40 protein-coding genes and 1 tRNA gene (1 of these 41 running past the window's edge) are annotated in these 47,518 nt (G+C 46.3%); 38 read left to right on the plus strand and 3 right to left on the minus strand.

Going from position 1 to position 47,518, the window contains the following annotated elements; genetic code table 11:
* The 3 genes in view from AC9UGD_RS02500 to AC9UGD_RS02510 are tightly spaced (at most 9 nt apart) and all read left to right on the plus strand, a layout consistent with a single transcriptional unit that may run on beyond the window.
* A protein-coding gene (locus AC9UGD_RS02500; protein ID WP_509569069.1) for a YggS family pyridoxal phosphate-dependent enzyme crosses the window boundary here: on the plus strand, nt 1-531 show its 3' portion. Its footprint begins 126 nt before the window's first position; 531 of the gene's 657 nt are visible here — the last part of the coding sequence; its start codon lies beyond the left edge, outside the window; it ends in the stop codon at nt 529-531.
* A gap of 9 nt (nt 532-540) precedes the next feature.
* Nucleotides 541-1,017 (plus strand): cell division protein SepF, encoded by a 477-nt coding sequence (locus tag AC9UGD_RS02505; protein WP_509569072.1) that lies wholly within the window; start codon nt 541-543, stop codon nt 1,015-1,017.
* A gap of 3 nt (nt 1,018-1,020) precedes the next feature.
* On the plus strand, nt 1,021-1,305 hold the full coding sequence (locus AC9UGD_RS02510) for a YggT family protein (RefSeq protein WP_509569075.1): 285 nt from the start codon (nt 1,021-1,023) through the stop codon (nt 1,303-1,305).
* Here AC9UGD_RS02510 and ileS read toward each other — a convergent pair.
* Nucleotides 1,302-4,412, minus strand: coding sequence for an isoleucine--tRNA ligase (ileS, locus tag AC9UGD_RS02515; RefSeq protein ID WP_509569079.1), 3,111 nt, complete (start codon nt 4,410-4,412; stop codon nt 1,302-1,304). The genes AC9UGD_RS02510 and ileS overlap by 4 nt on opposite strands.
* 270 nt (nt 4,413-4,682) lie before the next feature.
* Here ileS and AC9UGD_RS02520 point away from each other — a divergent pair, with 270 nt between their 5' ends.
* From AC9UGD_RS02520 to AC9UGD_RS02665, 30 genes are all read left to right on the plus strand, one after another.
* Complete coding sequence (locus AC9UGD_RS02520) at nt 4,683-5,498, plus strand: TraR/DksA family transcriptional regulator (protein ID WP_509569082.1); 816 nt, start codon at nt 4,683-4,685, stop codon at nt 5,496-5,498.
* Nucleotides 5,499-5,500: 2 nt separating this feature from the next.
* Nucleotides 5,501-5,980, plus strand: a complete 480-nt coding sequence (gene lspA, locus AC9UGD_RS02525; protein ID WP_509569085.1) for a signal peptidase II — start codon at nt 5,501-5,503, stop codon at nt 5,978-5,980.
* Between the two features lie 2 nt (nt 5,981-5,982).
* A complete protein-coding gene (locus tag AC9UGD_RS02530; protein WP_509569088.1) occupies nt 5,983-6,924 on the plus strand; it encodes an RluA family pseudouridine synthase in 942 nt (313 codons plus the stop codon).
* Nucleotides 6,925-6,942: 18 nt separating this feature from the next.
* The gene (dnaE, locus tag AC9UGD_RS02535) at nt 6,943-10,440 is read left to right on the plus strand and encodes a DNA polymerase III subunit alpha (RefSeq protein ID WP_509569091.1); all 3,498 of its coding nucleotides are present in this window, start codon (nt 6,943-6,945) and stop codon (nt 10,438-10,440) included.
* Nucleotides 10,441-10,482: 42 nt separating this feature from the next.
* Complete coding sequence (gene hisD, locus AC9UGD_RS02540) at nt 10,483-11,793, plus strand: histidinol dehydrogenase (RefSeq protein WP_509569093.1); 1,311 nt, start codon at nt 10,483-10,485, stop codon at nt 11,791-11,793.
* The gene (locus tag AC9UGD_RS02545) at nt 11,790-12,875 is read left to right on the plus strand and encodes a histidinol-phosphate transaminase (RefSeq protein WP_509569096.1); all 1,086 of its coding nucleotides are present in this window, start codon (nt 11,790-11,792) and stop codon (nt 12,873-12,875) included. The genes hisD and AC9UGD_RS02545 overlap by 4 nt, the downstream gene beginning before the upstream one ends.
* A gap of 13 nt (nt 12,876-12,888) precedes the next feature.
* Nucleotides 12,889-13,473, plus strand: coding sequence for an imidazoleglycerol-phosphate dehydratase HisB (hisB, locus tag AC9UGD_RS02550; RefSeq protein ID WP_509569099.1), 585 nt, complete (start codon nt 12,889-12,891; stop codon nt 13,471-13,473).
* Nucleotides 13,470-14,072: an imidazole glycerol phosphate synthase subunit HisH gene (hisH, locus tag AC9UGD_RS02555; RefSeq protein ID WP_509569102.1), complete on the plus strand. Its 603-nt coding sequence runs from the start codon at nt 13,470-13,472 to the stop codon at nt 14,070-14,072. The genes hisB and hisH overlap by 4 nt, the downstream gene beginning before the upstream one ends.
* Nucleotides 14,069-14,794 carry a bifunctional 1-(5-phosphoribosyl)-5-((5-phosphoribosylamino)methylideneamino)imidazole-4-carboxamide isomerase/phosphoribosylanthranilate isomerase PriA gene (gene priA / locus AC9UGD_RS02560; RefSeq protein ID WP_509569104.1) on the plus strand — a complete coding sequence of 242 codons (726 nt, stop codon included), beginning with the start codon at nt 14,069-14,071 and terminating at the stop codon, nt 14,792-14,794. The genes hisH and priA overlap by 4 nt, the downstream gene beginning before the upstream one ends.
* Nucleotides 14,791-15,564 carry an imidazole glycerol phosphate synthase subunit HisF gene (gene hisF / locus AC9UGD_RS02565; RefSeq protein WP_509569107.1) on the plus strand — a complete coding sequence of 258 codons (774 nt, stop codon included), beginning with the start codon at nt 14,791-14,793 and terminating at the stop codon, nt 15,562-15,564. The genes priA and hisF overlap by 4 nt, the downstream gene beginning before the upstream one ends.
* Nucleotides 15,565-15,578: 14 nt before the next feature.
* Complete coding sequence (hisI, locus tag AC9UGD_RS02570; protein ID WP_509569110.1) at nt 15,579-15,920, plus strand: phosphoribosyl-AMP cyclohydrolase; 342 nt, start codon at nt 15,579-15,581, stop codon at nt 15,918-15,920.
* A complete protein-coding gene (locus AC9UGD_RS02575) occupies nt 15,921-17,411 on the plus strand; it encodes an anthranilate synthase component I (protein ID WP_509569113.1) in 1,491 nt (496 codons plus the stop codon).
* Nucleotides 17,404-17,574 (plus strand): hypothetical protein, encoded by a 171-nt coding sequence (locus tag AC9UGD_RS02580; protein ID WP_509569116.1) that lies wholly within the window; start codon nt 17,404-17,406, stop codon nt 17,572-17,574. Before AC9UGD_RS02575 ends, AC9UGD_RS02580 begins: the two co-directional genes overlap by 8 nt.
* Nucleotides 17,571-18,350, plus strand: a complete 780-nt coding sequence (gene trpC, locus AC9UGD_RS02585) for an indole-3-glycerol phosphate synthase TrpC (protein ID WP_509569119.1) — start codon at nt 17,571-17,573, stop codon at nt 18,348-18,350. Before AC9UGD_RS02580 ends, trpC begins: the two co-directional genes overlap by 4 nt.
* The gene (gene trpB / locus AC9UGD_RS02590; protein ID WP_509569122.1) at nt 18,347-19,528 is read left to right on the plus strand and encodes a tryptophan synthase subunit beta; all 1,182 of its coding nucleotides are present in this window, start codon (nt 18,347-18,349) and stop codon (nt 19,526-19,528) included. Before trpC ends, trpB begins: the two co-directional genes overlap by 4 nt.
* Entirely contained in the window at nt 19,528-20,328 is an 801-nt protein-coding gene (gene trpA, locus AC9UGD_RS02595) for a tryptophan synthase subunit alpha (RefSeq protein ID WP_509569125.1), read from the plus strand. Before trpB ends, trpA begins: the two co-directional genes overlap by 1 nt.
* Nucleotides 20,325-20,819: a MauE/DoxX family redox-associated membrane protein gene (locus AC9UGD_RS02600; RefSeq protein ID WP_509569128.1), complete on the plus strand. Its 495-nt coding sequence runs from the start codon at nt 20,325-20,327 to the stop codon at nt 20,817-20,819. Before trpA ends, AC9UGD_RS02600 begins: the two co-directional genes overlap by 4 nt.
* Before the next feature lie 2 nt (nt 20,820-20,821).
* Nucleotides 20,822-21,529, plus strand: a complete 708-nt coding sequence (locus AC9UGD_RS02605; protein WP_509569130.1) for a DsbA family protein — start codon at nt 20,822-20,824, stop codon at nt 21,527-21,529.
* Between the two features lie 2 nt (nt 21,530-21,531).
* Entirely contained in the window at nt 21,532-22,341 is an 810-nt protein-coding gene (gene lgt / locus AC9UGD_RS02610) for a prolipoprotein diacylglyceryl transferase (RefSeq protein ID WP_509569132.1), read from the plus strand.
* Nucleotides 22,342-22,361: 20 nt separating this feature from the next.
* A complete protein-coding gene (locus tag AC9UGD_RS02615) occupies nt 22,362-23,069 on the plus strand; it encodes a VIT1/CCC1 transporter family protein (RefSeq protein ID WP_509569135.1) in 708 nt (235 codons plus the stop codon).
* A gap of 113 nt (nt 23,070-23,182) precedes the next feature.
* Nucleotides 23,183-27,700: a glutamate synthase large subunit gene (gltB, locus tag AC9UGD_RS02620; RefSeq protein WP_509569138.1), complete on the plus strand. Its 4,518-nt coding sequence runs from the start codon at nt 23,183-23,185 to the stop codon at nt 27,698-27,700.
* Nucleotides 27,693-29,147: a glutamate synthase subunit beta gene (locus tag AC9UGD_RS02625; RefSeq protein WP_509569141.1), complete on the plus strand. Its 1,455-nt coding sequence runs from the start codon at nt 27,693-27,695 to the stop codon at nt 29,145-29,147. Before gltB ends, AC9UGD_RS02625 begins: the two co-directional genes overlap by 8 nt.
* Nucleotides 29,148-29,156: 9 nt before the next feature.
* Nucleotides 29,157-30,596: a pyruvate kinase gene (pyk, locus tag AC9UGD_RS02630; protein ID WP_509569143.1), complete on the plus strand. Its 1,440-nt coding sequence runs from the start codon at nt 29,157-29,159 to the stop codon at nt 30,594-30,596.
* Nucleotides 30,597-30,612: 16 nt separating this feature from the next.
* Nucleotides 30,613-30,685: transfer RNA gene (locus AC9UGD_RS02635), tRNA-Leu, on the plus strand.
* 35 nt (nt 30,686-30,720) lie between these two features.
* A complete protein-coding gene (locus AC9UGD_RS02640) occupies nt 30,721-31,296 on the plus strand; it encodes an ANTAR domain-containing response regulator (protein ID WP_509569146.1) in 576 nt (191 codons plus the stop codon).
* A gap of 154 nt (nt 31,297-31,450) precedes the next feature.
* Nucleotides 31,451-32,584 (plus strand): branched-chain amino acid ABC transporter substrate-binding protein, encoded by a 1,134-nt coding sequence (locus AC9UGD_RS02645; protein WP_509569149.1) that lies wholly within the window; start codon nt 31,451-31,453, stop codon nt 32,582-32,584.
* 116 nt (nt 32,585-32,700) lie between these two features.
* Nucleotides 32,701-33,651: a branched-chain amino acid ABC transporter permease gene (locus tag AC9UGD_RS02650; protein ID WP_509569152.1), complete on the plus strand. Its 951-nt coding sequence runs from the start codon at nt 32,701-32,703 to the stop codon at nt 33,649-33,651.
* Between the two features lie 3 nt (nt 33,652-33,654).
* Nucleotides 33,655-34,707 carry a branched-chain amino acid ABC transporter permease gene (locus AC9UGD_RS02655; RefSeq protein ID WP_509569155.1) on the plus strand — a complete coding sequence of 351 codons (1,053 nt, stop codon included), beginning with the start codon at nt 33,655-33,657 and terminating at the stop codon, nt 34,705-34,707.
* A complete protein-coding gene (locus AC9UGD_RS02660) occupies nt 34,704-35,480 on the plus strand; it encodes an ABC transporter ATP-binding protein (protein WP_509569158.1) in 777 nt (258 codons plus the stop codon). Before AC9UGD_RS02655 ends, AC9UGD_RS02660 begins: the two co-directional genes overlap by 4 nt.
* Nucleotides 35,470-36,189: an ABC transporter ATP-binding protein gene (locus AC9UGD_RS02665; RefSeq protein WP_509569160.1), complete on the plus strand. Its 720-nt coding sequence runs from the start codon at nt 35,470-35,472 to the stop codon at nt 36,187-36,189. Before AC9UGD_RS02660 ends, AC9UGD_RS02665 begins: the two co-directional genes overlap by 11 nt.
* Here AC9UGD_RS02665 and AC9UGD_RS02670 read toward each other — a convergent pair.
* Nucleotides 36,186-36,599, minus strand: coding sequence for a PaaI family thioesterase (locus tag AC9UGD_RS02670; protein ID WP_509569163.1), 414 nt, complete (start codon nt 36,597-36,599; stop codon nt 36,186-36,188). The two genes, AC9UGD_RS02665 and AC9UGD_RS02670, sit on opposite strands and share 4 nt — an antisense overlap.
* A 34-nt stretch (nt 36,600-36,633) precedes the next feature.
* Here AC9UGD_RS02670 and polA point away from each other — a divergent pair, with 34 nt between their 5' ends.
* Complete coding sequence (polA, locus tag AC9UGD_RS02675; RefSeq protein WP_509569166.1) at nt 36,634-39,219, plus strand: DNA polymerase I; 2,586 nt, start codon at nt 36,634-36,636, stop codon at nt 39,217-39,219.
* Here the strand turns inward: polA and AC9UGD_RS02680 are convergent, their stop codons facing one another.
* Nucleotides 39,220-40,410 (minus strand): MFS transporter, encoded by a 1,191-nt coding sequence (locus AC9UGD_RS02680; RefSeq protein ID WP_509569169.1) that lies wholly within the window; start codon nt 40,408-40,410, stop codon nt 39,220-39,222. It abuts the gene before it with no gap.
* Between the two features lie 164 nt (nt 40,411-40,574).
* Here AC9UGD_RS02680 and rpsA point away from each other — a divergent pair, with 164 nt between their 5' ends.
* The 4 genes from rpsA to uvrA all read left to right on the plus strand — a co-directional run.
* On the plus strand, nt 40,575-41,936 hold the full coding sequence (rpsA, locus tag AC9UGD_RS02685; RefSeq protein WP_509569172.1) for a 30S ribosomal protein S1: 1,362 nt from the start codon (nt 40,575-40,577) through the stop codon (nt 41,934-41,936).
* A 109-nt stretch (nt 41,937-42,045) separates the two neighbouring features.
* The gene (coaE, locus tag AC9UGD_RS02690) at nt 42,046-42,630 is read left to right on the plus strand and encodes a dephospho-CoA kinase (RefSeq protein WP_509569175.1); all 585 of its coding nucleotides are present in this window, start codon (nt 42,046-42,048) and stop codon (nt 42,628-42,630) included.
* A 16-nt stretch (nt 42,631-42,646) separates the two neighbouring features.
* Nucleotides 42,647-44,728 carry an excinuclease ABC subunit UvrB gene (gene uvrB / locus AC9UGD_RS02695; protein WP_509569176.1) on the plus strand — a complete coding sequence of 694 codons (2,082 nt, stop codon included), beginning with the start codon at nt 42,647-42,649 and terminating at the stop codon, nt 44,726-44,728.
* Nucleotides 44,725-47,518, plus strand: a 2,794-nt coding sequence (uvrA, locus tag AC9UGD_RS02700) for an excinuclease ABC subunit UvrA (RefSeq protein WP_509569179.1), incomplete at its 3' end; no start/stop codon positions are given. The genes uvrB and uvrA, both read left to right, overlap by 4 nt.

A 47,518-nucleotide genomic window follows, 5' to 3' on the forward strand; every position in this document is an offset into this window, starting at 1 on the left:
TTGTATGAACTAGGTGTTCGAGATTTTGGAGAAAACCGTGATGCCGAAGGTGCTGAGAAGGCGGCAATCGTTTCCGGAAAATGGCACTTTCAGGGTCAGATTCAAAGCAATAAGTTGAAATCGATTACCTCCTGGGCATCTGTCATTCACTCTTTAGATGACCCACGACATTTTGAAATCATTGAAAAAGTTGCGCCGCATCCTTTGGAAATTTTCTTGCAAGTTTCATTAGATGGCGCACATCATCGAGGGGGAGCAGGTCTTGAAGATTTGTATTCATTAGCCACCGCAGTTGAAAAATCAGAGACTCATACCCTGGCCGGCCTGATGTCGGTGCCTCCCTTGGGCATGGATCCCAACCAAGGGTTTGCCCAATTAGCATTAATTCATACCGAGTTTATGAAGCTTTTTCCTTCAGCGCAGTCGTTATCTGCAGGCATGAGTGGAGACTACGAATCGGCAATTGTGCATGGCGCGACACATGTGCGCATAGGTTCATCAATCCTCGGTTCTCGCTCACCCCACCTATAAACTTTGGATATGTCTAATCCAATGCGTCGTATCGGAAACTATCTTGGCTTGATGGATGATCCCGAGTTTGATACTCCACAAACATCTGCCACTCCAGGTGTTGCAGCAACCGGTGATGTTCGCATTAAGACTCGCGAAGCTCGTTCAGTGTCAGCGGTTCGTCACACATCAGCTGTTGAAGTAGCGCCCCAACTTGATCTTCCAGTTTTAGATCGCATCGTTACTTTGCATCCACGTTTCTACAACGAGGCCCGCACAATCGGTGAGCACTTTCGCTTAGGAAATCCAGTAATCATTAACCTCACCGATATGGATGAATCAGAACACAAGCGTCTGGTTGATTTTGCAAGCGGACTCGCATTTGGTTTGCACGGAACAATCGAACGTGTAACCAAGAAGGTATTTCTGATCTCACCAGCAAATGTCAACGTCAGCATCGAAGACAAATCAGCTGCTGCACAAGCAAGCTTTTTTAACCAAAGCTGACCTATGTTGAGCGTTGGCTCATTGCTTGCAACAATTCTGCAAGTATTCCTCTTTGCCTTACTTGGACGTTTGATTTTTGATTATGTTCAAATGTTTTCTCGTAGCTGGCGCCCGAAGGGTCCAATCCTGTATCTAGTTGAAGCGATTTATACAATCACCGACAAGCCAATGAAATTTGTAGGTAGATTTGTGCCACCACTTCGACTTGGTGCGGTAAGTCTAGACATGAGTTTTATTGTGCTCTTTTTCGGAACACAGTTATTGATGGGCTTTGTCAGAAGTATTTAGCTTTTAATTAATACGACCGCAACGCCAATTTCTGTATCTTCAATGGCTAGCGAGCTATCCCGCACCATTGACACAGCCAAAACCTCATCCGCAATGTGTTGCATGTCAGATTCAATTGATGCGGCAATCTCATCGGTAGCATTCCAAGTGAGATTAATGCGATCAGAGATATCAAAGCCATCGCTCTTTCTACGTTCCTGGATGAATCTGATTACTTCACGCACGCTACCGGCTGCAAGCAATGCAGGGGTCAGTTCGAGGTCCAGAGCAACACTTTCTCCATCATGAGAAGAAACGCTCCATCCACTCTTTGGAACTTCAGTGATAACAAGATCATCGAGCGCGATTTCCCAGGCACCCACGGAGGTTGTGCCGGCTGCGCGTAAAATCTTTACTAATGTAGTTGCATCAGTTGCAGCAATTGCTTTTGAAATATCTTGAACTGCGCCGCCGAATTTCGCACCTAATGATTTGAAGTTAGCCTTAACGCTGATGTCCACTAAATCGCCATCAGCTGAAGCAATGTCTTCGAGGGTTTGCACATTTAACTCATCAGCAATTTGTTCGCGCATTTGTTCTGGCAAAGTGGACCAACCACTTGCTGCAATTAAAGCACGGCCCAAAGGCTGGCGAATCTTGATTCCAGATTCAGCGCGCGTTGCACGGCCAAGTTCTACAATGCGTCGCGTCAAAGCTACTTGAGCTCCAAGTTCGGTATCGATGTCAGATGTTTGGGCTATTGGCCAATTAGCTAAGTGAACCGAAGCCACTGAAGTTGCATCTGTTGGGCGCACAAGCTCTTGCCACACTTGTTCGGTAATAAACGGAACTAGTGGAGCTAATAACTTTGTCAGAGTCACTAAACATTCATGCAGCGTGCCTAGGGCTGCATTATCGCCATCCCAGAAACGGCGACGAGAGCGACGTACATACCAGTTAGACAAATCATCGATAAAGCGAGCAAGAGCTCGGCCCGCGATCTGCGAATCAAAGTCTTCTAGCGCAGCATCGACCTCTTGAATTAAAATGTTGAGTTCAGAAATAATCCAACGATCCATTAGTGGACGATCTGCCAGTGCTGGTGTTTGTGAAATCTCAAAGTTAGAAGCATTTGCATAGAGCGCATGGAAGGAAACGGTGTTCCAGTACGTCAATAAGGTCTTTCGAACAACCTCATTAAGACTGTCATGACCTACGCGTCGAGCTGCCCACGGCGATCCTGCTGCCAACATGTACCAACGGACTGCATCTGCGCCATGTTGATCCATAAGTGCCATTGGTTCTAGAACATTGCCTAGGTGTTTACTCATTTTGCGACCATCTTTATCCAGGATGTGCCCTAGGCACAGCACGGTTTTATATGAAGATTGATCAAAGACCAATGTTCCAATAGTCATTAAAGTGTAGAACCAGCCACGGGTCTGGTCGATTGCTTCGCAGATAAAGTCGGCAGGGTATGACGCCTTGAACTTTTCTACAGAACCTTCCTTATGCGGATATCCCCACTGCGCAAATGGCATTGCACCAGAGTCGTACCAACAGTCAATAACTTCAGGTACACGTGTCATTGTTGCTGCACACTCAGCACAGGTAAAGGTAATGTCATCAACAAATGGACGATGTGGATCAAGGTTTGAAAGCTCTTTTCCAGCTAGTTCGCCAAGCTCTTTCAGTGAATCGATACACACTTCATGCTTGTTCTCACAACGCCAGATAGGTAGCGGTGTTCCCCAAAAACGGTTGCGCGAAAGCGCCCAGTCAATATTGTTGTTAAGCCAATCGCCATAGCGACCTTCCTTAATTGTTTCAGGATGCCAATCTGTTTTTGCATTTTCGCGAAGCAATGCGTCTTTAATCGAAGTTGTGCGGATGTACCACGATGGTTGCGCGTAATACATCAGGGCTGTGTGACAGCGCCAGCAGTGCGGATATGTGTGCTCGTATTGCTGATGCTTGTACAGGGCACCACTTGCCTTTAACTCTTTGACCAAAGGCTTATCTGCATCTTTAAAGAACATTCCAGCTACAACAGGAACATCAGGTAAGAAGTGTCCATCAGGTGCAATTGGATTTACAACGGGCAATCCATAACTACGACAGACCGCTAAGTCATCGGCGCCAAAGGCTGGTGCCTGGTGAACTAAACCGGTGCCATCTTCAGTAGTTACATACGTAGCCAAAACCACAAAGTGGGCATCTGGAATTTCGATGTAATCAAATGGACGCTTGTATGTAGTGCGTTCAAGTTCCTTGCCAAGCATGGTTTTTAAAATCTTCTTTTCGCCCTTAACTGCTTCCATCAAGTTTTGGGCAACAACGAGTACCTCAGTCGTTTCATCATCAGTAACTTCGATTGCAACGTATTCGACATCTGGGTGAACAGCAATTGCAGTATTAGAAACCAAGGTCCACGGGGTAGTGGTCCACACCAGCAAGGAAGCTTTAAGAGCTGCAAGATCCCCTGAAGTAATTGGGAAACGAACAAATACTGAAGGATCTGTAACAGTCTCGTAGCCTTGTGCTAATTCGTGATCTGACAGCCCTGTTCCGCAACGAGGGCAATACGGTGCAACACGATGATCTTGAACTAGCAGACCTTTCTTCCAGATCTCTTTTAATGACCACCATACTGATTCAACATATTCAGGCGACATGGTCCAGTAGGCCTCATCAAAATCAACCCAGAAACCCATTCGATCTGTCATATCTGTAAAGGCAGTTACGTGGCGCTGTACTGATTCGCGGCACTTGTCATTGAATGGAGCAATTCCGAATTTTTCAATATCGCCCTTGCCAGAAAATCCCAACTCTTTTTCTACGGCAATTTCAACAGGCAAACCGTGGCAATCCCAACCAGCTTTGCGTGTTACCTGCTTGCCTTTCATGGTGTGAAAACGCGGAAACAAATCCTTAAATACTCTGGCTTCGATGTGGTGAGTTCCTGGCATTCCATTTGCTGTTGGTGGACCCTCATAAAAGGTCCAGGTTGGTGCACCATCGCGGGCTGCAACTGTTTTTTCAAAGATTGAATTGTCGCGCCAGAACTTTAGAATCGAATGTTCGACGGCAGGCAGATCTACTGCTGCTGGGATGGCGCGAAATGACATAAAAAAATCCTCCAGAAAACAATCTCTGGAGGGACGATCGCTGCATTTGCAGCTTTCGCGGTACCACCCGCCTTGCGCACCTAAGTGCACCACTTCTTATCTCTCGTGCTGGTTCTAGATGAGCGCTAGCCCATTTCTTCCTGCCGGCTCGTGAGGTGATTGCCCCGTCAACGCCTTGAACGCGAGGCCTTAAGTGTAGGTCATAGAGATATAAAAAATTCACCGTGGCGCAATTGGTATAGGTGCCTACTTGGGCATAAGGTTCGCGACATGCCTAAGAAGCCTGTTAAAAAAGCGGTTGCCAAGAAAGCGCCTGCGAAAAAGGCTGCACCAGCGAAAAAGGCTCCAGCAAAGAAAGTAGCCGCTAAAAAGGCAGCGCCGGCTAAGAAGGTTGCGGCCAAGAAAGCTCCAGCAAAAAAAGCTCCAGCAAAGAAAGCTCCAGCAAAAAAAGCGGCTCCTGCTAAAAAGCCAGTAGTTAAAAGCATTCCGGTTAAAAAAGCGGCAGGAAAACCATTTCCTTCAAAGACCACTCTTACAGTTGATGAAAAATCTCAAACGGTATCGGTCTCGACAGTTACAGCTCCAGTAGTTGCACCTGTCATTGAAGAGCGTCGCTTGGTTATGCCACCTCCGCCGCGTCCAGTCAAAAGTGGCAAGAAGATTGCTCCTCTTAAGCCAATCAAAGTTGCTCCTACTCCCGTAGTTGTAAGTGACTCTGAGGCACCGTGGACTAATGCAGAAATTAAGGCGGTTCGTACCGAGATTTCAAAGGAGCTAGACCGTCTTCGCAAAGAACTAGCCGTTGTCGAACGTGAAATGGATGAATTGATTCAGGAATCTGGCGAAGGCGCAGGCGATGATCAAGCCGATGCTGGTACAAAAACTTTTGAGCGCGAACATGAAATGTCATTGGTAATTAATGCCCGTGACATGGTTTTGCAAACAGAACGCGCACTAGAACGTATTGATAATAAAACATATGGAAATTGCGAAGAGTGCGGATCGCCAATTGGTAAGGCGCGCCTTCAAGTATTTCCGCGCGCAACACTCTGCATGCTGTGCAAGCAGAAGGAAGAACGGCGCTAACGGTGCGCACATGGCGCACACTCTTTAGTGTTGCCTGGTTTGTTTGGATCCTCGACTTAGCAACAAAAATCTGGGCTGTTAGCACGCTCTCGCAGAGATCAAATATCAAAGTCTTTGGCTCTTTTTTTCAACTTACTTTGGTTCGAAATCCAGGCGCCGCTTTCTCATTTGCAACTGGCGCAACCATCTTTCTTACGATTTTTTCCCTAATAGTTCTAGTTACGATTTTGTACTTTTCGCCACGAATTACCTCTAAGGGCTGGGCCGTTGTTTTAGGCCTTGTTTTAGGGGGAATTATTGGAAATTCCATTGATCGAATTTTTCGTGAGCCAGGTTTATTGCGAGGCCACGTGATTGATTGGATGCAGCTGCCTAATTGGCCAATATTCAACATTGCAGACTCAGCGATCGTTATTGCCGCCCTTATTTCAGTTGTACTTACCGCCCGAAACATTCCACCCATTTCAAAGGTAGGCTCATAGGCATGAGCAATCGCATCTCCCGTACCTTGACAGTGCCCGAAGGTGTTGCTGGCGAACGCATTGATAGTGCTTTAACTCGTGTCCTTGGGTTGTCACGAACAGCGGTCGTTAAATTACTTGAAGATGGTGACATCACATCCGGTGGCAAGGCGATGCCAAAATCAGATCGTGTTACCGCCGGACAAGTAATCGAAGTTTTGATGCCAGAACCAATTAATTCTGATCCAATTCCATTAACCCCTATTGATGGCCTAAGCATTATTTATGATGACAGTGACCTCGTTGTTATTGATAAGCCAGTTGGTTGCGCCGCTCACCCAAGTCCAGGATGGACAGGACCAACAGTTGTTGGCGCATTAATGGCAGCTGGCTACTCAATTTCTACATCTGGTCCTGCAGAGCGTCAAGGAATTGTGCATCGACTAGATGTTGGTACAAGTGGATTAATGATTGTTGCAAAAAGCGACACGGCATTTCATGTACTCAAAGATGCTTTTCGAAATCGCACAGTCGACAAGGTGTATCACGCAATGGTTCAAGGTCATATGGATCCAACAACCGGGACTATTGATGCTCCAATTGATCGCCATCCAAAAGAGGATCACCGTTTTGCGGTAATGGCAACAGGAAAAGAATCAATTACTCATTACGAAGTTATCGAATTTTATCGTGGCGTATCTATGGTGAAAATTGAGTTAGAAACAGGACGCACCCACCAAATTCGTGTTCACTTTTCCGCCCTGCATCACCCTTTGGTCGGGGACACGACATATGGCGCAGATCCGGTGCTGGGTAAGAGTTTAGGAATGTCTAGACCCTGGCTTCATGCTGCCGAACTCACATTCGCCCATCCCGTGACTGGCGCAGCGCTTCACTTTGAAGCACCATACCCAGCCGATCTCACACGCTCCCTGGCGTTGCTTTCCGACGCAGTTCTTCCATAAGCACTAATCTCGCCAATCATGTCCACAGATAATTTCGTACATCTGCACGTCCACACCGAGTATTCAATGCTCGATGGTGCGGCTCGTGTCGACGATTTAATGTCCGAAGTCAAGGCACAAGGCATGCCTGCAATAGCAATGACAGACCACGGAAATGTATTTGGTGCTTTTGATTTTTATAAAGCTGCAAAAAAATATGAGGTAAAACCGATTATCGGAATCGAAGCATATGTTGCTCCCGAATCACGTTTTGATAAAAAGCGAGTTCAGTGGGCTGCTGGTGGGGAAGATGATGTGTCTGGCGGCGGCGCGTATACTCACATGACAATTCTGGCTGAAAACAACCAAGGACTTGCAAATCTATTTCGACTGTCATCGTTGGCATCGCTTGAAGGTTATTACTACAAGCCGCGCATGGACCGCGAATTACTTGCTAAATATTCAGAAGGACTAATTGCAACGACTGGCTGCCCGGGTGGAGAAATCCAAACCCGTTTGCGTATGGGTGCATATAAAGAAGCGATCAAAGCAGCTAGTGCATATCAAGATATTTTTGGTAAAGGAAATTTTTATCTAGAAGTCATGGATCACGGAATTGAAATTGAAACGCGAGTAAAAGCAGATCTATTAAAACTTGGTAAAGAATTAGGGTTACCGCTACTTGCTACTAATGATCTTCACTACACACGTCAAGAAGATGCTGCTGCACATGAAGCCTTATTGTGCGTGCAATCTGGATCTACCTTGGCAGATCCCAAGCGATTTAAATTTGATAATGACACCTTTTATGTCAAGACCGCAGTACAAATGCGTGAGCTTTTTAAAGAGATTCCAGAAAGTTGTGACAACACCTTACTTATAGCTGAGCGTTGCAACATCACACTTCGTGAAGGTGAAAATTTGTTGCCTCAGTTCGAAGTTCCAGCTGGCGAGAGTGAAGATTCATGGCTTAAAAAGGAAGCAGAGCGCGGCCTCAAGAGTCGAATGGGTGATCGCATAACGCCAGACCATGAAACTCGCTTGCAGTACGAGCTCGGCGTTATGGAAAAGATGGGCTTTCCGGGTTACTTCCTTGTAGTTGCCGACCTTGTCGCACATGCCAAAGAGGTTGGTATCCGCGTTGGTCCAGGTCGCGGCTCTGCTGCAGGATCACTGGTCGCATACGCTCTTGGTATCACTGGCCTGGATCCCTTAGAACATGGGCTTTTGTTTGAGCGATTCCTTAACCCTGAACGTATTTCCATGCCTGATATTGACTTGGACTTTGACGAACGTCGTCGCAGCGAAATGATTCGATACGCCACAAATAAATATGGTGAGGACCGAGTTGCTCAGATCATCACGTATGGAACTATCAAATCTAAGCAAGCCATTAAAGATTCAACACGAGTTCTTGGCTATCCATATGTAATTGGCGAGAAATTAACTAAAGCTTTACCTCCGACAGTTATGGGTAAGGACATTTCCTTAAGCGGAGTTTTTGATTCTAAAGATGATCGATACGGAGAAGCAGGCGAGTTCCGTGCTTTGTATAACTCAGATCCTGATTCAAAGCGCGTCGTTGATACCGCTCGCGGCCTTGAAGGCTTAAAACGTCAATGGGGTGTGCACGCAGCTGGAGTTATTTTGTCTCGCGAACCATTATTAGATGTAATCCCAATTCATCGCCGCGAGGCCGATGGCGCCATCATTACTCAATTTGATATGGGTGCTTGCGAAGCAACAGGGCTGCTAAAGATGGATTTCTTGGGACTGCGAAATCTTTCGGTACTAGATGATTGTCTACTTAACATTAAGGCGAACCAAGGAATTGATGTTGTTTTAGAAACGTTGACTCTGGATGATCCAAAGACGTACGAATTACTAAGTCGTGGAGACACTTTGGGTGTCTTCCAGCTTGACGGTGGACCAATGCGTGCCTTGCTCAAGAGCATGTCACCAGATTCATTTGAAGATATTTCAGCTGTTATTGCCTTATATCGCCCAGGACCTATGGGTGAGAACGCACATAACAACTACGCCGATCGTAAAAATAAGCGCAAACCTGTCGAATCAATTCATCCAGAATTAACTGAGCCGTTGCAAGAGATTCTTGGCGATACCTATGGATTAATCGTGTATCAAGAGCAGGTAATGGCGATTGCACAAAAGGTTGCGGGCTTCTCGCTCGGCCGCGCGGATCTTTTGCGCAAGGCAATGGGTAAGAAGAACAAAGAGATTTTGGATAAAGAGTACGTTCCCTTTGAAGCAGGCATGAAGGAGAATGGATTTTCAACGGCTGCGATTAAACGTTTATGGGAAGTCTTGATTCCATTCTCTGATTATGCATTTAACCGTGCGCACTCTGCTGGCTATGGTGTTGTTTCATATTGGACTGCGTACTTAAAAGCTAATTATCCGACCGAGTACATGGCAGCCTTGCTTACATCAGTTCGCGACGACAAGGACAAGTCGGCGCTGTACTTATCCGAATGTCGTCGCATGGGAATTAAGGTTTTATCACCTGATGTCAATGAATCCGATGCCGAATACACGCCATGTGGCGTCGATATTCGTTTTGGGTTAGCGGCGATCAGAAATGTCGGCGAAGGCGTTGTGGCGTCGATTAAGAATTCCCGCACTAGCAAGGGTCGATATACATCCTTTGGAGATTTCCTAGCCAAGGTTGATGCACAGGTGTGTAACAAGAAAACGATTGAGTCCCTAATTAAGGCCGGAGCTTTCGGATCATTGGGATCAACCCGAAAAGGATTAATAGCTGTTCATCTTGAAGCAATTGATTCTGTTATTGAAACAAAGCGGGCTGAAGCAATTGGGCAATTTGATTTATTTGGTGGCGAAGCAGTCACCGCTGTTTCTGGATTAGATATCGAAGTTCCAACGGGCGAGTGGGATAAGTCGATGCTGTTGTCCTACGAACGAGAAATGTTAGGGCTATACGTTTCAGATCATCCATTACTTGGCGTAGAACATGTTTTGCGTGCCAGTACGGATATGTCCATCAGCGAAATTGTTGATGATGGCGCTCAACATGAATCAATCGTAACTATTGGTGGATTGATTACAAGTGTTACTCGTAAAGTTTCTAGACAAGGTGCATCATGGGCTGTTGTCACGGTCGAAGACCTTGAAGGATCACTTGAAGTTCTATTCTTTGCCAATACGTATAACCAATACTCCATGTCATTAACAGAGGACCGCATCGTCACAATTCGCGGACGCGTGGACCGTCGAGAAGACAAATTGCGGTTCACGGCACTTGAAATGTCGATGCCAGATATCAATGCGACCCCAACGGGACCACTTGTTATCTCATTGCCAATTCAACAGTGCACCCCTCCCGTCGTTGATCGAATCAAGGAAATCTTGCGTTCACATCCAGGCAAACGTGAAGTTCATCTACAACTCAATGACAATGGAAATAGCACAGTTATGAAGGTTGATGCATTAATCACATCATCTCCGAGTTTGAGCGCGGATTTGAAATCGATCCTGGGGCCTAACTGCCTCGTTTAAATTGAGCCTCAAGGTATTGGGCTAAGCCGTTACAATTGCCTAATGATTCGTACCGTTGACCTGCGCGGACGAGCCCTGTCTAAAGCCCAATACAACCTAGAGCTTCCTCGTGCCACGCTCTATGTTGCAGAAGCGATGGTGTTGATCCAACCAATCCTTGATCGGGTGAAAAATGGCACCGAAGCAGATCTAATCGCCTTGGCGCAAGAGTTTGATGATGTAACTCCTGCCAGTATCCGAGTGCCACAACACGCACTGGATGAGGCGCTTTTACAATTAGCACCAGCGATTAGAGAAGCACTAGAGCTTTCGATTTCAAGAGTTAAGAAAGTTCATAACGACCAAGTACGGTCTGAAAAAACCACCATTGTCATTGACGGCGGAACAGTTACTGAAAAGTGGGTTCCGGTTGATCGCGTGGGCTTATATGTTCCTGGTGGACGTGCGGTGTATCCCAGCAGCGTGATGATGAATGTAATTCCGGCGCAAATTGCAAAGGTGCAATCAATTGCAGTTGCTTCACCACCACAAAAAGAGTTTGGTGGATTGCCGCACCCAACAATTCTTGCAACGTGCGCCCTCCTTGGAATTACTGAGGTCTACGCGGTCGGGGGAGCGCAAGCAATCGCTCTATTTGCTTATGGCATGGACGGCGTTTGCGAGAAGGCAGATTTAGTAACAGGACCCGGAAATATTTATGTTGCCGCTGCCAAGCGTGCGCTTCGTGGAGTGATCGGAATTGATTCAGAAGCAGGTCCAACAGAAATTGCAATTCTTGCCGATTCTTCAGCGATTGCAGCTGATGTTGCTGCGGATTTAATTAGCCAGGCAGAACACGATGTGATTGCAGCAGCTGTTCTTGTTACAGATTCTCCAGAATTGGCTAAAGCAGTTCAAGCAGAACTTAAAACTCGCGTTGCAGCGACCAAGCACGCTGATCGAATCAAGGTTGCGTTTTCTGGTGTGCAATCAGCCATCGCCTTAGTGGATTCTATTGAACAAGGTTTGGATGTCGTTAACGCATATGCGGCGGAGCACCTTGAAATTCAAACTGTCAATGCACGCACAGATGCGGCGAAGATTCGCAATGCTGGCGCTGTCTTTATCGGTCGATTCTCACCAGTTTCATTAGGAGATTACTCCGCTGGCTCAAATCACGTCTTACCTACTGGCGGATGCGCCTGCCATTCAAGTGGTTTATCTGTGCAAACTTTCTTGCGTGGATTGCACTTTATCGAATACGGCCAAAAGGCATTTACGGACATTGTCGATACCGTTGTAACCCTTGCTAACGCTGAAGATTTACCGGCACACGGTGAAGCAATGACCGCTCGCTTGGAGAATTTGAAATGAGTTGGCCAAGTTGGTTGCCGCTGCGCGAAAATCTTCGCCCACTATCACCGTATGGCGCCCCACAAGTGCCAGCACAAGCAGCACTTAATACAAACGAAAATCCATATCAACCCTCACTTGCTTTGCAAAAGGCAATTACTGATGCAGTAGCAAAGGTTGCAGCTGATTTAAACCGCTATCCAGATCGTGATGCAACTGTTCTGCGCACAAAGCTTGCGGATTACATTAACGAGCAAAGTGGCACAAAGTTTTCAGTAGATAATCTCTGGGCAGCAAATGGCAGCAATGAAATCATTCAATCAATTTTCTTGGCATTTGCCGGGGGACCGGTCCTTGGATTTACGCCTTCTTATTCAATGCATCCACTTATTGCAAAGGTCACAGGCGCACAATGGATTGATGGAAAGCGCAACGCTGATTTTTCTTTAAATACCGCTGATGCGGTGGCAGAAATCCAAAAGCACAAACCAACATTGACCTTTATTACAACGCCTAACAATCCAACTGGTGGTGCTGTCACAATTGATTCAATTCAAATCTTGGCAGATGCTGCTAAATCTGTTGGGGGATTGCTTGTTGTTGATGAGGCGTATGCAGAGTTCTCGCAAGAAATATCTGCGGTGACCTTAATTGCTAATAACCCACATGTAATTGTTATTCGGACCATGAGCAAGGCATTTGCCTTTGCTGGTGCACGTGTTGGTTATTTGGTAAGTGATGTAAGCGTTAAAGATGCGATGATGATTGTGCGCTTGCCGTACCACCTCAGTGCCTTAACGCAAGCTGCCGCACAAGTGGCCATCGATCACCGACAAGAGTTGTTAGCAGGAGTCTCCTACCTCATTGAATCGCGAGCAATAGTTGTTCAGGCACTTCACGATATGGGACTGACAACGATTCCAAGCAGCGCAAACTTTGTTTTGTTCACTGGATTTAAGCAGGATGCGCCACAACTGTGGGCTGCGCTGCTGGAAAAGGGTGTTCTGATTCGAGATGTGGGATTATTAGGGTACTTAAGAGTGACCATTGGCAATGAAGCCGAAAACAATTTGTTTATTTCAGCCCTCAAAGAGCTCATTTAAGAAGGAGAGACCCATGAGAACAGCACGCGTCGAAAGAAAGACCAAGGAGTCACATGTACTCGTTGAGCTGAATCTAGATGGCCAGGGCATCATTGATGTTGCGACAGGGGTTCCATTCTTTGATCACATGATGTCTCAATTGGGCAAGCATTCAGGTTTTGATCTAACAGTTAAGACAACTGGTGATGTTGATGTTGATTCACACCACACAGTTGAGGACACATCCCTTGCCTTTGGTCAGGCACTGCGTGAAGCACTTGGCGATAAAGCAGGGATCCGTCGCTTTGGCGATTCAATGGTTCCGTTAGATGAGGTTTTGGTTCAGGCAGCGGTTGATCTTTCTGGTCGTCCATATTTAGTGCACCGTCAACCAGAAATTGTTGAACTAATCGGCACCTTTGACACAACCCTGGGGAAGCACATCTGGGAGTCAATCGTTGCTGAAGCGCGCATCGCATTACACATTCGCGTTCTAGAAGGTCGTAATGCCCACCACGTATTTGAAGCACAATTCAAGGCTGTTGCACGTGCATTACGTGATGCGGTTTCACTAGATGGCCGAGTAGCCGGAATCCCATCAACAAAAGGTTCTCTTTGATAGCAATTCTTGATTACGGATCTGGAAATCTACGATCAGCCGAACGTGCATTTGCAACAGCAGGAAAAGATGTAGTTGTAACATCTGATCGATCAGTTGCACTTGAGGCAGAAGGATTAGTAGTTCCAGGTGTTGGCGCATTTGCTGCATGCATGAATGGCTTAAATGCGGTTGATGGCGCTGCAATTGTGCGGGAACGTTTGGCGAAAGAGCGTCCAACACTTGGCATCTGTATTGGTATGCAAATCATGTTTTCTAAAGGCACAGAACATTCTGATGGCACACCACATGCTGGAATCGGAATTTGGGAAGGAACAGTTTCGCAGTTGGACGCACCGATTTTGCCTCACATGGGCTGGAACACAGTTGAAGCAGCCTCTACATCAACACTATTTAGCGGCGTTGAAGGCGAATCCTTTTATTTTGTTCATTCTTATGCGGCGAAAAAAGCAGTTGGTACAACACAGGGGTGGAGCACGCACGGTGAAAAGTTTTTAGCTGCTGTTGAAGATGGCTACATCAGTGCAACACAGTTTCACCCAGAAAAATCTGGTGCAGCTGGATTAGCCCTGATAAAGAATTGGGCGGATTCATTGTGAGATACCTAGAGTTATTGCCTGCTGTTGATGTTAAAGATGGTCGCGCAGTTAGGTTGGTTCAGGGCGAACTAGATAAGGAAAGTGTTTACGGAGCACCTCTAGATGTCGCCCTCGAATTTCAAGCAGCGGGTGCCGAATGGCTTCACCTTGTTGATTTAGATGCAGCCTTTGGTCGTGGTGAAAACTCTGCTCTATTGGCCGAGGTAGTTGGAAAATTAGATATCAAGGTAGAGCTATCAGGCGGAATTCGTGATGATGAATCGTTAAAACGTGCATTAACCACTGGTTGTCGTCGAGTTAATTTAGGAACAGCAGCACTAGAAGATCCTGATTGGACTGCTCGTGTTATCGGACAATACGGAGACCGAATCGCAGTTGGTCTAGATGTCCGTGGACATACTCTTGCTGCACGCGGTTGGACTAAAGAGGGAGGAGATTTGTTTGAAACCCTTGAGCGTTTAGATCGCGACGGTTGCGCTCGTTATGTTGTTACAGATGTTGCAAAAGATGGAACATTAGCTGGACCAAATATCGAACTACTTAAATCTGTGTGTGCTGCTACAACAAAGCCGGTAATTGCAAGCGGTGGTATCTCATCTCTGGCTGACATTGCAGCTCTTGCGGCACTTGTCGATACCGGAGTTGAAGGCGCGATTGTTGGTAAGGCGCTATACGCCGGAAAATTCACCTTAATAGAAGCGTTAAAGGTAAGCGGAAAATGACATTGTCTGTTCGCATCATTCCTTGTTTGGATGTCACCGACGGCCGCGTGGTCAAAGGTGTTAACTTCACGGATCTAGTTGATGCGGGCGATCCAGTTGAAATGGCTGCGCTGTATAACCTTGAAGGCGCAGATGAGCTTACATTTCTAGATATCTCGGCAAGTGTTGTAGGACGTGAAACAACTTTGGATGTTGTTCGTCGGACAGCAGAACAAGTTTTCATTCCACTTACAGTCGGTGGTGGAATTCGAAGCGTGGAAGATGTTGATCGGCTTTTGCGTGCAGGAGCTGACAAAGTTTCAATTAATACATCTGCAATTGCCCGTCCCGAATTAATCGCTGAGATCGCAGATCGTTTTGGCTCACAAGTCTTGGTGATATCAATAGACGCGCGTCGAGCAAACACAGATTCTGGTTTTGAAGTCACTACACATGGTGGTCGACAAAGTTCAGGACTAGATGCATTAGCGTGGGTTGAAAAAGCCTGTGCGCTAGGTGTTGGTGAAATTCTGCTTAACTCAATGGATGCCGATGGAACTCGCGCGGGATATGACATCGGAATGATCACCGCAGTTCGTGCAGTCTCCAAGGTTCCGTTGATTGCAAGTGGGGGAGCAGGGAGTCTTGAAGACTTTTCTGCAGCCCTAGATGCAGGGGCAGATGCGCTACTAGCTGCAAGCGTCTTTCACTTTGGCATTCATCGCATTGGCGATGTGAAGTCTTACCTGGGTAAGCACAATTATCCGGTGCGCACGATGGCCGCTCGTTAAGGCAGAATAAGCACATGACGACAATTGATCCTCGGGTAGCAGCCTTACTCAAGGATCCGTCCGCATTGATTCCAGCAGTTGTGCAAGATGTTTCAAGTAATGAAGTGCTGATGCTTGCGTACATGAATGCCGAGTCACTGGCACTAACTCTTTCAACGGGTAAAGCAACATATTGGAGCCGCAGTCGTAACGAACTGTGGGTCAAAGGTGCGACATCTGGACATTTCCAAGATGTTCATTCTGTTTCTTTAGATTGTGATGGAGACTCACTTTTGTTGAAGGTGACACAAACTGGGGTTGCCTGCCATACGGGGGATCGCACCTGTTTTCACACCCCACTTGAGCTTGGTCTGTAAATGAACCTAGAACAATTTCGCGCTTACGCAAAGGTTTCAAATGTAATTCCAGTTTCCAGACGTTTACTGGCAGACGGTGAAACTCCACTTGGGGTTTATCGCAAATTAGCAAAAAACGCCGACAACACATTCCTGCTTGAATCAGCAGAACATGGTGGTGCGTGGTCTCGATATTCATTTATTGGTGTGCGAAGTGAAGCAACGCTTAGCGAAAAAAATGGTCTTGCCTATTGGCAAGGAATTGCACCAGCTGGTGCGCCAACCGGAATAGATCCACTCGAAGCGCTCAGACTTTCTGCAGCGCATTTGAAGTCACCACAAATTGCAGGTTTGCCTCCGCTAACTGGTGGCTTAGTTGGTTTTATGGGTTACGACGTTGTGCGACGGTTGGAACGCTTACCTGACTTAACAACAAAAGACATTCCATTACCCGAGCTTTCATTTATGTTAACAAGTGATCTGGCGGTCTTGGATCACAGCGATGGCACGATCACCTTGATTGCAAATGCAATCAATTGGGATGGAAGCGATGATCGCATTGATGAAGCATATGAATCCTGTGTGCAGCGTTTAGATCGCATGCAAGCTGATCTTTCAACCCCCCTATCAGGAGAAGCGGCAGAGATTCCAGATTTCTCATTACCTGATTACAGCGGCAATATTTCTGGCGAACAGTTCAAGCAGAACATTCTTAAGGTTAAGGAAGAAATCCTTGCCGGAGAAGCATTTCAAGTGGTTTTGTCCCAGCGATTTGCGATGCCATGTCAGGCAGATGCAATAGATGTGTATCGCATGCTTCGCCTGAATAATCCTTCGCCGTACATGTATTTGTTCCGCTTTACAGATGGAATCGAGATTGTTGGGTCTAGTCCTGAAGCATTAGTAAAGGTCAATCAAAAAGATGTGATGATCCATCCAATTGCAGGTACTCGTAAGCGTTCGGCAAACCCTGAAGAAGATCACCGTTTAGGGGAAGAACTACTTGCAGATCCAAAGGAACGAGCAGAACATTTGATGCTGGTTGATTTAGGTCGCAACGACTTAGGTCGTGTCTGCGCGCCTGGAACAGTTGAAGTCGTCGATTTCATGCACATCGAACGATATTCACATGTGATGCATATTGTTTCTACTGTTGTCGGAAAGTTAGCCGATAAGGCAAGCCCAGTAGATGCCCTTTTTTCTGTATTCCCTGCTGGAACATTATCTGGTGCACCAAAGCCACGTGCGATGGAGATTATCGAAGAACTGGAGACAACACGTCGCGGTGTTTATGGTGGCATCGTTGGTTACATTGATTTCACAGGCAACATCGACACCTGCATCGCTATTCGCACAGCCCTGTTGTATCAAGGTACTGCGTATGTTCAAGCAGGCGCAGGCGTTGTTGCAGATTCGGATCCCGAGTCAGAGAATCAAGAATGTCGAAATAAAGCAGCAGCTGTTCTAACTGCAATACATGCAGCTAATCGTTTAGGACGCAATCATGAGTGATCTCTTTCCGATCGGGATCGCAGCAATTGTTGTAATGGGGATCGTTTTATTACTTGCCCGAAAGTTTAAGATTTCAGCTCGCTATGAACGCACACCTCGTCAGCTGAATTCTTGGTCAGCGCTCGATAAGGGGATAGACCCAACAGAGGATCAAAAACTGTGAGCGTTCTAGATTCAATTATTGAAGGTGTACGTGAGGATTTAGCAGCCAGACGTTTACCAATGTCGCAGTTACTAGAAGCGATTGAAGTAGCACCACCGGTACGCGATTGTTTAGCAGCGCTATTGACCGAAGATATTTCAGTTATTGCTGAGGTTAAGAGGTCTTCGCCAAGCAAAGGCGCGCTTGCACCAATTACCGATCCTGCTGGCCTTGCTGCAACTTATGAAGTAGCTGGGGCAACTGTAATTAGTGTTTTGACAGAACAACGTCGATTCGGTGGAACTTTGGCTGACCTTGATGCAGTACGCAAAACTGTGGAGTTACCAGTATTGCGAAAAGATTTTATGGTTGATGAGTATCAATTTTATGAAGCACGCGCTCATGGTGCGGATGTAATTTTGTTGATCGTTGCTGCGCTAAGCAAGAATCAATTAGCTGATTATTTTCACTTGGCTAAAGAACTTGGAATGAGAGCCTTGATCGAGGTTCATACACCTAGCGAATTAGAGAGTGCACTTGAAATATCACCAGAAATTGTTGGTGTTAATTCTCGTAACTTAAAAACCTTAGATGTGGATGCACAAGCATTCGCGCAATTGATTCCACAAATACCACAGTCAATCGCCCGTGTTGCTGAATCAGGAATCTCAACTAGGGCTGATGTTGAATTTGCTCACGAGCATGGGGCAACGGCGATTCTGGTAGGTGAGGCCTTAGTCCGCTCAGGAAATTCAAATGTTGCGATGGCTCAGTTGCTCGGTAGGCTTGCGGAATGATTATTGAGGGCCACTTCGGAGAGTATGGCGGCCGTTTTGTGCCAGAAGCTCTGATTGGCGCCCTCGAAGAATTAGAAGCTGCTCACAACGCAGCGCAAAAAGATCCAGCGTTCATTGCCGAGTTGGCTGAACTTCATCGCACCTACACAGGTCGTCCGAGCATTATTACCGAAGCAAAAAGATTTGCTGAACATGCTGGCGGAGCTCGAATATTTCTCAAGCGTGAAGATTTAAACCACACCGGCAGCCACAAGATCAACAATGTTTTAGGACAAGCTCTCTTAACAAAGCGCATGGGCAAGAAGCGAATCATCGCCGAAACTGGTGCTGGTCAACACGGTGTTGCTTCTGCAACGGCTGCTGCCTTGATGGGACTTGATTGTGTTGTGTATATGGGCGAAGAAGACACACGCCGCCAAGCATTAAACGTTGCACGTATGAAGTTGCTCGGCGCACAAGTTGTTCCAGTGACTTCAGGATCTAAAACATTAAAAGATGCTATTAATGAAGCAATGCGTGATTGGGTGACTAACGTTGCCGATACTCACTACATGCTGGGCACAGTTGCAGGCCCACATCCATTCCCAACAATGGTTCGCGACTTTCACAAAATTATTGGTGATGAAGCGCGCGAACAAATGCTCGCACTAACTGGCAAACTTCCAGACGCAGTTCTTGCTTGTGTTGGTGGCGGGTCAAATGCAATTGGAATCTTTAATGCATTTATTCCAGATGCAGGAGTTCGACTAATTGGTCTTGAAGCAGGCGGAGATGGTGTTGAAACGGGACGCCATGCTGCAACTATTACTGGTGGCTCGCCTGGTGTTTTGCACGGCACGCGTTCCTATGTTTTGCAGGATGAAAATGGTCAAACCATCGAATCACATTCAATTTCGGCAGGACTTGATTACCCAGGTGTTGGACCTGAGCACGCATACCTTCATGACATTGGCCGTGCCGAATATCGCGCGATCAATGATGATGCAGCGATGGCGGCTTTTGAATTACTGTGCAAAACAGAAGGCATTATTCCGGCGATAGAAACTGCGCATGCACTAGCTGGTGCATTGGTAATCGGACAAGAATTAGGGCCAACGGCAAACCTATTGATCAATTTGTCTGGCCGCGGCGATAAAGATGTACAAACCGCTGCCGAATACTTTGGAATTCCCCTGTAATGACACAATTAGATGTAGTAATGGCAAAGGTGCGCGCAGAAAATCGTGCAGCGCTAATTGCATACATCCCAGCTGGTTTTCCTTCACAGACTGGTTGCGCCAAAGCAATTCAAGCGTTGGCAGCTGCAGGAGTCGATGCAATTGAAATCGGTTTTCCTTATAGCGATCCGGTAATGGATGGTCCAGTTATTCAAGAGGCAGCAGATATTTCGTTGAAAGGTGGAACAAATGCTGCAGATGTTTTTGCAGCGCTCAAGGTTGCATCAAGCACTGGGGTAGCAGCGGTTGTTATGACTTATTGGAATCCGATTGCAAAGTACGGTGTTGAAAAGTTTGCACAGTCCATTGCTGATAACGGAGGATCGGGTGTAATTACCCCAGATCTCACAATTGAGGAATCTGATTTGTGGATTGCAGCCACACAAAAGAGTGGAATCAATCCAATCTATGTCGTAGCACCGAGCACAAAAGATGAGCGCTTAAAGAATGTAACTGCAAAAACAGGTGGCTTTGTCTACGCCGCCAGCATGATGGGAGTGACAGGAACTCGTGATGCTGTTGCATCAACAGCCAGTGAATTAGTTGCGCGTGTTCGAACTGTCACTGACTTACCTATTTCAGTAGGTCTAGGTGTATCCACGCGAGAACAAGCAAAGTCCTTGGCCGCATATGCCGACGGAGTAATTGTTGGTTCAGCTTTTATCAAGTTATTGCTTGATGCACCGTCAGAACAACAAGGTTTAGATGCAATTTCTCATCTGGCTAAAGAGCTAGCCTTAGGAGTACGTGAGGGGCGATGAGAAATTTTAATGAGCGCTTTCAACCGCTAATTACTCTGTTGGCTCGGCTTGTACTTGGTGGCGTCCTTTTGGCTGCCGGTGGACTAAAAGTATTTAAGCCAACAGAATCAGCAAACGCTGTTGCTGCCTATAAATTGTTACCAACCAATCTGGCGCACCTAACGGGATATGCCTTGCCGTGGCTTGAAGTCGCACTTGCGCTTCTTTTAATCATTGGCTTTATGGTTCGCCCAGCGGCTGTAGTCAGTGGTTTGATCATGATCGTTTTTATCGGGGCAATTGCTTCAGTGTGGGCTCGGGGGATGTTGATCGATTGTGGATGCTTTGGCGGAGGCGGGGAAATTGACCCCTCGTTGGCTTCGGAGGTTCGTAGGACCTATTTCATAGAAATAATGCGCGATTTAGGCTTGGCTCTTGCCGCGCTTTATCTGTACTTTTTCCCTTACGGAAAGTTTTCCATCGAAAAAGCAGCACCCTCAACTAAGGAGTAAGAATGGCTAAGCAACAAGCAAAAAGCGGTGACAACGTAACGCGCTGGATCGTTATTGCAATGGTTACGCTCGTAGTTGTAACAGGTGTGGTTTTTTCGATGATGAGTCAAAATAATAAGCAGAACGCATCTCTTGCCGCCCTGGATGGTTTTACATCAAAAGGTGCGATTGCAACGACAATTGATGCCGACAATGGTTCGGCCATCACTTTCAATCCTGGTTTAGCTAAGACGGTTGATGTATGGGAAGACCCACAGTGTCCAGTATGTAAATACTTTGAAGATGCAAACGGTGATTACATTGATAGCTTGATCCGCGACAAGAAAGCAACAGTTCGTTTCCACGTACTTTCATTCTTAGGTGATGAATCAGTGCGTGCGGCGAATGCATCATTTTGTGCAGCAGATGAGGGACAGTACATAGATTTCCATAAGGCTTTGTATCGTGTTCAATCTCCACTAGAAAACTCTGGCTTTTGGAGTAATGAAACTTTGATTGCGATTGGAAGTAAAGTCGGAATCACATCTGAAAAGTTTGCTAAGTGCGTTAATGACGGACAAAAGGTTGAACTTGTAAAAGCAAACTACGACTCCATGTCCAAGTACGGAGTTCAGGGCACACCAACCGTATTCATCGATGGAAAATTGTGGGAGCGCAAGAGTTCAGACTTTAATCTTGACGAATTCCGCGCTGCCGTAGAAGGAAATTAACTGTGTTGATCGCATTTCCAACGCCAACGCAATCGGCGTTGGAAATCGGTCCATTAACGATTCACTATTACGCCTTATGCATCATTATGGGCATCGCAGTAGCAATTTGGCTTGGTGATAAAAGATTTCGTGCTCATGCAGTTAATGGGCGATCAGTTGTATCTGAAGTAGCGATTACTGCGGTACCGGTTGGCATCATTGGTGGACGTCTCTATCATGTGATCTCTTCACCTTCTGCTTATTTTGGAGCAAATGGCAATCCAGTGGATGCGCTAAAGATTTGGCAAGGTGGATTAGGAATCTGGGGAGCTATTTCCCTTGGGATCTTGGGTGCCTATGTGCGCTACAAAACATTGCAAAAGCGAATTGATTTGCCTTCATTTGCAGTGTTTGTAGATGCATTAGCTCCGGGCATTTTGTTCGCCCAAGCTATTGGGCGTTTTGGAAATTGGTTTAACGGTGAGTTATTTGGCCGCCCACTGGATACCTGGTGGGCGCTCGACGTTCCAACCAGATATCGACCATTTGGATATAGCCAATTTGAATCTTTTCACCCTACTTTTTTGTATGAAGCAATCTGGTGCACCTTTGTCGCAACGCTATTGATTGTGTTTGGCAAACGCCTAAAGGCTGGACAAGTATTTGCTGCATATGTCTTTGCCTATTGCTTCGGCAGATATTTCATCGAGCTAATTCGTATTGATTCAGCTAATACGATCGCCGGATTGCGCGTGAATGTCTGGGTGAGCGTGATGATAGGAGTAGGAGCTGCAATTATGTACTTTGATCGTGGCTCAAGAAAGATTGCGTAGCTTTCAGGTAGGCTTAAGAAATGGCACTTGAAGATGTTCATGAGCGCAATCAACAACACCGTACCCACCGAGCAGGCTGGTTACGTGCGGCAGTCCTTGGTGCAAATGATGGACTGGTCTCAACAGCATCCTTAATGGTTGGAGTTGCAGCTGCAGGCAAGACTGATTTTTTGGTTACTGCAGGAATTGCTGGAATCACCGCAGGTGCGATGTCGATGGCAGTTGGCGAATATGTTTCAGTGCGCTCACAAAATGATGTCGAAGCCTCAGATCGCTTATTAGAAATTGAACATTTAGCGGCAGATCCTGAAGGTGAGTTGCAGGAGCTGCAACACATTTATATTGAACGTGGCTTAACTCCGGCTCTTGCGTTGCAGGTTGCACTAGAAATGCATCGTAAGGATCCATTAGAAGCACATTTGCGAGATGAACTTGGACAACATCCACACACAAAGGCAAGACCAGTTCAGGCAGCTGTTGCATCGGCAATCGCCTTTACAAGTGGTGGCTTGATTCCATTTGCAGGAGCTTTCGCGCCGAGTTTAGGAGCTAAGGCGTGGAGCATTGTTGGCTTCACACTTGTGGGCTTAATTTTGACAGGCGTCATCAGTGCCAGAATTTCAGGATCAAAGGTATTTGCCCCAACGGTGCGCGTTTTAATCGGAGGGTGTTTGGGTATGGCGATCACCGCTGGGATTGGCCAAATCGCCAACATCTCTGGCATCTAATCAGCCTTCTCTGAGCCTTCCCTTTTGGGTACTTGTTGCTACGATTTCCCACTAAGCACGCCGGGCCAAGGATGTCCCTCCACACGTAGGACAATCCCATAGGAGCAACGCTCGTGGCACTTGCATCCAATTATCCACAAGCACAAGGGCTCTATAACCCTGCCCAAGAACATGATGCTTGCGGAGTTGCGATGGTTGCCACCCTAAACAAAATTGCAACGCACGAAATTGTCGCCAAAGCTCTAACGGCTCTGCGCAATATGGAACACCGAGGCGCATCAGGTGCCGAACCAGACAGTGGTGATGGTGCCGGAATTTTGATTCGGGTACCTGATGCTTTTTTCCAAGCTGTTGTTGATTTCAAACTTCCGGAAGCCAATTCATACGCAACAGGTATTGCATTTGTCGCTCAAGGTGCAGATGTTAAGGACGATATTGCAAAGTTGGCCCAACAAGAGGGCTTAGTTGTACTTGGATGGCGCGAAGTTCCAATTAACTCAAGCTCCTTAGGCAAGACCGCACTATCGGTAATGCCTGATTTCCATCAATTATTTTTAGCTGGCAAAAATGGCGAAACAGGAATTGCGCTAGATCGACTTGCATTTTGTTTGCGCAAGCGCGCTGAGCACGCTCTTGATCTTTACTTCCCATCATTGTCATCACAGACAATTGTGTACAAGGGAATGCTTACTACAGGTCAGCTAGAAGAGTTTTTTCCAGAGTTATCTGATGAACGTGTTGTTTCACCACTTGCCTTAGTTCACTCTCGTTTTTCAACCAATACTTTTCCTTCATGGCCACTTGCTCACCCTTATCGCTTTATCGCGCATAACGGTGAAATTAACACTGTTAAGGGAAATCGCAATTGGATGCGCGCTCGCGAATCTCTACTTGCCAGTGATGTAATTCCGGGTGACCTCAAGCGTTTGTTCCCAATTGTTGAAATGTCTGGCTCTGATTCGGCATCTTTTGATGAAGTTCTAGAACTGTTGTATTTGGGTGGACGTTCCTTGCCACACGCAGTGTTGATGATGATTCCTGAAGCATGGGAAAACCATGCGACGATGCCGCAGAATCGTCGTGATTTCTACGCCTTCCATGCATCGATGATGGAGCCATGGGATGGTCCAGCGTGCGTGACATTTACTGATGGACATCAAGTTGGCGCAGTACTTGATCGCAACGGTCTTCGCCCTTCACGTTTTTGGGTAACTAAAGATGGTCTAGTTGTTCTGGCATCCGAAGTAGGCGTGCTTGATATCCCAGCCGAAAACATCGAGCGCAAGGGTCGCTTACAACCTGGAAAAATGTTCTTAGTTGATATTGAACAAGGTCGCATTATCGAAGATGGTGAAATTAAAGATGAGTTAGCAAACGCTGCGCCGTACAAAGATTGGCTGCATGCCGGAATGGTAAAACTCAGCGAGTTGCCATCACGTGAACACATTGTTTATCCGCACTCATCAGTTGTTCGTCGTCAACGTGCTTTTGGATACACAGAAGAAGATCTACGCATCCTTATCACACCAATGGCTAAAAACGGCATGGAAGCTCTAGGTTCGATGGGAACAGATACTCCTATTGCAGCACTTTCTGAAAAGCCACGTTTAATCTTTGATTACTTCTCACAGTTATTCGCGCAGGTAACAAACCCACCATTAGATGCAATTCGTGAAGAGCTTGTAACAAGCCTTGGAACATCTATGGGACCAGAACACAATTTGCTGGATCCGGGTCCGGCAAGTTGCCGCCAAATCTCTTTGGCATTTCCTGTAATCGACAATGACGAGCTGGCAAAGATCATCCACGTAAACGCAGATGATGACTTTCCAGGCCTCAGTGCCCATGTAGTTCGTGGCTTGTTTAGCATTGCAGACGGTGGCGATTCATTGCGTGATCGCTTAAATGAAATTAAGGCTGAAGTCTCGCAAGCCATCAACGATGGTGCTCGCATTATTGTTTTATCTGATCGTGACGGCGATGCCGAAAACGCCCCGATTCCTTCACTGCTTCTAACATCTGCTGTCCATCACCATTTAATCCGCGAAAAGACTCGCACCAAAGTTGGTCTTGTTGTCGAAGCTGGCGATGTTCGCGAAGTTCACCATGTGGCATTGCTCATTGGTTACGGCGCTGCATGTGTAAACCCATATCTTGCTATGGAGTCTGCCGAAGACTTGGTTTTACAAGGAGTCATTACTGGAATCACTCCAGAAAAAGCTGTTAAAAATCTTATTAAGAGCCTTGGTAAAGGTGTACTGAAGGTAATGTCCAAGATGGGCATCAGCACCATCGCTTCATATACAGGCGCACAAGTATTCGAGGCAATCGGCTTGTCACAAGAAGTTGTCGATGAATACTTTGTTGGCACGACATCTCGCCTTGGTGGAGTTTCACTTAACACAATTGCTGAAGAAACAATTGCCCGTCACCACGTTGCATATCCACCTGGGGGAGAAGTACCAGGAACAAAGCGTCTTCCTATTGGCGGGGAGTATCAGTGGCGCCGTGAAGGTGAACCACATTTGTTTGACCCAGAAACTGTATTTACTTTGCAGCACTCAACTCGCAATAAGCGTTACGACATTTTCAAGCGTTATACCGATCGAGTTAATGAGCAAAGTTCACGATTAATGACGCTTCGTGGATTATTCCAATTCAAGGAAGGCGTTAATGCGCCTATTTCCATTGATGAGGTTGAATCAATTCACGACATAATTAAGCGTTTTTCAACCGGTGCCATGTCATATGGTTCGGTTTCTGCCGAAGTACATGAAACATTAGCTATTGCAATGAACCGCCTTGGTGGAAAATCAAATACTGGTGAAGGTGGCGAAGAGCCAGAACGTTACCTTCCAATGGCAAATGGTGATTCAAAGCGTTCTGCTATCAAGCAGGTCGCATCTGGTCGTTTTGGTGTTAACAGTAATTATTTAGTCAATAGTGATGATATTCAGATCAAAATTGCGCAAGGTGCAAAGCCAGGTGAAGGTGGTCAACTACCTGGTAACAAGGTGTATCCCTGGATTGCTAAGGCCAGATATTCAACTCCTGGTGTTGGTTTGATTTCTCCTCCGCCGCATCACGATATTTACTCAATTGAAGATCTTGCGCAGTTAATTCATGATCTGAAGAACGCGAATAAGAATGCTCGCGTTCACGTTAAGTTGGTTGCAGAAGTCGGTGTCGGAACCGTTGCGGCTGGTGTTTCTAAAGCACATGCAGATGTTGTTTTGATCTCTGGTCATGATGGTGGAACCGGTGCCTCACCGCTTACATCATTGAAGCACGCAGGCGCGCCATGGGAGTTAGGTCTTGCCGAAACCCAACAGACCTTGTTGCTTAATGGTTTGCGCGATCGCATTGTTGTTCAGACAGACGGGCAGTTAAAAACTGGTCGCGATGTTGTGATCGCTGCCTTGCTAGGTGCTGAAGAGTTTGGCTTTGCTACAGCCCCACTAGTTGTTTCTGGTTGCATCATGATGCGCGTATGTCATTTGGATACCTGCCCTGTTGGTGTCGCAACACAAAATCCAGAGCTACGCAAAAACTTTACGGGCAAGCCTGAATTTGTCGAAACTTTCTTTGAATACATTGCTGAAGAAGTTCGTGAAATTTTGGCTCAACTTGGCTTCCGTACTCTGCTTGAAGCTGTTGGTCATGTTGAGTTCCTTGATACTCGAAAAGCGGTAGATCACTGGAAAGCATCAGGTCTTAATCTTGAGCCATTATTGGTGCGCCCTGCTGTTGATAGTCCATTGCACAACACGATCACCCAAGATCACGGATTAGATGCCGCACTGGATAACACATTGATCAAGCTGTCAGAAGCTGCCCTTACTAAGGGTGAACCGGTCAGAATTGATGTGCCGGTGCGAAATGTAAATCGCACAGTTGGAACAATGCTTGGTGCAGAGATAACACGCAAGTACGGCGCAGAGGGACTACCCGAAGGAACCATCGATGTGACATTACATGGGTCTGCTGGTCAGTCATTAGGTGCTTTTATTCCGAAGGGTTTAACTCTTCGTTTGTACGGTGATTCAAATGATTATGTTGGCAAAGGAATTTCTGGCGGACGAGTTATTGTGCGCCCAGATGAAAAAGCATCATTTGCATCTCATAACAATGTAATTGCTGGAAATGTTATTGGTTACGGTGCAACAGCTGGTGAAATCTTTATTCGTGGCGTTGTCGGAGAACGGTTCTGCGTGCGTAACTCTGGAGCACTCGCTATCGTTGAAGGCATTGGAGATCATGGTTGTGAATACATGACCGGTGGAACAGTTGTCGTTTTGGGACCTACAGGTCGCAATATTGCAGCAGGAATGTCTGGCGGGCGTGCCTTTGTTCTAGATCTCGATACTGCCAATGTAAATGCTGACATGGTTGACGTTCTGGCTGTTCCGGATGATCAGAAAGAGATCCTAAAGGCACACATTTCTTCCTACGTCGCTGAAACAGGTTCTGAAATTGCTTCTGCACTATTAAAAGATTGGCAGAAGAGCATTGGCAGAATTTCATTGATTATGCCGCGTGACTATGCACGTGTACTTGCTGCAATGGAACGAGCAGTTCGTGAAGGATTACCAGCGGATGCATTAGTAATGGAGGTTGCAGCGAATGGCTGATCCAAAGGGATTTATGACAACTCCGCGCGAGACACCTACTCGCCGACCAGTTGATGTTCGCATCCAGGACTGGCGCGAAGTGTATGAACCACAAAGTTTTGAACATCTACAAAAGCAGGCTGGCCGCTGTATGGATTGCGGAATTCCTTTCTGTCACAACGGCTGTCCACTTGGCAATTTAATTCCTGAATGGAATGACTTGATCTGGCGCGGAGATAAAGAAGAAGCAATTGATCGCTTACATGCGACTAACAACTTCCCTGAGTTCACCGGGCGTTTATGTCCGGCGCCATGCGAGACAGCATGTGTTGTTGCAATTAACCGTGAAGCGGTGACTATTAAGCAGATCGAGCTGCGCACCATTGAAGAGGCGTTTGATGCAAATAATGTAAAACCAATGGCTCCTGACCGCTTGACGGGTAAAACCGTTGCAGTTATTGGTTCTGGACCAGCAGGACTTGCTGCAGCCCAGCAATTAACACGTGCCGGGCACACCGTTGCCGTATATGACCGTGCGGACAAAATTGGCGGGCTGCTTCGCTATGGAATCCCTGAATTTAAGATGGAGAAGCACATTCTTGATCGTCGCTTACAGCAAATGGAAGAAGAAGGAACACGCTTTCGTCCTGGAGTAGATGTTGGTCACGAATTAACTGGTTCGGATCTTCGCAAGAAATATGACGCCGTTGTGTTAGCAGTTGGCGCAACGCAATGGAGAGATCTCCCAATCAAGGGACGCGAGTACAAAGGCATTTATCAAGCAATGGAGTTCTTGCCATGGGGTAATAAGCAAGCCCTTGGCGAAATTGAAAATCCAGATATCAATGTAGCTGGAAAGCATGTTGTTATCCTTGGCGGCGGCGATACCGGTGCAGATTGTTTGGGTACTTCGATACGTCAAGGTGCGGCGAGCATCACTCAGCTTGAAATCATGCCTCGCCCAACTGATGAGCGACCAGCAGGTCAACCATGGCCGACATATCCAATGATTTATCGGGTTTCGAGCGCACATGAAGAAAATGACAACCGAGTATTTGCTGTCAGTACCGAAGAATTCTTAGGAGATGAGAATGGAAATCTTCGTGGAATTAAAATTGTGGAAACTGAATTTAAAGATGGAAAATTCGTACCGGTTGCAGGTTCTGAAAAAGAAATAAAGTGTGACTTTGTGTTTATGGCGATGGGCTTTACTGGTCCAGAAAAGTCCACTTTATTGACCCAACTTGAAGTACAACTCGATGACCGCGGCAACATTAAGCGCGATAAGAACTTTCAATCAACTGAAGAAGGCATATTTGTTGCAGGAGATGCAGGACGAGGTCAATCGCTGATTGTGTGGGCAATTGCTGAAGGACGAAGCGCAGCTGCAGCAGTTGATAGATATCTCACTGGCCGAACACAACTTCCGGCTCCAGTTGCGCCAACTGACCGTCCTTTGATGGTTTAAGGTTGAGGCATGCGTAGAGCGAAGATTGTTTGCACGATGGGTCCAGCCGTTGAATCTCCTGAGAAAGTAAAGGAGCTCATCGCGGCGGGCATGAATATGGCTCGTCTTAACCTGTCACACGGTGGATACGAAGAACATCAAGCTCGACTTGATCGCGTTCGCGCTGCGGCTAAGGAAGCTGGCACGCCAGTTGCAATCCTTGTTGATCTACAAGGTCCAAAGATTCGCCTTGCTCGCTTTGTTGATGGCCCACATGAATTAGAGCGTGGAGATATTTTTACAATCACGATTGATGAGGTTGAAGGAACTAAAGATCGAGTTGGAACTACGTATAAAGGTTTACCCGGAGATTGCAAACCAGGAGATCGAATTCTGATTGACGATGGAAAAGTAACTGTCGAAGTTGTCGAAGTTAAAGGCAACGATGTAGTCACAAAAGTGATTCAGCCAGGAACAGTAAGCAACAACAAAGGAATCAACTTGCCTGGTGTTGCTGTTTCTGTGCCCGCACTTTCTGAAAAGGATAAAGAAGATTTACGGTGGGGTCTTCGTGCCGGAGCAGATTTCATCGCTCTCTCCTTCGTTCGTAATGCGGCCGATGTAGATGATGTTCATGCAATCATGGACGAGATCGGATTTCGTATTCCGGTAATTGCAAAGATTGAAAAGCCACAAGCAGTTGAAAACTTGCAAGAGATCGTTAACGCCTTCGATGGCATCATGGTTGCCCGTGGAGATCTTGGTGTTGAACTTCCAATTGAAGAGGTTCCACTTGTGCAGAAGCGTTGCATCGAACTTGCACGTGAAGCAGCAAAGCCAGTAATTGTTGCAACCCAAATGTTGGATTCAATGATCACTAATTCTTCGCCAACAAGAGCAGAAGCAACAGATTGTGCAAACGCAGTTCTAGATGGTGCGGATGCATTGATGCTGTCCGGTGAAACATCTGTTGGTGCTTTTGCGATTGAAGCTGTTGCAACTATGGCTCGTATAATTGCTCGTACAGAAGAGGGCGGATTCGAAATGATCCGCGCATTGCGTACGACTCCTAAGACAAAAGGTGGCGCAATTACACGTGCCGCTGCTGAAGTAGGGTCAATTGTTGGGGCTAAATACTTAGTTACCTTTACTCAGTCTGGTGATTCTGCTCGTCGCATGGCTCGCTTGCGTTCACCGATTCCAATCCTTGCATTTACTCCAGATATAGGTACCTATAACCGCCTTGCCTTGTCATGGGGAGTTGAGCCAGAAGTAACACCAATGGTTAAGCACACCGATGAGATGGTTAAGCAGGCAGATACATTGTTAATTCAATCTGGCCGCGCACACGAGGGTGAAAATGTAGTAATCGTTGCGGGTTCACCTCCGGGAATTCCTGGTTCAACTAATGCGATGCGCGTTCACCGGGTTGGCGATGCTGTTGGTGGAGTGGTTGCCGCTTACCGCTAAGATTGCTCAAGCAAAGGCCTCGGTACTCCAACGGTAGAGAGGGCAGTCTCAAACACTGCATAGTGTCGGTTCGAATCCGACTCGAGGCACTTCCACCTTAACTTCGTGAAGGGATCTGCTGCATATGAGCGTTCGAATCCTTGTAGCCGAAGATGAAGCGTTGATTCGGATGGACCTTGTCGAAATGTTGCAAGGTGCCGGGTACGAGGTTGTCGCACAAGCAACTAATGGCCAAGAAGCAATCGATTTGGCCGCACACCACAAACCCGATCTTGCAATTCTTGATGTAAAGATGCCAATCCTTGATGGAATTTCGGCAGCTGAAAAAATCATCGAAATCGCACCAGTATTGATGTTAACCGCTTTTTCGCAGAAGGAACTTGTCGATCGCGCCCGTGATGCTGGGGTTATGGCATATGTTGTTAAACCCTTCACCATAGGCGATTTAATGCCAGCAATTGAAATTGCAATTAGTAGGCACCTGCAAATGAAATCCTTAGCAGCTGAAGTTGCAGACCTTCATGATCGTTTGGAAACTCGTAAATTGATCGATCGTGCCAAGGGGATTTTGATGAAAGCCCTCAACCTTTCAGAGCCCGAAGCATTTTCTTGGATTCAAAGAGCTGCGATGGACCGTCGATTATCAATGAAGGATGTAGCTGAGGCGGTCATTAACCCCAACGCGGTGCCAGATAAGTAGCCTTTTGTTTCGTCTCAATAGTTGATACAAAGAATCCCAAATATAACGAAATCGAAACAAATCACGCCTAAATTACCCTTGTCTAATACTCACCCCTGGCATTACTCTTTCGGTCTCCCTGTCCCGGGATGGATTTACAACAGGAAGGAACACAATGAAGAAGATTCAAGCTGGCGTCATTGCCGCTCTTGCTCTTGTTCTTAGCTTCACCTTGAGCGCTTGTGGTGGCGGTTCTGACACCATCAAGATTGCATACCAAGGTCCACTTAGCGGTGGCGAAGCTCAGACAGGAATTGACGAGCAAAACGCAGTCAAGTTCGCAATTGAACTTTATAACGCAACAAACCCAGATAAGAAGATTGAACTAGTTTCAGCTGATGATCAGGGCGATGGAACAGTAGCTGCAGGAGTTGCTCCAGGAATTGCAAATGATGAAAGCATCGTTGCAGTTGTTGGACCAGCATACTCAGGCGCAACAATCGCATCACTTCCTTATTACAAGGAAGCTGGAATGCCTTTGATCTCTCCATCTGCAACAAAGGTTTCACTAACAGATCCAACAGTTGCCGGTGAATTTGGTGGTCCAGTATTCCACCGTATTCCAGCAACAGATAAGATCCAAGGACCAGCACTAGGAAAGCTTGCTATCAGTGGCGTAGCTGCACCTAAGGTTTTTGTTGTTGACGATCAGACCGCTTACTCAGTTGGTCTAGTTGAGTACCTAGTTCCTTCACTACCTAAGGGTTCAGTTGTTGGAACAGATAGCACAAAGAATGACACCGCAGACTTTGCTCCAACAGTTGCAAAGGTCAAGGCAAAGGGTGCAAACGTTGTTATCTACACTGGCTACTACTCACAAGCTGCAGTTTTGATTAAGCAGCTTCGCGATGGTGGATACAAGGGCATCTTTGCAGGCGGCGACGGAGTTCTTAACTCAGAGTTCGCTGTACTTGCAGGAGCTGCTGCGGAAGGCGCACGCCTAACTGGAGCAACTGTTCCACTTGGAGAGCTTTCAGCTGATTTGGCTGCGAAGTTCAAGGAGTCACAAGGCGTTGAGCCAGGTGTTTATGCAGCTGAGTCATTCGATGCAGCAAACATAATCATCGAAGCAATCAAGGCTGGAAACACAACTCGTGCAACAATCCTTGCTTACATCAAGTCAGTCGCATATGTCGGCGTTGGTGGAGAAACAATCTCATTTGATGCAAACGGAGATTCAACTCTCGGTTTCATCAACGGCTTTGAAGTTAAAGCTGGCAAGGTTGTAAGTACTGGAGCTGTAAAGTAATAAATTCACGTTATGCGTGAAATGTAAGTCTGTTAAGTTGAGTACCTCAGGGACATTAAGTTCCTGAGGTACTCAACTACATTCAACTACTAGCTTTAGCTCATCGAGAGGGCGCAATGTTTTCAACTTTAATTGATCAGTTTTGGTCACTGACTCTCTCCGGAATCGCCTTGGGATTTATCTACGTCTTGATTTCACTTGGTTACACCATGGTGTACGGCGTTCTTCGCATGATTAACTTTGCAAACTCAGAAATTTTCATGTTTGGCACATTTGCAACAATTGTTATTTCCCGAGATTTCCTTGGCAATGTTGACGGCTCTAAATCACTTCCGTTGCCTAAATTAATTTTAACTATAACTCTTTGCTTAATCGGATCCATGATTGTTTCCGGTCTAGTCGCGATCTTTGTTGAATTAGTTGCTTACCGTCGCCTTCGAGAGCGCGGCACAAATAAATTAGCAACCCTTATTTCTGCTATCGGTATTTCAATTGTACTGAGCGAATTTATGCGCATTATTACAAATTCACGTCCCACCCTGAATCCACGTGTTTTAGAGAAGAAATCTTTATTTGAAATTGCTGGTGCAAGTTTTAGAATTGATACAGTTTTGACGATTATCTTCGCCGCTGTACTTTTCCTTGTACTGGATCGCTTTGTTAAGTTCAGCAGATTGGGACGCGCGATTCGTGCAGTGTCGATGAATGAGGATGCAGCAAAGTTAATGGGCGTAGATCTGAACAGGGTCATCTCAGCGACATTCCTAATCGGTGGAATGATGTCAGGGGCAGCAGCATTCTTCTACACATTGACTTACGAAAATACAAAGTTTAACGTCGGATTCACATTGGGATTGGCTGCCTTTACAGCCGCTGTTATTGGCGGCATCGGAAACATTCGTGGAGCTTTCTTTGGAGGGCTCTCTCTTGGATTGGTCGAGGTGTACGCATCCTCAATCCTCGGAACAGAATGGAAATCAGTAACTGTGTTTGTGATCTTGGTATTGGTTTTGGTGCTCAAACCAAGTGGAATTTTCGGCGAAGCTGTTCAGCAAACGAGGGCATAACTCATGAAATTACTAGACACCGTCAGAAACGGAAATCTGCGCGATTGGGGCGCTACTTATTGGGAGAACTCTTCACCTACTAAGAGAAAAGCCTTGGCAACTTCCTTTGTTGGGATTGCTGCGCTAGCTCCATTCATGGGCTTTGGACTTTTGGATACACCTGTCAGCGATTACGGCGCCGTGCTTGTATATCCGGTCGGCATGTTTATTTTGATGGCCTTAGGTCTCAATATCGTGGTTGGTAAGAGCGGATTGCTCGATCTGGGATACGTTGCATTTTTTGCAATCGGTGCCTACACAATGGCAATTCTCGGAACAAGAACATCGTTAAATACTTGGGAAATCATGCCAATTGGAATCGCTCTGGCGATGCTTGCAGGATTGATCTTGGGATTGCCAGCTTTGCGTTTGCGTGGAGATTACCTCGCAATCGTGACCTTGGGCTTCGGCGAAATTGTTCGCATTTCGGCGTTGAACACTCGTGAAATTGGTGGACCCAACGGTATTGCAAACGTCCCAGTACCTCCTTCAATTGGTCCAATCAAGTTCTCGCTAAATGATCAGAAAGCATTTTTCTGGGTTGTTCTGATTATGATTTTGTTAACGATCTGGATGATTCGTCGGCTATCTGTTCGTCGCGCTGGCAGAGCGTGGGAAGCGATCCGTCAGGATGAAGATGTTGCCGAACTCATGGGTGTTTATACATTGAAGTACAAATTGTGGTCATTCTCGTTAGGTGCCGCAGTCGGTGGGGCAGCAGGCGTACTTTATGCATCAAAAACTCTCTTTATTGCACCTGAAATGTTTACACTCAATGTTTCAATTCTGATCTTGGCCTGTGTAGTTTTTGGTGGAATGGGAAATATCTGGGGCGTAGTACTAGGTGCTTCAATTTTGGCGTACTTGCCGGAACGTATTCGCTTCATCTCAGATGCACGTTTATTGGTCTTTGGTTTAGCCCTTGTCATCACAATGAATTTCCGCCCTGATGGGCTTCTTCCTCGTAAGAAGCGCGAAAAGGCCGTTGTGAAAACCGCTAAGGAGGTTTCACAATGAAAAAAGTGTTATTAGAGCTCAAGGATTTAACAATCAAGTTCGGTGGGGTTACTGCGCTCAATGAGGTAAACCTAAAGATCTACGAAGGTGAAATTCTTGCCCTTATTGGACCAAATGGTGCTGGTAAGACAACAGTGTTTAACGTTGTCACCGGTGTTTACGCTGCAACTTCTGGTGAAGTGTTATTGAATGACAAATCACTTAAGGGTATGAAGCGTCACCACATCACAAAAATTGGTATTGCACGTACCTTCCAGAACATTCGACTCTTTGGCGATATGACAGCGTTAGAGAATGTCATTACCGCTACCGATGTTCACAAAAAATCTGGATTATTGGGCGGGTTGTTTGGACTACCTAGAGCGCGTCGTGAAGAAAAGGAAGGTCGTGCTAAGGCTCATGAGATTCTGGAGTTCATTGGAATTGACGAGTACTCCGATCGCTTAGCCCGCAATCTTCCATATGGTGTTCAGCGCAGATTAGAAATCGCTCGAGCCCTCGGAACGAACCCAAAATTAATTCTGCTTGACGAACCCGCAGCAGGTTTTAATCCAGCTGAAAAAGTTGAATTAGCAAATACCATCAAAAAGATAAGAGATGCTGGCTTCACAGTGCTTTTGATTGAGCACGACATGTCTTTGATTATGGGAATTTCTGATCGTGTCGCAGTTCTAGATTTTGGCCAGAAAATCGCTGATGATCTACCGTCGATAGTTCAAAACGATAAGCGCGTAATTGAAGCGTATTTAGGAGTGCCAGCTGATGCGTCTTGAAATCAAGGATTTACGGGTTCATTACGGCAAGATCGAAGCCATTAAAGGTGTATCGGTTGTAGTCAATCAAGGTGAAATTGTTACTTTGATTGGTGCAAATGGAGCGGGTAAGACCACCATGCTCAAAACAATCTCTGGATTGCGTCCAGTAACTAGCGGTCAGATTCTTTTCGATGGTGAAGATATTTCAAAGGTCCCAGCGCACAAACGTGTAGATCTAGGCTTGTCACAAGCACCAGAAGGCCGCGGTATTTTTCCGGGAATGACTGTTTTAGAGAATCTAGAAATGGGTAAGTACAACCGTAAAAATCGCAAGGCTGAACTTAATGAAGATTTGGAAATGGTCTACAACTTATTTCCTCGATTAAAAGAGCGCACCTCTCAAGCAGGTGGAACGCTTTCTGGAGGAGAGCAGCAGATGTTGTCTATTGGCCGTGCGCTCATGGCACGCCCCAAGGTTCTCTTGCTTGATGAACCTTCTATGGGACTTGCTCCGCAGATGATTGCCAATATTTTCAGAATTATCACCGAAATCAATAAGTCTGGTGTGACAATTCTTCTAGTGGAACAAAATGCACAGCAGGCACTGCAGCGAGCTCATCGCGCCTATGTTCTTGAAATTGGAAAGGTTGTGAAAGAAGCAAAAGCCTCTGACTTGCTAAACGATCCAGCGGTGCGTGCTGCTTACTTAGGAACAGGCGCGAACTAACTTCTTTCGGCAAGAATCATGCAGGTGATACGGGCAGTGCAGGTGCGCTGTCCGTCTTCATTTGTAATCACAATATCCCAGCAACATAAAGTCTTCCCGATCGAAACGGCTGTTGCAACACCGGTGACTATTCCTTTAGCGGTGGCCTTGTGATGAGTCGCATTGATATCTATTCCTACAATTCGTCGCTTCTCGCCAGCATTTAGTTGGGTACCGACAGAACCCAGTGACTCTGCTAAAACAACATTAGCCCCGCCATGCAAAATCCCCATTGGTTGTGTGTTTCCTTCAACAGGCATAGTTGCTACTAGGCGAGTGAGTGAAGCTTCTGTGATTTCAATCCCCATTTTTTTATCCAGGGCGCCACTTCCACGTTCACGAATAATTGATAGATAATCCGGTTCTGTCATGGCTGGAGTCTAACGGGCACTCTACGATGCATCCATGACCAAACGCCTATTGCTTATCGATGGGCACTCCATGGCATATCGCGCATTTTTCGCGTTGCCTGCCGAGAACTTCACAACTGCGCAAGGTCAGCACACCAACGCTATTTACGGCTTTGCAACCATGTTGCTTTCACTACTGTCCTCGGAAAAGCCAACACATGTCGCTGTGGCTTTCGATGTATCGCGCAAGACCTTTAGATCAGAAATTTTTCCCGAGTACAAAGCCAACCGAGCAAAGACGCCCGATGAATTTCGATCACAGATGTCCTACCTGCATGAGCTTGTTACCGCCTTCGGTATTACAACATTTGAAGTCGAGGGCTTTGAAGCAGATGACATCATTGCAACAATTGCAAAACAAGCTGAGCGGGAAAATGCCGAAGTCTTTATCTGCACGGGCGATCGAGATTCATTCCAGTTAGTCAATGAGAAGACAACAGTGTTGTATCCAAAGCGCGGAGTCAGTGATTTAACTCGAATGACACCGGAAGCAGTACAAGAAAAGTATGGAATGTCGCCTGAGCAATATCCAGATTTTGCAGCTCTGCGAGGAGACCCCAGCGACAACTTGCCATCTGTTCCGGGTGTCGGTGAAAAAACTGCTGCAAAATGGGTGGTTGAATATGGATCACTGCATGAATTAATAGCCAACATAGATAAATTGGGTGGAAAAGTTGGTCAGTCACTTCGTGACTCAATCAACGATGTAATCCGAAATCGGGAATTGACCCAGTTGGTTGCAAATGTTCCATTGGATTTAAGTATCGATGCCCTGGCATGGAGCGGTGTTGATGAGAATAAAACAAATCCGCTTTTTGAAAAATTAGAGTTCAAGACGCTGAAAGATCGAATGAAACCTATTTTGTTGAAGGACAACTCAAAGACGGCCGAGCCTGTGTTCGAATTATTCGCAGCAGAAATCGCCGAAGGTGCTCTAACCCCAGAAGAGGCTACTTCCAAGATCAAATTACATTCAGGTGAGATCGCAATCGCATATCAATTAGTGGATGAAAAGTTGCACCGCTATGCAATCGCATTAACAGCAGATGATGTTTTCTTGGTTCACTCATCAACGATGGGGGATTGGGCTACCGACCCCAATGTTTCAAAGATCGCACATGATGCTAAATCGCTAGCCCGAACCAATGGGTTAACTGGTGTTTCATTTGATACCTCATTAGCGGCTTATCTAGTTAACCCTGGGGTGCGCAGCCAGGAGCTCAAAGATATTCAAGAGCGCTGGGGGGATGGCTCAGCAATCAACCTTTCAAGTATCGAGCAGGAGCTTTTAACATCTGCTCGGGCCATGTTTACGCTGCGAGATTCATTGACTCGTGAATTAAAAGAGCGCAATCTTTGGGATTTGTTTGTCACCATGGAACTTCCCGTAGCTGATTTGTTGGCACGAATGGAGTCCATCGGAATCGCGGTTAACAAAAAAGGTTTAGACACACTTGCCGCTTTTTTTGAGGGTGAAGTAGCCCGTGAAACTAAGGCGGCACATGACGCAGTTGGCCATGAATTCAATGTGGCATCGCCAAAGCAGTTGCAGGTTGTTTTATTCGATGAACTTGGACTGCCTAAAACCAAAAAGATTAAGACCGGGTACACAACTGATGCTGAAAGTCTTGATTGGTTGCACCAAAAAAGCGGTCACCCAGTTCTAACTTCATTGCTTCGAATTCGTGAAACTAAAAAGCTTGGCACAACTGTTGAGGGTTTGATTGCTGAAATTGCAAAGGATGGACGCATTCATACACATTTTCAGCAGACTGTGGCTGCAACAGGGCGCTTGTCATCAACAGGTCCCAATTTACAAAATATTCCAGTGCGTACCGAAGAGGGGCGAAAGATCCGTGATTGCTTTACGGTCGGCAAAGGCTACGTTTCCTTACTAACAGCCGATTACAGTCAGATAGAAATGCGCATCATGGCTCACTTGTCACATGATGAAAAGTTATTAGCAGCCTTTGCATCAGGTGAGGATTTGCACGCAACAGTTGCTGGACTTGTCTTTGGCGTGAAGGCATCTGAAGTAGATCCAGAAATGCGCCGGCAGATGAAGGCGATGTCGTATGGTCTTGCTTACGGACTTTCTTCCTATGGTTTAGCAGCACAGCTAGACATTTCGCCACCTGCAGCTCAACAATTAATGGACACCTACTTTGAACGTTTCGGTGGTATCCGTGACTACTTGCAAGTTGTCGTTGAAGAAGCACGTAAGGTTGGCTATACCGAAACCATTATGGGACGACGTAGATATTTACCAGATTTGATGCATGACAACCGTCAACGACGTGAAATTGCCGAACGCATGGCACTAAACGCCCCAATCCAAGGATCAGCAGCAGACATCATCAAATTGGCAATGCTCAAAGTTCAAACTGGAATTGACAAAGAGAAAATGAAATCACGTTTACTGCTACAAATTCATGATGAGTTGATTCTTGAAGTTGTCGCTGGTGAAGAGGAAAAGATCAGCGAACTGGTTAAGCGTGAAATGGGCGCTGCATACCCATTAAAGGCACCCTTAGATGTGAATGCGGGCTTAGGTCTTACCTGGCACGAAGCCGCACACTAATTACTTAACTTCGTTTGAGATATCTTTGATCGCAGCTAAATCTTCGGCCTCAGTCGGTACATCATTTGCTGCACTCAATCGTCCTCTGCCAATCGTCAAAATAATCAAACCGATAAAAATCATGATCGGCAACATTCCTAAACCAATTCGAGGTGAAAGAGTTTCTGAAACAACTCCACCAACTGCAGCGCCTATCGCCATGAAAGATCCTTCAACACTCCAGATCCAGCCAAGGGAGGCGGTCTGAGAACCTTGAGGTCGCACCGCTTCAAGAACTTCAAAGTAAAAAACTTGAACCGCACCACCCAAGAATCCGATACACGCACCCATAAGTGCCATGGTCCAATCAGGATAGGTAAATGCGACTGGAACACAAGCAATCAGCCACAGGAGATATGCACGTCGCAAAGCAAATAGTGGGGCTAATTTCTTGGAAACTAATCCGCCTAACAATCCACCAATAACGGTTGCTGCACCAAAGGATGCAAAGATCCAAGCCACCCTGTGTTGCACACCTTCTTGTGTTGCAAATGCCGGAACAGCAACATCAAAAACACCCCAGCCAAATCCAATGAAGCAACCTTCAAACATCAATAGTTGAATGGCACGATCGCGCCACAACCTCTGTTGGCCCTTTTCCTTCTTTTCAGGAATCCAATCGCGTGATGCGGGGGTTAATGAGAGCGCTAGACCACCAATGAACATCAATACGGCGATCGTTCCCAAGCCAAGTTGTGGGCGAGCGGATAATGAGAGCGCAGTTATGACGACCGGGCCAATGACTGAAGTCGTACTCATCATCGAAGAATCAAATGCATATGCGGTACGAAGATATGAATCTGGAACTATGTCTTTCCACAATGGACGGACAGATAAGTTGATTGGGGGAGCAGTGATACCCAAAACAAATGCTGTTATCAAAATTGATTGTCGGGTTTCCATTGTGTTGAGCAAAAGAATCAGTGCGGCATACATCGGAACCAAAATTCGAATCGGCCATTTTTGACCAAAGCGATCCATTACTGATCCACGAATGCCTGCTGTTAGTGAACCAGCCAGGGAATTCAATCCGATGGCAAAGCCGGCAATAGCAATGGAGCCAGTTTCTTGCTCTGCCTTAAAAAATATCCCAAGCCCGATCATTGAATAAGCCAGGCGAGCTGGGAATGCGCTCAGGCCAAGCCGAATCACTTGAGGAAAGCTAAATAGCTCTTTATATCGATTCATATCAGCATTTAGTCTAGCGATTACGCTCAGTATTCAACTTGGATTTGCCCTTGTGAGCGTGCAAACCGTACCCTTGCCCTTCAGCCGCGAAAGCGGGAACTACTACTTTCTATCCCTACGGAGCACAATTGTCTACACCACAAATTGCAGTAAATGACATCGGATCAGCTGAAGATTTTCTAGCAGCAATCGAAGGCACAATCAGAAATTTCAATGATGGCGACCTAGTTTCAGGTGCTGTTGTTCAAGTTGGACGCGACGAAGTTCTTGTCGATATCGGATACAAGACTGAAGGTGTTATTCCTTCTCGCGAACTTTCAATTCGCCACGATGCAGATCCAAACTCAATCGTTAAAGTCGGTGAGATTATTGAAGCTCTTGTTCTTCAGAAAGAAGACAAAGAGGGTCGCCTAATTCTTTCCAAGAAGCGCGCACAGTACGAACGCGCATGGGGAGACATCGAAGGCAAGAAGGAGCGCGACGAAGTTGTCGTCGGTACAGTTATTGAAGTTGTTAAGGGTGGACTTATCGTGGACATCGGTCTACGTGGATTCCTTCCAGCCTCACTTGTTGAAATGCGTCGCGTTCGCGATCTGACTCCATACATTGGCAAGCAGGTTGAAGCACGCATCATCGAGCTAGATAAGAATCGCAACAACGTTGTTCTTTCACGTCGTGCATTCTTAGAGCAGACACAATCAGAATCACGCACAACATTCCTGAACCAGCTTCAAAAGGGCCAGGTTCGCACAGGTGTTGTTTCATCCATCGTTAACTTTGGTGCATTCGTTGACCTTGGTGGCGTTGATGGTTTGGTTCACGTTTCAGAGCTTTCATGGAAGCACATCGATCACCCAGGTGAAGTTGTTGAAGTTGGCGACGAAGTTACTGTAGAAGTTCTCGAAGTTGATTTCGAGCGCGAGCGTGTATCACTTTCACTTAAGGCAACACAAGAAGATCCATGGCAAGCATTTGCTCGCACACACACAATCAATCAGGTTGTTCCAGGTGTTGTGACAAAGCTTGTTCCATTCGGTGCGTTTATTCGTGTTCACGAAGGAATTGAAGGACTTGTTCACATTTCAGAGTTGGCAGAACGCCACGTTGAAATTCCAGAGCAGGTTGTTCAGGTTGATGATGAACTAATCGTAAAGATCATCGATATCGACCTAGAGCGTCGTCGTATTTCACTATCACTCAAGCAAGCTAATGAAGGACATGAGATTGAGATCGAAGCATTTGATCCAACTCAGTACGGAATGGCTGCTCGTTACGATGCAGAAGGAAACTTCATTTACCCTGAAGGATTCGATGCAGACTCACAAGAGTGGAAGCCAGGATATGAAACACAGCGCGAAGAATGGGAAAAGCAGTACGCCCAAGCGCAGGAGCGTTTCATGGCACACAAGAAGCAGAAGGCTGAAGCTAAGGTTGCTGACGCAGCTGCTGCTCCAGTTGAAGGCGCAGAAGAAGTTGTTGCTGCCGAGTAAGTAAGAGGACTCATTAAAAAGAGTCCAGCTTGAAGTCGCGAGAAAAACGTTTGACCCTCGCTTACTTCAACTGGACTCTTTTTTAATGCCCCAAAGGTACAGTTGGCATATGCGGGTTATTGGATTGACTGGGGGCATTGGTTGCGGCAAGTCACTTGCTGCTCAGTACTTTGCTGAACTCGGTGCGCTGGTGATTGATGCGGATCAGTTGGCAAGGGCTGCGATTGAACGTGGTTCTGATGGGTTCGATGAAGTTGTAGCGATGTTCGGTGATGGAATATTGAAGGATGGAAACATCGATCGTAGGGCGTTGGGTGATCTAATATTCAAAGATGCAACAGCAAAAACACAATTAGAAAATATCATTCATCCCTTCGTGCGACGAGAATTTGAAGAAGCAGTTTCATCACTAAAGGGTGATCAAGTACTTGTCTACGAAATTCCATTGCTAGTTGAGACTAAGGCACATGAAAGATTTGATGTTGTTATAACTGTTGAATCTGAATTGGAAAACCGAATTGCACGTTTGCGAGGCAGGGGAATGCATATCTCTGAGATCGAAGGCCGAATTGCGGCACAGGCTACTCGTGAGCAGCGCATAGAGGTCGCAGATTTCCTCATTGAAAATGATGGAACCGAAGATGAACTGCTGCGCCAGGTGGAAAACATTTGGGATAGCCTCCACGATAATTAATAAGTAGGCTTAGCAAATGCGCCCAATATCTGATCTGCAACGCAGAGTTGAGCCCTTTCAAGTTATTAGTGATTACGTTCCGGCAGGCGATCAACCATCTGCCATTGCTGAGATTACAAAGCGAATCAATGCTGGAGAGCGAGATGTGGTTCTGCTCGGTGCTACCGGAACAGGAAAGTCGGCAACGACAGCCTGGTTGATTGAACAACTTCAACGTCCAACTTTGGTCCTTGCTCCTAATAAGACTCTTGCTGCCCAACTTGCAAATGAGTTCAGAGAACTTTTGCCGAACAATGCGGTCGAGTACTTTGTCTCTTACTACGACTATTACCAACCAGAAGCATATGTTCCGCAAACGGATACTTTTATCGAAAAGGATTCAAGTGTTAATGAAGAGGTCGAACGTTTGCGCCACTCTGCTACTAATTCGCTGTTGACTCGCAGGGATGTCATTGTTGTTGCAACGGTTTCTTGTATTTATGGCTTAGGTACTCCGCAGGAATACGTGGATCGCATGGTGCGCCTGCGGGTCGGAGAAGAGATCGAACGAAACGCTTTACTTCGCAGATTTGTCGATGTTCAGTACAAACGTAATGACATGGCCTTCGAACGCGGAACTTTTCGTGTTCGTGGTGACACCATCGAGATTATTCCTATGTACGAAGAATTAGCTATTCGCATCGAAATGTTTGGCGATGAGATAGAAAAATTGACGACCCTTCACCCATTAACGGGAGAGATCATTAGGGATGAAGAAGAGATTTTCATTTTCCCTGCAACGCACTACGCCGCTGGCCCAGAAACAATGAAGCGCGCAATCGGTGATATCCAAGATGAACTTCAGGTTCAGCTAAACCTTTTTGAGAAGCAAGGAAAGCTATTGGAGGCACAGCGCCTTCGCATGCGAACAACTTTTGATATTGAGATGATGGAGCAAATTGGTTTTTGTAGTGGAATTGAAAACTATTCAAGACACTTAGATGATCGAGCAGCTGGGTCAGCACCGCACTGCTTACTGGATTATTTTCCCGAAGACTTCCTAGTTGTTATCGATGAAAGTCACGTGACTGTCCCACAATTAGGTGCCATGTTTGAAGGCGATGCCTCTCGTAAACGCACCTTGGTCGAGCACGGATTTCGTCTTCCTAGCGCACTAGATAATCGCCCGCTAAAGTTTCCCGAATTTGTCGAGCGCACTGGCCAAACTCTTTATCTTTCCGCGACACCTGGGAAGTATGAGATGGCCAAGGTTAAAGGAGATGTTGTAGAGCAAGTTATTCGCCCGACAGGTTTAGTTGATCCGCAGATTGTCATAAAGCCAATTAAGGGTCAGATTGATGATCTGCTTAACGAAATTATTATTCGTGCTGCAAAAAATGAGCGCGTTCTGGTTACCACTTTGACCAAGAAGATGTCTGAAGATCTAACGGATTATCTGCAAGAGCGCGGAGTAAATGTTCGTTACCTGCACTCAGAAGTAGACACATTGCGTCGGGTTGAATTGCTACGCGAACTTCGCACTGGTGATTATGATGTTTTGATCGGTATCAACTTACTCCGTGAAGGTTTGGATTTACCCGAAGTTTCTCTTGTCGCCATTTTAGATGCCGATAAAGAAGGTTTCTTGCGCTCATCTACTTCGTTGATCCAAACAATTGGACGTGCTGCCCGAAATGTTTCCGGCGAGGTTCATATGTATGCAGACCGGATTACAGATTCGATGGCCAAGGCAATAGATGAGACAAACCGACGTCGAGCAAAGCAGGTTGCATATAACCTCGAACGTGGAGTTGACCCACAGCCACTGCGCAAGAAGATCGCTGACATCACTGATTTGATCAATCGCGAGAGTGAAGATACGGAAGAGCTCTTGTCCCACGAAAAGGGTGGAGCCAAAAAGATTGCATCATCGGCTGGAATTTACGATAAATCCTCGGTTTCCTTGCCGCGCAAAGACCTCATCGCATTGATAGGCTCGCTCACCGATCAGATGCGAAATGCTGCAGCTGAACTTCAATTTGAGGTTGCAGCGCGATTGCGTGATGAGATCAAAATCTTGAAGAAAGAGCTACGAATGATGGAAGAGGCTGGGGTTTGAGCATCGATAAGTTGGTTGTGCGCGGAGCACGCGAACACAACCTAAAGAATGTTTCCATCGAACTGCCTCGCGATGCTTTAGTTGTATTCACTGGATTATCGGGTTCAGGTAAGTCTTCTCTCGCATTTGACACAATCTTTGCCGAAGGCCAACGTCGTTATGTCGAATCTTTGTCAGCGTACGCGCGCCAATTTTTGGGCCAAATGGACAAGCCTGATGTTGATTTCATCGAAGGTTTGTCACCTGCGGTTTCGATTGATCAGAAATCAACCAACCGAAATCCTCGATCGACTGTTGGCACAATCACCGAGGTCTATGACTATTTGCGTCTTCTATTTGCCCGTGCCGGACGTCCGCATTGTCCTAACTGTGGCAAAGCAGTAACTCGTCAATCGCCACAGCAAATTGTGGATCAGATTCTTGAGCTGCCACCGACAACAAAGTTTCAGGTTTTAGCACCTGTTATACGGGCACGCAAAGGCGAATTTGTTGAGTTGTTTAGCGATCTGGTCACGCAAGGATATTCACGTGCACGTATCGATGGGGAAGTAGTTCAACTATCGGATGCACCAAAGTTAAAGAAGCAGGAAAAGCACACTATCGAAGTTGTTATCGATCGATTGACTGCCAAGGCTGAAAGCAAAACACGCCTTACAGATTCAATTGAAACCGCCTTACGGCTTGCTTCGGGAATCGTCGTATTGGATTTCGTCGATGCTAAAGGTGCTGACAAAGAGCGCACATACAGCGAGCATCTCGCCTGTCATGAATGTGAGCTTTCCTTCGAAGAACTTGAACCTCGTTCATTCTCATTTAACTCTCCGTTTGGTGCTTGTGCTGAATGTTCGGGTATCGGTACTAAAAAAGAGGTTGATGAAGATCTCATCATTCCTGATGATTCAATTTCAATTAATGATGGTGCCATTGCGCCTTGGTCGGGAGGACAATCATCAGATTACTTCCTACGCTTACTAGAAGCACTTGCTAAAGATCTGCCATTCTCACTTGATACGCCGTGGAAGAAGATCTCTGTAAAAGCACGTGAAGCAATTCTTAATGGCTACGAGTATGAAATCAAGATGAAGTACAAGGGTCGCTACGGTGCCCGAAATTACACAACCGGCTTTGAAGGAGTTATTCCCTTTATTCACCGTCGTCATGAGGAAACAGATAGCGATTACAGTCGTGACAAATACGAGGCCTATATGCGCGAGATCTCCTGTGAAAAATGCAACGGAGCCCGTTTAAAGCCAGAGGTACTTGCGGTAACGATCGGGGATAAGAACATCTCTCAGATTTGCGAACTCTCAATTGCAGATTGTGCGACATTTTTAAAGCAGATCAAGCTTAATAAGCGCGAAGCACAAATCGCAGAACGTGTCATGAAAGAGGTCAATGCACGCCTTGGTTTCTTGCTTGATGTCGGTCTTGATTATCTTTCGCTTGCGCGCCCCGCAGGATCGCTATCTGGCGGTGAAGCTCAGCGCATTCGTCTTGCGACTCAGATCGGTAGCGGTCTAGTAGGAGTGCTGTACGTTCTTGATGAACCTTCTATCGGTCTGCATCAAAGGGATAACAAGCGCTTGATTGAAACTTTGACGCGACTGCGCAATCTCGGCAACACATTAATCGTTGTTGAGCACGATGAAGAGACTATTCGCACCGCAGACTGGATCGTTGATATCGGTCCAGGTGCTGGTGAACATGGCGGCAAGGTTGTTGTCTCTGGCAGCTACGAAGATTTGATTGCCTCGAAAGAATCAATCACTGGAGCATATTTGTCAGGTCGTAAATCAATTGCGATACCAAAGACGCGACGACCAATCGATCCTAAACGCAAGCTTGTCGTGAAAGGTGCGAAAGAGAATAACCTTAAGGAAATCGATGTTGAGGTCCCACTGGGTGTATTCGTATCAGTCACAGGTGTCAGTGGATCTGGTAAATCAACACTTGTAAATGACATTTTGTATACCGTCTTGGCGAATAAACTCAATGGAGCGCGTTTAGTTCCGGGTCGTCACCGTACAGTCACAGGTGTCGAATTACTGGACAAGGTTGTGCACGTTGATCAATCGCCAATCGGTCGCACACCACGTTCTAACCCTGCAACATATACAGGCGTGTTCGACAAAATACGTGCGCTATTTGCTGAAACAAGTGAAGCAAAAATTCGCGGATATCAGCAAGGGCGTTTCTCCTTTAACGTAAAGGGCGGTCGCTGCGAAAACTGTTCAGGTGACGGAACAATCACAATTGAAATGAACTTCTTGCCGGATGTGTATGTGCCATGCGAGGTCTGTCATGGTGCGCGCTATAACCGCGAAACCCTAGAAGTTCATTACAAAAACAAGACAATCGCAGAAGTATTGAATATGCCAATCGAAGAAGCTGGCGGTTTCTTCGAATCCGTCCCAGCAATCGCACGTTACCTAAAGACTCTCAATGATGTGGGTCTTGGCTATGTCCGCTTGGGTCAATCTGCACCTACCTTGTCAGGTGGTGAAGCCCAACGCGTGAAACTTGCAACGGAACTTCAGCGCCGATCAACTGGTCGCACAATCTATGTTTTGGATGAACCAACAACTGGCTTGCACTTTGAAGATGTCAATAAGTTGTTAACAGTGCTTAACCGTTTGGTTGATACCGGTAACACTGTTGTTGTTATCGAACACAACCTCGATGTCATTAAGTGTTCAGACTGGGTGATTGATATGGGACCTGAAGGTGGATTCCGTGGGGGATTAGTTGTTGCCGAAGGAACACCAGAAGAAGTGGCAAAGGTGAAAGAGA

Source organism: Candidatus Planktophila sp., assembly GCF_044232745.1.
In the GTDB taxonomy this organism is placed as follows: Bacteria; Actinomycetota; Actinomycetes; order Nanopelagicales; family Nanopelagicaceae; genus Planktophila.

Excerpts from the sequence above, each read along its gene's own strand:
- AC9UGD_RS02505 (WP_509569072.1), top strand. The coding sequence starts at position 541 with ATGTCTAATCCAATGCGTCGTATCGGAAACTATCTTGGCTTGATGGAT.
- AC9UGD_RS02510 (WP_509569075.1), top strand. The coding sequence starts at position 1,021 with ATGTTGAGCGTTGGCTCATTGCTTGCAACAATTCTGCAAGTATTCCTC.
- ileS (WP_509569079.1), bottom strand. The coding sequence starts at position 4,412 with ATGTCATTTCGCGCCATCCCAGCAGCAGTAGATCTGCCTGCCGTCGAA.
- AC9UGD_RS02520 (WP_509569082.1), top strand. The coding sequence starts at position 4,683 with ATGCCTAAGAAGCCTGTTAAAAAAGCGGTTGCCAAGAAAGCGCCTGCG.
- AC9UGD_RS02530 (WP_509569088.1), top strand. The coding sequence starts at position 5,983 with ATGAGCAATCGCATCTCCCGTACCTTGACAGTGCCCGAAGGTGTTGCT.
- dnaE (WP_509569091.1), top strand. The coding sequence starts at position 6,943 with ATGTCCACAGATAATTTCGTACATCTGCACGTCCACACCGAGTATTCA.
- hisD (WP_509569093.1), top strand. The coding sequence starts at position 10,483 with ATGATTCGTACCGTTGACCTGCGCGGACGAGCCCTGTCTAAAGCCCAA.
- AC9UGD_RS02545 (WP_509569096.1), top strand. The coding sequence starts at position 11,790 with ATGAGTTGGCCAAGTTGGTTGCCGCTGCGCGAAAATCTTCGCCCACTA.
- hisB (WP_509569099.1), top strand. The coding sequence starts at position 12,889 with ATGAGAACAGCACGCGTCGAAAGAAAGACCAAGGAGTCACATGTACTC.
- hisF (WP_509569107.1), top strand. The coding sequence starts at position 14,791 with ATGACATTGTCTGTTCGCATCATTCCTTGTTTGGATGTCACCGACGGC.
- hisI (WP_509569110.1), top strand. The coding sequence starts at position 15,579 with ATGACGACAATTGATCCTCGGGTAGCAGCCTTACTCAAGGATCCGTCC.
- AC9UGD_RS02575 (WP_509569113.1), top strand. The coding sequence starts at position 15,921 with ATGAACCTAGAACAATTTCGCGCTTACGCAAAGGTTTCAAATGTAATT.
- AC9UGD_RS02580 (WP_509569116.1), top strand. The coding sequence starts at position 17,404 with ATGAGTGATCTCTTTCCGATCGGGATCGCAGCAATTGTTGTAATGGGG.
- trpB (WP_509569122.1), top strand. The coding sequence starts at position 18,347 with ATGATTATTGAGGGCCACTTCGGAGAGTATGGCGGCCGTTTTGTGCCA.
- trpA (WP_509569125.1), top strand. The coding sequence starts at position 19,528 with ATGACACAATTAGATGTAGTAATGGCAAAGGTGCGCGCAGAAAATCGT.
- AC9UGD_RS02600 (WP_509569128.1), top strand. The coding sequence starts at position 20,325 with ATGAGAAATTTTAATGAGCGCTTTCAACCGCTAATTACTCTGTTGGCT.
- AC9UGD_RS02605 (WP_509569130.1), top strand. The coding sequence starts at position 20,822 with ATGGCTAAGCAACAAGCAAAAAGCGGTGACAACGTAACGCGCTGGATC.
- AC9UGD_RS02615 (WP_509569135.1), top strand. The coding sequence starts at position 22,362 with ATGGCACTTGAAGATGTTCATGAGCGCAATCAACAACACCGTACCCAC.
- AC9UGD_RS02625 (WP_509569141.1), top strand. The coding sequence starts at position 27,693 with ATGGCTGATCCAAAGGGATTTATGACAACTCCGCGCGAGACACCTACT.
- pyk (WP_509569143.1), top strand. The coding sequence starts at position 29,157 with ATGCGTAGAGCGAAGATTGTTTGCACGATGGGTCCAGCCGTTGAATCT.
- AC9UGD_RS02640 (WP_509569146.1), top strand. The coding sequence starts at position 30,721 with ATGAGCGTTCGAATCCTTGTAGCCGAAGATGAAGCGTTGATTCGGATG.
- AC9UGD_RS02645 (WP_509569149.1), top strand. The coding sequence starts at position 31,451 with ATGAAGAAGATTCAAGCTGGCGTCATTGCCGCTCTTGCTCTTGTTCTT.
- AC9UGD_RS02650 (WP_509569152.1), top strand. The coding sequence starts at position 32,701 with ATGTTTTCAACTTTAATTGATCAGTTTTGGTCACTGACTCTCTCCGGA.
- AC9UGD_RS02655 (WP_509569155.1), top strand. The coding sequence starts at position 33,655 with ATGAAATTACTAGACACCGTCAGAAACGGAAATCTGCGCGATTGGGGC.
- AC9UGD_RS02660 (WP_509569158.1), top strand. The coding sequence starts at position 34,704 with ATGAAAAAAGTGTTATTAGAGCTCAAGGATTTAACAATCAAGTTCGGT.
- AC9UGD_RS02665 (WP_509569160.1), top strand. The coding sequence starts at position 35,470 with ATGCGTCTTGAAATCAAGGATTTACGGGTTCATTACGGCAAGATCGAA.
- AC9UGD_RS02670 (WP_509569163.1), bottom strand. The coding sequence starts at position 36,599 with ATGACAGAACCGGATTATCTATCAATTATTCGTGAACGTGGAAGTGGC.
- polA (WP_509569166.1), top strand. The coding sequence starts at position 36,634 with ATGACCAAACGCCTATTGCTTATCGATGGGCACTCCATGGCATATCGC.
- coaE (WP_509569175.1), top strand. The coding sequence starts at position 42,046 with ATGCGGGTTATTGGATTGACTGGGGGCATTGGTTGCGGCAAGTCACTT.
- uvrB (WP_509569176.1), top strand. The coding sequence starts at position 42,647 with ATGCGCCCAATATCTGATCTGCAACGCAGAGTTGAGCCCTTTCAAGTT.